The organism is Aminobacter ciceronei (genome assembly GCF_014138625.1).
GTDB classification, from domain to species: Bacteria; Pseudomonadota; Alphaproteobacteria; order Rhizobiales; family Rhizobiaceae; genus Aminobacter; species Aminobacter ciceronei.
In genome coordinates this window covers 221,830-277,956 of the sequence record NZ_JACJHY010000002.1, presented here as the reverse complement: position 1 = coordinate 277,956, position 56,127 = coordinate 221,830, and the positions used below count along the sequence as shown (strand labels likewise).

Annotated in this window: 56 protein-coding genes (2 of these 56 cut by a window edge); 31 read left to right on the top strand and 25 right to left on the bottom strand. The window is 62.9% G+C overall.

All coding sequences use genetic code 11. From position 1 onward, the window contains the following. The 3 genes from HNQ95_RS03485 to HNQ95_RS03475 all read left to right on the top strand — a co-directional run. On the top strand, positions 1-649 hold the 3' portion of the coding sequence (locus HNQ95_RS03485; RefSeq protein ID WP_154383936.1) for a beta-ketoacyl-ACP synthase. It extends 623 nt beyond the left edge of the window; the window shows 649 of its 1,272 coding nt (coding positions 624-1,272); its start codon lies off the left edge, out of view; the stop codon is at positions 647-649. A gap of 89 nt (positions 650-738) precedes the next feature. Next, entirely contained in the window at positions 739-1,767 is a 1,029-nt protein-coding gene (locus HNQ95_RS03480; RefSeq protein ID WP_182573391.1) for a zinc-binding dehydrogenase, read from the top strand. Positions 1,768-1,822: 55 nt separating this feature from the next. Next, the gene (locus HNQ95_RS03475) at positions 1,823-2,782 is read left to right on the top strand and encodes a lipid A biosynthesis lauroyl acyltransferase (protein WP_182573523.1); all 960 of its coding nucleotides are present in this window, start codon (positions 1,823-1,825) and stop codon (positions 2,780-2,782) included. A gap of 4 nt (positions 2,783-2,786) precedes the next feature. On the opposite strand, the gene HNQ95_RS03470 is transcribed toward HNQ95_RS03475, so the two are convergent. The 4 genes from HNQ95_RS03470 to HNQ95_RS03455 form a co-directional block, all read right to left on the bottom strand. Continuing rightward, on the bottom strand, positions 2,787-3,704 hold the full coding sequence (locus HNQ95_RS03470) for a dimethyl sulfoxide reductase anchor subunit family protein (protein WP_154383933.1): 918 nt from the start codon (positions 3,702-3,704) through the stop codon (positions 2,787-2,789). A 3-nt stretch (positions 3,705-3,707) separates the two neighbouring features. Then, complete coding sequence (locus HNQ95_RS03465) at positions 3,708-4,475, bottom strand: 4Fe-4S dicluster domain-containing protein (RefSeq protein WP_154383932.1); 768 nt, start codon at positions 4,473-4,475, stop codon at positions 3,708-3,710. Further along, a complete protein-coding gene (locus tag HNQ95_RS03460; protein ID WP_067961069.1) occupies positions 4,472-7,321 on the bottom strand; it encodes a molybdopterin oxidoreductase family protein in 2,850 nt (949 codons plus the stop codon). The genes HNQ95_RS03465 and HNQ95_RS03460 overlap by 4 nt, the downstream gene beginning before the upstream one ends. Before the next feature lie 337 nt (positions 7,322-7,658). Beyond that, positions 7,659-8,087, bottom strand: a complete 429-nt coding sequence (locus HNQ95_RS03455; protein ID WP_083948557.1) for a L,D-transpeptidase — start codon at positions 8,085-8,087, stop codon at positions 7,659-7,661. A 335-nt stretch (positions 8,088-8,422) separates the two neighbouring features. Between HNQ95_RS03455 and HNQ95_RS03450 the strand changes: the two genes are divergently transcribed. The 8 genes from HNQ95_RS03450 to HNQ95_RS03415 all read left to right on the top strand — a co-directional run bounded on the left by HNQ95_RS03450 (position 8,423) and on the right by HNQ95_RS03415 (position 17,741). Continuing rightward, positions 8,423-9,997, top strand: coding sequence for a flavin monoamine oxidase family protein (locus HNQ95_RS03450; protein ID WP_067961066.1), 1,575 nt, complete (start codon positions 8,423-8,425; stop codon positions 9,995-9,997). 50 nt (positions 9,998-10,047) lie between these two features. Further along, positions 10,048-10,461 carry a c-type cytochrome gene (locus HNQ95_RS03445; RefSeq protein WP_246340539.1) on the top strand — a complete coding sequence of 138 codons (414 nt, stop codon included), beginning with the start codon at positions 10,048-10,050 and terminating at the stop codon, positions 10,459-10,461. 125 nt (positions 10,462-10,586) lie between these two features. Continuing rightward, entirely contained in the window at positions 10,587-11,087 is a 501-nt protein-coding gene (locus tag HNQ95_RS03440; RefSeq protein WP_067966382.1) for a RidA family protein, read from the top strand. Positions 11,088-11,213: 126 nt separating this feature from the next. After that, positions 11,214-12,494 carry an acetylornithine deacetylase/succinyl-diaminopimelate desuccinylase family protein gene (locus HNQ95_RS03435; protein WP_067966379.1) on the top strand — a complete coding sequence of 427 codons (1,281 nt, stop codon included), beginning with the start codon at positions 11,214-11,216 and terminating at the stop codon, positions 12,492-12,494. A gap of 136 nt (positions 12,495-12,630) precedes the next feature. After that, positions 12,631-14,112 (top strand): ABC transporter substrate-binding protein, encoded by a 1,482-nt coding sequence (locus HNQ95_RS03430; protein ID WP_067961064.1) that lies wholly within the window; start codon positions 12,631-12,633, stop codon positions 14,110-14,112. Positions 14,113-14,308: 196 nt separating this feature from the next. Continuing rightward, positions 14,309-15,256 (top strand): ABC transporter permease, encoded by a 948-nt coding sequence (locus HNQ95_RS03425; RefSeq protein WP_067961060.1) that lies wholly within the window; start codon positions 14,309-14,311, stop codon positions 15,254-15,256. Next, a complete protein-coding gene (locus tag HNQ95_RS03420) occupies positions 15,253-16,119 on the top strand; it encodes an ABC transporter permease (RefSeq protein WP_067961057.1) in 867 nt (288 codons plus the stop codon). The genes HNQ95_RS03425 and HNQ95_RS03420 overlap by 4 nt, the downstream gene beginning before the upstream one ends. Then, positions 16,116-17,741: an ABC transporter ATP-binding protein gene (locus tag HNQ95_RS03415; RefSeq protein WP_182573392.1), complete on the top strand. Its 1,626-nt coding sequence runs from the start codon at positions 16,116-16,118 to the stop codon at positions 17,739-17,741. Before HNQ95_RS03420 ends, HNQ95_RS03415 begins: the two co-directional genes overlap by 4 nt. 109 nt (positions 17,742-17,850) lie before the next feature. Here HNQ95_RS03415 and HNQ95_RS03410 read toward each other — a convergent pair whose 3' ends face one another. Next, entirely contained in the window at positions 17,851-18,282 is a 432-nt protein-coding gene (locus HNQ95_RS03410) for a tellurite resistance TerB family protein (RefSeq protein ID WP_067961052.1), read from the bottom strand. Between the two features lie 162 nt (positions 18,283-18,444). Between HNQ95_RS03410 and HNQ95_RS03405 the strand changes: the two genes are divergently transcribed. The 3 genes from HNQ95_RS03405 to HNQ95_RS03395 all read left to right on the top strand — a co-directional run bounded on the left by HNQ95_RS03405 (position 18,445) and on the right by HNQ95_RS03395 (position 20,614). Continuing rightward, positions 18,445-19,230: a TSUP family transporter gene (locus HNQ95_RS03405; protein WP_067961049.1), complete on the top strand. Its 786-nt coding sequence runs from the start codon at positions 18,445-18,447 to the stop codon at positions 19,228-19,230. A gap of 61 nt (positions 19,231-19,291) precedes the next feature. Then, on the top strand, positions 19,292-20,116 hold the full coding sequence (locus HNQ95_RS03400; protein ID WP_067961041.1) for a helix-turn-helix domain-containing protein: 825 nt from the start codon (positions 19,292-19,294) through the stop codon (positions 20,114-20,116). Between the two features lie 78 nt (positions 20,117-20,194). Continuing rightward, entirely contained in the window at positions 20,195-20,614 is a 420-nt protein-coding gene (locus HNQ95_RS03395) for a VOC family protein (protein WP_067966378.1), read from the top strand. Positions 20,615-20,620: 6 nt separating this feature from the next. Here HNQ95_RS03395 and HNQ95_RS03390 read toward each other — a convergent pair whose 3' ends face one another. Together HNQ95_RS03390 and HNQ95_RS03385 are read right to left on the bottom strand one after the other, a co-directional pair. Further along, positions 20,621-22,090 carry a cobyric acid synthase gene (locus tag HNQ95_RS03390; protein WP_067961039.1) on the bottom strand — a complete coding sequence of 490 codons (1,470 nt, stop codon included), beginning with the start codon at positions 22,088-22,090 and terminating at the stop codon, positions 20,621-20,623. 3 nt (positions 22,091-22,093) lie between these two features. Next, positions 22,094-22,711, bottom strand: a complete 618-nt coding sequence (locus HNQ95_RS03385) for a dimethylsulfonioproprionate lyase family protein (protein WP_067961030.1) — start codon at positions 22,709-22,711, stop codon at positions 22,094-22,096. A gap of 117 nt (positions 22,712-22,828) precedes the next feature. On the opposite strand from HNQ95_RS03385, the gene HNQ95_RS03380 reads away from it, so the two are divergent. Together HNQ95_RS03380 and mmsB are read left to right on the top strand one after the other, a co-directional pair. After that, positions 22,829-24,004, top strand: coding sequence for an isobutyryl-CoA dehydrogenase (locus HNQ95_RS03380; RefSeq protein ID WP_067961029.1), 1,176 nt, complete (start codon positions 22,829-22,831; stop codon positions 24,002-24,004). Between the two features lie 103 nt (positions 24,005-24,107). Beyond that, positions 24,108-24,992 carry a 3-hydroxyisobutyrate dehydrogenase gene (gene mmsB / locus HNQ95_RS03375; RefSeq protein WP_154383929.1) on the top strand — a complete coding sequence of 295 codons (885 nt, stop codon included), beginning with the start codon at positions 24,108-24,110 and terminating at the stop codon, positions 24,990-24,992. 235 nt (positions 24,993-25,227) lie between these two features. Here the strand turns inward: mmsB and HNQ95_RS03370 are convergent, their stop codons facing one another. The 3 genes from HNQ95_RS03370 to HNQ95_RS03360 form a co-directional block, all read right to left on the bottom strand. Further along, positions 25,228-25,599: a hypothetical protein gene (locus HNQ95_RS03370; protein ID WP_067961021.1), complete on the bottom strand. Its 372-nt coding sequence runs from the start codon at positions 25,597-25,599 to the stop codon at positions 25,228-25,230. Between the two features lie 96 nt (positions 25,600-25,695). Then, on the bottom strand, positions 25,696-26,106 hold the full coding sequence (locus HNQ95_RS03365; protein WP_067961019.1) for a carboxymuconolactone decarboxylase family protein: 411 nt from the start codon (positions 26,104-26,106) through the stop codon (positions 25,696-25,698). A 52-nt stretch (positions 26,107-26,158) separates the two neighbouring features. Beyond that, positions 26,159-27,538 (bottom strand): aspartate aminotransferase family protein, encoded by a 1,380-nt coding sequence (locus tag HNQ95_RS03360; protein ID WP_067961017.1) that lies wholly within the window; start codon positions 27,536-27,538, stop codon positions 26,159-26,161. A gap of 331 nt (positions 27,539-27,869) precedes the next feature. Here HNQ95_RS03360 and HNQ95_RS03355 point away from each other — a divergent pair, with 331 nt between their 5' ends. Continuing rightward, positions 27,870-28,247, top strand: coding sequence for a COG4315 family predicted lipoprotein (locus tag HNQ95_RS03355; protein ID WP_067961015.1), 378 nt, complete (start codon positions 27,870-27,872; stop codon positions 28,245-28,247). 58 nt (positions 28,248-28,305) lie between these two features. On the opposite strand, the gene HNQ95_RS03350 is transcribed toward HNQ95_RS03355, so the two are convergent. Further along, positions 28,306-29,406 carry an MFS transporter gene (locus HNQ95_RS03350; protein WP_246340561.1) on the bottom strand — a complete coding sequence of 367 codons (1,101 nt, stop codon included), beginning with the start codon at positions 29,404-29,406 and terminating at the stop codon, positions 28,306-28,308. A gap of 304 nt (positions 29,407-29,710) precedes the next feature. Here HNQ95_RS03350 and HNQ95_RS03345 point away from each other — a divergent pair, with 304 nt between their 5' ends. The 4 genes from HNQ95_RS03345 (at position 29,711) to HNQ95_RS03330 (ending at position 36,756) form a co-directional block, all read left to right on the top strand. Further along, a complete protein-coding gene (locus tag HNQ95_RS03345) occupies positions 29,711-31,288 on the top strand; it encodes a trimethylamine methyltransferase family protein (protein ID WP_067961012.1) in 1,578 nt (525 codons plus the stop codon). Positions 31,289-31,333: 45 nt separating this feature from the next. Next, positions 31,334-33,907 (top strand): GcvT family protein, encoded by a 2,574-nt coding sequence (locus HNQ95_RS03340; RefSeq protein ID WP_182573393.1) that lies wholly within the window; start codon positions 31,334-31,336, stop codon positions 33,905-33,907. A gap of 240 nt (positions 33,908-34,147) precedes the next feature. Further along, on the top strand, positions 34,148-35,500 hold the full coding sequence (locus HNQ95_RS03335; protein ID WP_067961008.1) for a M24 family metallopeptidase: 1,353 nt from the start codon (positions 34,148-34,150) through the stop codon (positions 35,498-35,500). 227 nt (positions 35,501-35,727) lie between these two features. Beyond that, a complete protein-coding gene (locus HNQ95_RS03330; protein WP_067961006.1) occupies positions 35,728-36,756 on the top strand; it encodes a purine-nucleoside phosphorylase in 1,029 nt (342 codons plus the stop codon). 61 nt (positions 36,757-36,817) lie between these two features. Here HNQ95_RS03330 and HNQ95_RS03325 read toward each other — a convergent pair whose 3' ends face one another. Continuing rightward, entirely contained in the window at positions 36,818-37,648 is an 831-nt protein-coding gene (locus HNQ95_RS03325) for a phosphate/phosphite/phosphonate ABC transporter substrate-binding protein (RefSeq protein ID WP_246340541.1), read from the bottom strand. A 131-nt stretch (positions 37,649-37,779) separates the two neighbouring features. On the opposite strand from HNQ95_RS03325, the gene HNQ95_RS03320 reads away from it, so the two are divergent. Continuing rightward, positions 37,780-38,850 carry a site-specific integrase gene (locus HNQ95_RS03320; RefSeq protein ID WP_182573525.1) on the top strand — a complete coding sequence of 357 codons (1,071 nt, stop codon included), beginning with the start codon at positions 37,780-37,782 and terminating at the stop codon, positions 38,848-38,850. Here the strand turns inward: HNQ95_RS03320 and HNQ95_RS03315 are convergent. From HNQ95_RS03315 to HNQ95_RS03280, 8 genes are all read right to left on the bottom strand, one after another. After that, entirely contained in the window at positions 38,828-39,616 is a 789-nt protein-coding gene (locus HNQ95_RS03315; RefSeq protein WP_182573394.1) for a glycoside hydrolase family 108 protein, read from the bottom strand. The two genes, HNQ95_RS03320 and HNQ95_RS03315, sit on opposite strands and share 23 nt — an antisense overlap. Before the next feature lie 190 nt (positions 39,617-39,806). Further along, complete coding sequence (locus HNQ95_RS03310; RefSeq protein WP_182573395.1) at positions 39,807-42,164, bottom strand: virulence-associated E family protein; 2,358 nt, start codon at positions 42,162-42,164, stop codon at positions 39,807-39,809. 104 nt (positions 42,165-42,268) lie between these two features. Next, positions 42,269-42,730: a VRR-NUC domain-containing protein gene (locus HNQ95_RS03305; RefSeq protein ID WP_182573396.1), complete on the bottom strand. Its 462-nt coding sequence runs from the start codon at positions 42,728-42,730 to the stop codon at positions 42,269-42,271. Further along, entirely contained in the window at positions 42,730-43,179 is a 450-nt protein-coding gene (ssb, locus tag HNQ95_RS03300; RefSeq protein ID WP_182573397.1) for a single-stranded DNA-binding protein, read from the bottom strand. Before ssb ends, HNQ95_RS03305 begins: the two co-directional genes overlap by 1 nt. A 65-nt stretch (positions 43,180-43,244) precedes the next feature. Then, positions 43,245-43,616, bottom strand: coding sequence for a hypothetical protein (locus HNQ95_RS03295; protein WP_182573398.1), 372 nt, complete (start codon positions 43,614-43,616; stop codon positions 43,245-43,247). Further along, positions 43,613-45,073: a DEAD/DEAH box helicase gene (locus HNQ95_RS03290; protein ID WP_182573399.1), complete on the bottom strand. Its 1,461-nt coding sequence runs from the start codon at positions 45,071-45,073 to the stop codon at positions 43,613-43,615. Before HNQ95_RS03290 ends, HNQ95_RS03295 begins: the two co-directional genes overlap by 4 nt. Beyond that, on the bottom strand, positions 45,070-45,279 hold the full coding sequence (locus HNQ95_RS03285) for a hypothetical protein (RefSeq protein ID WP_182573400.1): 210 nt from the start codon (positions 45,277-45,279) through the stop codon (positions 45,070-45,072). The genes HNQ95_RS03290 and HNQ95_RS03285 overlap by 4 nt, the downstream gene beginning before the upstream one ends. A gap of 2 nt (positions 45,280-45,281) precedes the next feature. Next, complete coding sequence (locus tag HNQ95_RS03280; protein ID WP_182573401.1) at positions 45,282-45,500, bottom strand: hypothetical protein; 219 nt, start codon at positions 45,498-45,500, stop codon at positions 45,282-45,284. A gap of 183 nt (positions 45,501-45,683) precedes the next feature. Between HNQ95_RS03280 and HNQ95_RS03275 the strand changes: the two genes are divergently transcribed. The 8 genes from HNQ95_RS03275 (at position 45,684) to HNQ95_RS03240 (ending at position 49,902) form a co-directional block, all read left to right on the top strand. Beyond that, on the top strand, positions 45,684-46,307 hold the full coding sequence (locus HNQ95_RS03275; protein WP_182573402.1) for a helix-turn-helix domain-containing protein: 624 nt from the start codon (positions 45,684-45,686) through the stop codon (positions 46,305-46,307). A 275-nt stretch (positions 46,308-46,582) separates the two neighbouring features. After that, a complete protein-coding gene (locus tag HNQ95_RS03270) occupies positions 46,583-47,449 on the top strand; it encodes a PD-(D/E)XK nuclease-like domain-containing protein (RefSeq protein ID WP_182573403.1) in 867 nt (288 codons plus the stop codon). Further along, entirely contained in the window at positions 47,449-47,670 is a 222-nt protein-coding gene (locus tag HNQ95_RS03265) for a hypothetical protein (protein ID WP_210289141.1), read from the top strand. Before HNQ95_RS03270 ends, HNQ95_RS03265 begins: the two co-directional genes overlap by 1 nt. Before the next feature lie 162 nt (positions 47,671-47,832). Continuing rightward, entirely contained in the window at positions 47,833-48,741 is a 909-nt protein-coding gene (gene recT, locus HNQ95_RS03260; RefSeq protein ID WP_182573405.1) for a phage-derived integrase/recombinase RecT, read from the top strand. Beyond that, on the top strand, positions 48,741-49,127 hold the full coding sequence (locus HNQ95_RS03255; RefSeq protein ID WP_182573406.1) for a hypothetical protein: 387 nt from the start codon (positions 48,741-48,743) through the stop codon (positions 49,125-49,127). The genes recT and HNQ95_RS03255 overlap by 1 nt, the downstream gene beginning before the upstream one ends. A gap of 3 nt (positions 49,128-49,130) precedes the next feature. Then, a complete protein-coding gene (locus tag HNQ95_RS03250) occupies positions 49,131-49,331 on the top strand; it encodes a hypothetical protein (RefSeq protein ID WP_182573407.1) in 201 nt (66 codons plus the stop codon). A gap of 10 nt (positions 49,332-49,341) precedes the next feature. Next, positions 49,342-49,542, top strand: coding sequence for a hypothetical protein (locus tag HNQ95_RS03245; RefSeq protein ID WP_182573408.1), 201 nt, complete (start codon positions 49,342-49,344; stop codon positions 49,540-49,542). A 3-nt stretch (positions 49,543-49,545) separates the two neighbouring features. Further along, complete coding sequence (locus HNQ95_RS03240; RefSeq protein ID WP_182573409.1) at positions 49,546-49,902, top strand: hypothetical protein; 357 nt, start codon at positions 49,546-49,548, stop codon at positions 49,900-49,902. Between the two features lie 115 nt (positions 49,903-50,017). On the opposite strand, the gene HNQ95_RS03235 is transcribed toward HNQ95_RS03240, so the two are convergent. From HNQ95_RS03235 to HNQ95_RS03225, 3 genes are read right to left on the bottom strand one after another with little or no spacing between them, the layout of a single operon-like run. Further along, the gene (locus HNQ95_RS03235) at positions 50,018-50,299 is read right to left on the bottom strand and encodes a hypothetical protein (RefSeq protein WP_182573410.1); all 282 of its coding nucleotides are present in this window, start codon (positions 50,297-50,299) and stop codon (positions 50,018-50,020) included. Further along, positions 50,296-50,544, bottom strand: a complete 249-nt coding sequence (locus tag HNQ95_RS03230) for a hypothetical protein (protein WP_182573411.1) — start codon at positions 50,542-50,544, stop codon at positions 50,296-50,298. Before HNQ95_RS03230 ends, HNQ95_RS03235 begins: the two co-directional genes overlap by 4 nt. A gap of 35 nt (positions 50,545-50,579) precedes the next feature. Beyond that, complete coding sequence (locus HNQ95_RS03225) at positions 50,580-51,047, bottom strand: hypothetical protein (protein WP_182585759.1); 468 nt, start codon at positions 51,045-51,047, stop codon at positions 50,580-50,582. A gap of 11 nt (positions 51,048-51,058) precedes the next feature. Between HNQ95_RS03225 and HNQ95_RS03220 the strand changes: the two genes are divergently transcribed. Continuing rightward, the gene (locus tag HNQ95_RS03220; RefSeq protein WP_182573413.1) at positions 51,059-51,913 is read left to right on the top strand and encodes an O-fucosyltransferase family protein; all 855 of its coding nucleotides are present in this window, start codon (positions 51,059-51,061) and stop codon (positions 51,911-51,913) included. Here HNQ95_RS03220 and HNQ95_RS03215 read toward each other — a convergent pair. Continuing rightward, the gene (locus HNQ95_RS03215; protein ID WP_182573414.1) at positions 51,910-54,237 is read right to left on the bottom strand and encodes a glycosyl hydrolase family 28-related protein; all 2,328 of its coding nucleotides are present in this window, start codon (positions 54,235-54,237) and stop codon (positions 51,910-51,912) included. The two genes, HNQ95_RS03220 and HNQ95_RS03215, sit on opposite strands and share 4 nt — an antisense overlap. Positions 54,238-54,316: 79 nt before the next feature. Beyond that, on the bottom strand, positions 54,317-56,127 hold the final stretch of the coding sequence (locus HNQ95_RS03210) for an LPD22 domain-containing protein (protein ID WP_182573415.1). The gene runs 4,510 nt beyond the window's last position; only the last 1,811 of its 6,321 coding nucleotides appear in the window; its start codon lies off the right edge, out of view; it ends in the stop codon at positions 54,317-54,319.

Here is a 56,127-nt window from a genome sequence, read left to right as displayed (position 1 = left end):
GCTGATCCGCTTCTCGCTGCTGTCGGCGCTGTCGACCAACAACGACGTGCCGGAAAAGGCCTCCAAGCCTTTCTCCAAGGACCGCGACGGCTTCGTGCTGGCCGAAGGTTCGGCAGCCCTGGTGCTCGAATCGCTGGAAAGCGCGCTTGCTCGTGGTGCCGAGGTGCTCGGCATCCTCAGGGGCTGCGGCGAAAAGGCCGACGACTTCCACCGCACTCGCTCCAAGCCCGACGGCTCGCCGGCGATCGCCGCGGTCAAAGCGGCCCTTGCCGATGCCGGCCTCGCCGAAGACGAGATCGACTACGTCAATGCGCATGGCACCTCGACGCCCGAGAACGACAAGATGGAGCATCTGTCGCTGTCGACGGTGTTCGGCGAGCGCATCCGCAAGATTCCGGTGTCGTCGAACAAGTCGATGATCGGCCACACGCTGTCGGCAGCAGGCGCCATCGAGGCCGCCTTCTCGCTGATGACCATGCGTGAAGGCGTCATTCCGCCGACCATCAACTACGACAATCCCGACCCGTCGATCGAGCTCGACGTGGTGCCGAATGTGAAGCGGAAGGCCGAGGTTCGCACCGTGCTTTCCAACTCCTTCGGCTTCGGCGGTCAGAACACCTGCCTTGTCATGGCGCGGGAACCGGTCTAAGCGACCGCCTACACGAAATCAGGTACTGCGACGCCGCGCGCGCATCGAATTCGATGCGCTGCGCCGCAGCGACAAGGATTAGCGACACCATGCGCGCATTGCAGCTCGTTGAGGACCGCCGGCTCGAGCAGGTCGACATCGCCCCGCCTTCCCCTCCCGGCCTCGGCGAAGTCACCTTGCGCATCAAGGCCGTGGCGCTCAACCACATCGACGTCTGGGGCTGGCGCGGCATGGCATTCGCCAAGCGCAAGATGCCACTGGTCATCGGCGCCGAGGCCTCCGGCGAGATCGATGAAGTCGGCCCCGGCGTCACCGGACTTACGCCCGGTCAGCTCGTGTCGATCTACGGCGCCCGCACCTGCGGGCTTTGCCGCCCCTGCCGCGAAGGCCGCGACAATCTCTGCGAGCACGTCTCGGGCGTGCACGGCTTCCACCTCGACGGTTTCGCCCAGGAAAAGATCAACCTTCCGGCGCGCCTGCTGGTGCCTGCACCTCCCGGTGTCGACGCCGTTGGTGCCGCGGTCGCGCCCGTCACCTTCGGCACTGTCGAGCACATGCTGTTCGACAACGCCAGACTTGAGCCAGGCGAGACGATCCTGGTCCACGCCGGCGGCTCGGGCATCGGTTCGGCCGCGATCCAGCTCGCCAAGAAGATGGGCTGCACCGTCATCACCACGGTCGGCTCCAACGACAAGATCGAGAAGGCCAAGGCGCTCGGCGCCGATCACGTCATCAACTATCGCGAAGACCGCTTCGAAGGCGTCGTCCGTAAGCTGACCAAGAAGAAGGGTGTCGACGTCGTTTTCGAGCATGTCGGCAAGGACACCTGGGCCGGCTCGATGTTCAGCCTCAAGCGCGGCGGCCGCCTCGTCACCTGTGGTTCGACCTCGGGTGTGTCGACCGAAATCAACCTGATGATGCTGTTCCAGCAGCAGCTCAAGCTGCTCGGCTCCTTTGGTTGTCGTATGGAAAACATGGCCAACGCCATGCAGAAGATGGCCGCCGGCCTAGTCAAGCCGATTATCGACACCGAAGTCGACTTTGCTTCCATCGACACCGCGCTGAAGCGGATGGAAGGTCGCGACGTGTTCGGCAAGATCATCCTGCGCATCGACTGAGTAGGACGCCAGCGAATTGCCCCGCAGGAAGGCCAGCAAGATCCCAAGCCCCACAATGATGCGCATCATGGGGCGGCTGCGCATGCTCAACTACTGGCTGGTGGCGCAGGTCGCCCTAGTAGCGCTCAAGCTGCTGCGCCTGCTGCCGGTCGACAAGGGGCTCAACTTCGCCGACCGCGCCGCCCGCACCGTCGGTCCGTGGTTTGGCCGTCACCGCGTGGCACTCTCCAACCTGCGCGCCGCCTATCCTGAGAAAAGCGAAGCCGAAATCGAAGCCATTGCCTTGGATATGTGGGGCAATATGGGCCGGCTTGGCGCTGAGTACATCTTTCTCGGGCAGATTTTCGACTACGATCCGGAGGCCGAGACGCCCGGTCGTATCGAAGTGACCGGCAACGACCATTTCCTCAAGATCGCCAGCGAGGACAAGCCCCACATCGTCTTCACCGGCCATCTCGGCAATTTCGAGCTGCTGCCGATCGCCGCTGCCACCTTCGGCATGAAGATCACGTCGCTGTTCCGCCCGCCAAACAACCCCTATCTGGCCGAGTACATCTTCTCGACACGTGCGTCGAACATGGGTGACCTGCTCGCCTCGCAGCGCGGCGCGTCCTTCGCACTCGCCGGCATTCTCGACCGTGGCGGCAATGTCGGCGTGCTCGTCGACCAGAAGTTCAAGCGCGGCCTCAGGACGACCTTCTTCGGCCGCGAATGCGAGACCAATCCGGTGCTCGCCATGCTCGCCCGCCATTATGACTGCGACGTCTATCCGGCGCATTGCATCCGCCTCCCCGGCGGGCGCTACAGGCTGACGATCGAAGATAAGCTGGCACTGCCGCGCCGCGACGATGGCGCCGTCGATGTCCAGGCCACCACACAGATGCTCAACGACACCGTCGAGCGCTGGATCCGCGAGGATCCGGGCCAGTGGATGTGGTTCCACAAGCGCTGGGGCTTGACCGAAGGCCGACGCCGCAAGGTCAACAAGTCGGGCAAGCTCTCGGCCGATAGCTGAAGCGCTATCCCTCGTAATAGGTCATGACCGCATGGCGGGCTTCCGCGAAAAACAGCCAGCGCTCGACGACAAGGCCGAGCGCATAGCAGAACACGGCCAGCACGGCAGCCGGCACGGCGGCCGACCCGCCGGCAAGGATCGCCACCAGCAGCAGCAGAACAGGCGCCAGCCCGCCAGACAGGATCGCCAGCCTGGACAGCTTGAGCGCGTGCTTGCGCGCGACCTTGAAGCCCATTTCACGGGTCAGGTAGTTCTCATTGACATGCGGCCGCTCGAACAGCCTGACATGGCCGATATGGCCAAGCCCGGTGGCGCTCTCGGGCGTCGAGAACGGCGCGAGTGTCCGCAGCCTTGTCCACCACTTTTGCTTGCAGATCCACGCCGCCACGACAAACAGGATGGCGATTGCGGCGCAAACCGGGCCGCGGCTGCCGGATGAATAACCGGCGACGGACGCGAGCAGGAAGCCCCCGGCTGCGGCGAACAGCAGGTAGCAAAGCGGCGTTAGCCCTGTATTCCAGGCCTGGATCGAGCGCAGCGAACCGTAGATCATCGCCGTGCAGTAGACCGTGGCGCCACACATGAGCGTGCCTGCCAGGCCCGCAACCGCGAGGTGACGCCCCTCGACGATCGCAAACCATGCCGTAACAGTCAGCGGCACGAAGCTGGCGATTGCCATCACGCCTTCGCGCGACAGCCAGCTCGAGCGCCATTGCGACAGCGCCCGCCATGCCCGTTGCGGGTTGCCGAGATGCAGCGTCGACGCCAACAGGCCGGCTGCGATCATTGCCAGCGCGCCGATGTGTGCAAGCTTGACCGACAGGGTCGAGGCGTCGAGCAGGCCAAGGCCGAGCACAGCCGCCAGGCCGTAGCCGAGCCCGGAAAGCGTGGTGAACACGATGATGGAGAAGGCGGGATGCATGGTTCAGATCCGGTCCAGCATGCCGTCGAGCCAGGCAAAGAACCCTTTGGCGTCGTGGGTGTTCTCAGCCAGCACGGCAGAACCGGCACTTGCGGCCAGCGGCTTGCGCGGCCGTGGCGGCAGGTACTTGTTGGTCGGGCGCGTGCCCTGCTCCGGCATCAGGTCGTAGCCGCCGCGCTCGGCCACCATGCGCGAGACCTCTGATGAGGCATCGCCGAGATCGCCGAAATGCCGGGCATTGGCCGGGCATGTCCGGACACAGGACGGCACCCGGTCGACCTCCTTGAGCGTCTCGTTGTAGATGCGGTCGACGCAGAGCGTGCATTTCTTCATCACCCCGGCGGCCAGATCCATCTCGCGCGCGCCATAGGCGCAGGACCAGGCGCACAGGCCACAGCCGATGCACTTGCTCTCGTCGACTAGCACGATGCCGTCTTCGGCGCGCTTGTAGGAGGCGCCTGTCGGACAGACGGTGACGCAGGGCGCGTCCTCGCAATGCAGACATGACTTGGGGAAATGCACGATGCGTGCCTCTCCCGCCTCGCCGATCACCTGCCCGCCCTCCGGCACGACCTCGAAGGTGTGGATGCGATTGAGGAAGGTGCCGGAGACATCGGCCCCATACGGGTCCTGGTCGGACAGCGCCGCGCCATAGCCGCCGGTATTCCACTCCTTGCAGCTGATGACGCAGGCATGGCAGCCGACGCAGACGTCGAGGTCGATGACCAGGCCAAGCTTCTTCGGTGTCGGCAGTGACGGCAGGCTGGTCATTCCGCCCACTCCTGGCCGTAGCGCAGCTCGTCAGCATGCGGACGTGCTCCGCCGGGTTGCGCGACGGCGGCAAGATGCGGCTCGCTGACCTCTGCCGGTTCGGCTTTCTCGATGCGCACGCGCAGATCGTACCACGCCGCCTGGCCGGTCACCGGATCCGAGTTCGACCAGCGCATCCCGTCGCCCTTCGGCGGTAGAAGTTCATGGATCAAGTGATTCATCAGGAAGCCTTTTTTGGCTTCTGGTGCATCCTTGTCGAGCGCCCAGGCGCCCGCGCGCTTGCCGATCGCATTCCATGTCCAGATCGTGCTCGAATTGACCGCTTCCATCCGCGCGACCTCGACCTTGATGCGGCCGTGATGCGAAATCACCCAGACCCAGTCGCCATCGACGAGCCCGATCTCGTCGCAGATCGGACCAGGCACATAGAGCGGGTTCCGTGTATGGATCTGCCTGAGCCAGGCATTCATCGAGCCCCAGGAATGGTACATCGCCGCCGGTCGCTGGGTGATGGCATGATAGGGATAGTCCTCTCGGCTGACCGCCGCCTCCTCGAACGGCCGATACCACATCGGCAGCGGATCGAAGGTTGCGAGGATGCGCTCACGATGCGTCTCGGGCGCCACCGGTTCACGCAGGCCTTCGGCCGAGAGCCGGAATTTCTGCAGTGATTCCTGGTAGAGCTGGAAGGTCACCGGCTTCGGCTCGTCGAAGAAGCCCATGCGCACGGCAAAATCCTGATAGGCCTTGTTGGCGTGCTTGAAGAACTGCGCTTCGAGCGGGATATGCGCTGAGAAGAACGAGCCGTTCTCGATGTAGCGATCGAGCTGGTTACGGTTGATCGCCCCGCGCCCGGCACGGTCGCCATTGCTGCCGCGGAAGCCGGCAAGCGGCCCGATGCCCGGCCGCCTTTCATGGCGCACGATATAGTCGGCATAGTCCGCATAGAGCGCCTTGCCGCGGCTGTCGACGAAACCGGGCAGCTTGAGCCGCGCGCCAAGGTCGATCAGCACGCTCTGGAAGCCGCGCACATCCCGATCCGGCTCTACCACCGGCCAACGGATGGCGTCCTGGACCGCATCCGGCTCGGAGATTGGCCGGTCGAGCAGCGAAATGCAGTCGTGCCGCTCGAGATAGGTCGTGTCGGGCAGCACCAGGTCGGCATAAGCGACCATTTCGGAGGAATAGGCGTCCGAATAGATGATCTTCGGGATGCGGTAGGCGCCCGTCGCGGGATCCTTGTCCTCGAGCATCCTGATGACGCCCGCGGTGTTCATCGACGAGTTCCACGCCATGTTGGCCATGTAGAGGAACATCAGATCGATCGGGTACGGATCGCCGGCATGGGCGTTGGCGATCACCATGTGCATCAGCCCATGGGCAGAAATCGGCGCATCCCAGGAAAACGCCTTGTCGATGCGCATCGGTTTGCCGTCGGCGTCGATCAGCAGATCTTCCGGCCCACGGGGAAAACCGAGATGCGGGCCGGACAAAGGCTTGTTGGAGCCGAAATGCTCGGCCTTGCCGTGCGGCGTCGGATGCGCCTCGATCGGCTTGGGATAAGGCGGCTCGAAGCGGAAGGCCCCGGGGCAGTCGACAGCGCCGATCAGCACCTGCAGCATGTGCAGGGCGCGCGCCGTCTGGAAGCCGTTCGAATGCGCCGAAAGCCCGCGCATGGCATGGAACGACACCGGACGCCCGACAAACGCCTCATGGCGCTCGCCATTCATGTCGGTCCAGGGTTGGTCGATCGTAATCGCCTCGTCGAAGGCGACGCGCGCGATCTCGGCAGCGAGGCCCCGGATGACGTCGGCGGCGACGCCGGTTTCCGCGGCGACCGCCTCCGGCGCATATTGCGGGTCGAGGTATTTTTCGGCGAGGAGTTGGAACGACGGCACCGCAAAGCGGCCGTCGGGCAGCTCGACACGCCCGGAAAGTGCGGCCCGCGCGCCTTTGCTGCCCAATGCCACGACCTGTTCGGTGACGGATTCGAAGATCTGCGGCTTGCCCTCGGCATCGCGGACGAAAAGTCCGTGCTCGGCGGTTCCGGGCGCATCGACGACCAGCCAGGTCGCGTTGGAATAGCGCACGATGTAGTCGACATCGATTTTCCGCGCTTTCAGCAGTTCATGTATGACGGCGAGGATCAGCAGGCCGTCGGTGCCGGGCCGGATGCCGATCCAGTTGTCGGCGACTGCCGAATAGCCGGTCCGCACCGGATTGACCGAGACGAAGCGCGCGCCGCGCTTCTTGAGCTTCGAAATGCCGATCTTGAGCGGGTTGGAATCGTGGTCCTCCGCCACGCCGAACATCACGAACAGCTTGGTGCGGTCCCAGTCGGGCGCGCCGAATTCCCAGAAGGCGCCGCCGATGGTCATGATGCCGGCGGCCGCCATGTTGACCGAGCAGAAGCCACCATGGGCGGCGTAGTTGGGCGTGCCGAACTGCTGGGCCCAGAAGCCGGTCAGCGACTGCGACTGGTCGCGGCCGGTGAAGAAGGCCAGCTTCTTCGGATCGGCATGGCGCACGCCGTCCAGCCAGCCGGTCGCCAGCTCCAGCGCATCGTCCCAGGAAATCTCCTTGAACTCACCCGAGCCGCGCGGCCCGGTCCTGAGCAGCGGCGCGCGCAGCCGCGCCGGCGCGTAGTGCTGCATGATGCCGGCCGAACCCTTGGCGCACAGAACGCCGCGATTGACCGGATGGTCCCGGTTGCCCTCTATGTAGCGGACCTTGCCGTCCTTGAGATGGACGTCGATGCCACAGCGGCAAGCGCACATGTAGCAGGTGGTCTTGCGGACCTCGTCGGAGACGGGTTCCGAAAGCGCTACATGCGGTTCTGACTTCATCCGGCGGCCTCCCTGAACAAGAGTCCTAGCGAGGCGGCGGCTGAAAGGAAATGCCCGAAAACGGCTCTCTACGGCAAAATTTGTCTATACCGAGACAACAACTTAGACCAGACGGCTAAAGTCACGCCAGAAATGAAAAGGCCGAGGAGCCCCCACTCCCCGGCCTTTTCGTAGGCACGTCGCCCCGAAACTCAGTTGGCGGTCACATTAGCACCGTCTTGATCGACAGCAATTCTTGAGCCGTTCAGTTCAAGCTCTTTCATCGCGGCATGAAGCAATTCTGCAACAGAAATGCTGATATCGGCGCAAATGGCATGTATGTTTCCGCCAGCAAACGCTAGTTGGTGACGACGATCCGCGTGTTGCTCGCACCGACTTCCCTGACCAGCGAATAGAACCTCGCGGCATTCGCCGTCTGCAGCCGGACGCAGCCATGTGATGCCGGACGGCCCAGTTGCCTGACCGCACCCGTGCCATGGATGGCATAGCCGCCATTGTAGAACACCGAATAGGGCATCGGCGAATTGTCGTATTTCTGCGAATACCACATCCGATGCAGGCGCTTCGGCCGCCAGCTGCCGCGTGGCGTGACATATCCCCTGCGTGCCGTCGAAACTGGCCATTGGTGGATCACCCGCCCGTCGAAGCTGACGGTCATGGTCTGCGTCGCGATACTGACCCGCGCGACAAGAACATCGGCAAGTGCCTGAGTTGGAACGCCAGCAAAGCCCAATGCGGCGACCATGAAGAAGAGAGCCCTGTACATTCTTCGCACACTCCCCAAACCGGCAGTATTTTCCCTGCCCACCGACGATGGGAGCACGAAAAGCTGTACGGTTGGTAAAACTGAACTCGGAAGATGAATGCAACCAGATCAGCAACCTGAGGTTGATGGCGTGAATTTTCGCCGACTTTCAGGTGGCCCAAGTCAGTGCCCCTCGCCGCCCCGTCTGGCCCAGTTGACTCGACCCGGTATGGGCATAGGCTGCCCGTCGCAGCTGGAGCCACGTTCCAAGATGCTCCAGCCGGATAACGTGCGGCCCACGGCGGACCGTCGCCCGGAGGATCTCAAAAATGCAACCATCCCAATATTTTAGCGGCATGAGCAGGCGAAACCTGCTGTCGTTGATCGGCCTCACGGCAGGCACTGCCGCGATGTACCAGGCGATGACCAGCCTCGGTCTCGCGGTTGAGTCAGGCTACAAGGGACCGGTGAAACTGGAGGGCGATCCGAAGGGCGCCAGCGTGCTTATCCTGGGTGCCGGCCTCGCCGGCATGACGGCCGCACTCGAGCTCCGGCAGGCCGGCTACAAGGTCAAGATTCTCGAATACAACAACAGATCGGGCGGGCGTAACTGGACGTTGCGCGGCGGCGACACCTACACCGAGCTCGGCGGCGCGACGCAGAAATGCGATTTCGACGAAGGCCTCTACATCAATCCCGGCCCGTGGCGAATCCCTTATCACCACAACGGTCTGCTCGCCTATTGCCGGCGCCTCGGCGTCACGCTGGAGCCGTTCCAGCAGCTCAACCACAACGCCTTCCTGCATTCGTCCAAGGCGTTCGGCGGCAAGCCGCAGCGCGTGCGCGACATCAAGATCGACTTCCAGGGCCATGTCTCCGAACTGCTCGCCAAGGTTGCCCACACCGGCAAGCTCGAAGGCGGCGTCACCAAGGAAGACCAGGAGATGCTGGTCGAGGCCCTGCGCTCCTGGGGTGCGCTCGACAAGGACTATGCCTACACCAAGAGCATAGCAAACTCCGAATTCCGCGGTTTCGCCAAGGATCCCGGCGGCGGCCTCGGGGCTGCCCCCGTGCCGAGCGATCCGATTGCGCTGACCGACATATTGAGCTCGGGCCTGTGGGGCAGCCTCGCCAATTTCGCCCTTTACGAGTTCCAGACGACGATGTTCCAGCCGGTTGGCGGCATCGACATGATCGGCAAGGCCTTCACCAAGGAGGTCGGCGACCTGATCACCTACAATGCCAAGGTGTCGAAGATCCATCAGGACGACAAGGGCGTCACCGTCACCTATGAGGACGTCCAGAAACCGGGCACGATGGCCGAGGAGAAGGCCGATTGGTGCATCTGTACCATTCCGCTGACCATTCTCAGCCAGATCGAGATCAATGTCGGCGCCCCGATGCAGGCGGCGATCGAAGCCGTGCCTTATGCCTCGTCGGTCAAGGTCGGCCTGCAGTTCAAGCGGCGTTTCTGGGAACAGGACGAGCTGATCTTCGGCGGCGTCAGCTACACCGACCTGCCGATCACCCAGATCTCCTATCCGAGCACCAGCTTCAACACCAACGGCAAGGGCGTGTTGCTCGGCGCCTACACCTGGAACGGGCCGCATTCCTATGAGTTCACCTCGATGGCGCCGGAGGAGCGCGTCAAGCGCGCCGTCGAATACGGAACGATGATCCACCCGCAATACAAGGACGAGTTCGAGAACGGCATCTCGATGGCCTGGCACCGCTCACCGTTTACGCTCGGCTGTGCCGGCGACTGGACCGAGGAAGCGCGCAAGGAGCACTACGACAATCTTTGCCAGATCGATGGCCGCATCGTGCTCGCCGGCGAACACGCCTCCTACATCCCGGCGTGGATGGAGGGGGCGATCCTGTCGTCGCTCGATGCGATCACTCGGCTGCACCAGCGCGTCGTGGCCGGATGACGGCCGCCGCCGCTCATCCTTCATCCTCATTTTTCGCAAGGCATGTCGACATGACCCAGCAATCGAAACTTTTAACCGGCCAAATCACCGCCGCCGTCATCTTCGCTACATTCCAGGCGAGTGCTGCCCTGGCCGACTCGGCCGGTGCAACCTTCAGCGATGGTGACAATTTCTCCGAAAAAACCGGCCAGGAACTCTACGCCAATGTCTGCCAGGCCTGCCACATGGACCAGGGCCAGGGCGCCGTCGGCGCCGGCAAATATCCGGCGCTCGCCAAGAACGAGAACCTGGAATCAGGCGGTTACCCCGTCTACGTCATCCTGCATGGCCAGAAGGGCATGCCGCCCGTCGGCAGCATGATGAGCGACGACCAGGTGGCCGCCGTGGTCAACTATGTCAGGACCAATTTCGGCAACGACTACAAGGATCCGGTGACGGCGGAAGACGTCGCCGGGGCACGCTGACGGATCGACGCCGGATTGGCCACCAGACGGCCTGGATCCACCAGGTTTGGAGCGCCAGCTCCAGCGACCGAAGCAGCCGGTGATCCTGCTGGCTGCTTCATTTCATGCGGCAAAAGGAGAAAGACATGACAACACTGCGGATCTGCGCCGCCACGCTCGTGGCCGGCCTGTTGCTCTCGGGCAGCGCGCTGGCTGAGGATGTGGTGCGCCACAAGAACCCCAATTCGGACTTTCCGATCGCCCAGGCCGTCGAAGTCCCCGCCGGCAAGACGACGGTCTATGTCAGCGGCGCCGTGCCCTCGGTCATCGACGAGAAGGCCGAGAAGGGCAGCCTTGCCGCCTATGGCGACACCAGAACGCAGACGGAATCGGTGCTGAAATCGATCGAAAAGACCCTCGAAGGGCTCGGCCTCAAGATGGGCGACGTGGTCAAGATGCAGGTCTTCCTCGTCGGTGATCCGGCACAGGGCGGCAAGATGGATTTTGCCGGCTTCATGGACAGCTACACCAAGTTTTTCGGCACCAAGGAACAACCGAACCTGCCGGCCCGCTCGGTGATGCAGGTCGCCGGCCTCGTCGCGCCCGGCTGGCTGATCGAGATCGAGGTCACCGCCGTCCGGCCGTGAGTGGTACGGTTTGCGCGGGTTGCCCCGAAACAGGCAGCCTGCGCGCTCGACAGCAGCTGACGGATGCGCAAGACTGGCAACAATCCGGGCAAGGTGAAGCCAGACAAAGTGAACAATGTCGACCGCATGTATGACAAGCTTTTCAAGATCATAGACGACCGTCGTGAAGAACTGGCGGAACTGACTGCGGAGCTGATCCGTTTTCCCACCATCAACCCGCCCGGCGACGCCTATCGCCCTTGCGCGGAATATCTCGGCAATCGCCTGGCCAAGCGCGGCTTCGGCGTCGAATACATCAGAGCCGAAGGCACGCCAGGCGACACCGATCGCTATCCGCGCATCAATGTCGTTGCCCGTTTCGACGGCCGGGTGGCCGGACCCACCGTCCATTTCAATTCCCATATCGACGTCGTCGAGGCGGGCGAAGGCTGGTCGGTTGATCCATTTGCCGGCACGATCCGCGACGGCCGCGTCTATGGCCGCGGCGCCTGCGACATGAAGGGCGGGCTGGCGGCCTCGATCATCGCCGCCGAAGCTTTCATGGACGCCAACCCGGATTTTCCCGGCGCCATCGAGATATCAGGCACCGTTGACGAGGAGTCGGGCGGTTTCGGCGGCGTCGCCTATCTCGCCGGCAAGGGGTATTTCTCCAGGCCCAGGGTCGACCACGTCATCATTCCCGAGCCGCTCAACAAGGACCGTATCTGCCTCGGTCATCGCGGCGTCTGGTGGGCGGAAATCGAGACCAAGGGCGAGATCGCACATGGCTCCATGCCGTTCCTCGGCGACTGCGCCGTCCGCCACATGGGGGCCGTGCTCGAAGCCTTCGAGCGGGAGTTGTTTCCCGCGCTCGACCGCAAGACGACGCGAATGCCGGTGGTGCCGGAAGGCGCCAGGCGCTCGACGATGAACATCAACTCGATCCATGGCGGCCAGACCGACGATTTTCGCCCCGGCCTGCCCTCGCCCAACGTGCCCGATTCCTGTCGCCTGACCATCGACCGTCGCTTCCTGCTGGAAGAAAACATCGTCGACGTCAAAGGCGAAGTCACCAGCATCCTTGACCGCCTGAAGAGCGAGCGGAAGAAGTTCGACTACGAGATCCGCGACATCATGGAGGTCCAGCCGCTGATGACCGAGCGCGATGCGCCGGTGGCGTCGGCCATTGCCAGGGGCATACGCGAGATCTTCGACAAGGAGCCAGAATATGTCATCTCGCCCGGTACCTATGACCAGAAGCACGTCGCCCGCATCGGCCATTTGTACGATTGCATCGCCTATGGCCCGGGTATTCTCGACCTCGCCCATCGGCCGGACGAATGGGTCGGCATCGACGACATGGTCCAGTCGGCGAAGGTGATGGCAATAGGCCTCGACATCTTGCTGCGCGGCCAGTTCAGCGGCTGAGCGGGCAAGCAACGGCTGTTGGGCCGTGAGAAAATCATTTCCGCAGCACTGCTGCAATTGCAACAAACGCGATTTACTCGGCCGGGAAATCACGCTTCTATCCGGCCCGTCGAAGTCGAAGCGGGGAGATCTGAGCATGAAGCAATGGAAAACCATACTGGCGGCCGCAGCGCTGGCGCTGGCCTCCGGCACCGCCGCGATGGCCGCCCGCACCGACCTCGTGCTCGGCATGCCCTTGGAGCCGCCACATCTCGACCCGACGGCAGGCGCAGCCGCCGCCATCGACGAAGTCTTCTACGCCAACGTCTTCGAAGGCCTGACCCGCATCGGTTCGCGCGGCGAGGTGCTGCCCGATCTGGCCGAGAGCTGGACGATTTCCGACGACGGCAAGACCTACACCTTCAAGCTGCGCTCCGGCGTGAAATTCCATGACGGCAGCGACTTCGACGCCTCCGACGTCAAGTTCTCGCTCGACCGCGCCCGTGGCGAAAGCTCGGTCAACGCGCAGAAAGGCCTGTTTGCGCCGATCGACACCATCGAGGTCGTCGATCCGGCCACCGTCAAGGTGACGCTCAAGAACCCGCTCGGCTCGTTCCTCTACAATCTCGGCTGGGGCGACGCGGTGATCGTTGCGCCGGAGAGCGCCGAGACCAACAAGGAAAAGCCTGTCGGCACCGGCCCTTTAAAGTTCCAGAACTGGGCCAAGGGCTCGTCGATCACGCTGGTCAAGGCCGATGGCTACTGGGGCGATCCGGTGGCGCTCGACAAGGCGGAGTTCCGCATCATCCCCGACGCCGCCGCCGCCATCCCTGCCCTGCTTTCGGGCGACGTGCAGGCGCTGCCCAACTTTGCGCTCGGCGATGCGCTCGCCCAGGTCAAGGCCGACCCGCGCTTCAAGGTGGTCATCGGCACCACCGAGGGTGAAACGGTGCTGTCGACCAACAACAAGAAGCCGCCCTTCGACAATCTCAAGGTGCGCCAGGCGATCGCACATGCCATCGACCGCAAGGCGCTGATCGACGGCGCGACCGGTGGCCTGGGCACGCCGATCGGCTCGCATTTCGCCCCGCACAACCCGGCCTATATCGACCTGACCGGCACCTATCCGCACGACATCGCCAAGGCCAAGGAACTGCTCAAGGAAGCGGGCCTCGCCGATGGCTTCAAGGCGACGCTCAAGCTGCCGCCGGTCGGTTACGCCCGCCAGGGCGGCGAAATCATCGCCTCGCAATTGCGCGAGATCGGCATCGACCTGCAGATCATCCCGGTCGAATGGGCCGACTGGCTCAAGCAGGTGTTCACCGACAAGGATTACGACCTGTCGATCGTCTCGCACACCGAGCCCAACGACATCGATATCTATGCCCGCAAGGACTACTACTTCAATTACGACAACCCGGCCTTCAACAAGGTCATCGACGAGCTCAACCTGACCTCCGACGAGGCCAAGCGCACCGAGCTCTACAAGCAGGCGCAGAAGATTCTCGCCGACGATGCCGTCAACGGCTTCCTGTTCGAACTGCCCAAGGTCGGCATCTGGGACGCCAAGGTCGAAGGCCTGTGGGAAAACTCGCCCATCCAGGCCAACGACCTCACCAAGGTGAAGTGGGCCGACTGATGACAAGGTGGCGCGCCTTCGGGTGCGCCACCACCCGCTTGGCGGAAGCACGGCATGTTGCCTGCCGATATGAAGGCACTCGCGACGAACTTCGTCGCCGTTATTTCTGGGAGCATCGCAAGAGTTCTGTGAACTGCGCTTCTCTGCAACCTTTGCGAGCTTTCGAAGCGGCATTTTCTCGGGCAGTTTGCGCTTGATGACGATCTATCTGCTCAAACGCCTGTTGATCGGAATTGCGACCCTCATCGTCGCCTCGCTCGTCGTGTTCCTGATGCTCGAGGTCGTCCCCGGAGATCCGGCCCGGCTGATGCTGGGCATGAACACCAGTGACGCGCAGGTCGACCTGCTGCGTGAGCAGATGGGGCTGAACCAGCCGCTGATCCTGCGCTATCTCGACTGGATCCGCGGCCTGCTCCGGCTGGATTTCGGCAAATCCTACACCTATTCGGTGCCGGTGATCGACCTGATCAGGGAGCGGCTTGTCGTCTCCTTCCCGCTTGCGGTGATCTCCCTGACGCTTTCGACACTCATTGCCATCCCCGTCGGCCTGTTCGCCGCCGCGCGCCGTGGCAAGGCTGGCGACACCGCTGCCATGGCCGTGGCACAGGTCGGCGTCGCCATGCCCAATTTCTGGTTCGCGCTGCTGCTTGTCTATGTTTTCGCCGTCTGGTTGCGGCTGGTGCCCGCCGGCGGCTTTCCCGGCTGGGGCAACGGCATCTGGCCGGCGCTCAAGGCGCTGATCCTGCCGGCGCTCGCCCTCGCCTTGCCGCAGGCGGCGATCCTGGCCCGCGTCACCCGCGCCGCCTTGATCGAGGTGCTCAACGAGGACTACATCCGCACGGCACGCGCCAAGGGCATGCCGATGCGCGCAGTGCTGTGGCGGCACGCGCTGCGCAACGCCATGATCCCGGTGCTGACCATCATGGGCCTGCAATTCGCCTTCCTGCTCGCCGGCACCATCATCATCGAAAATGTCTTCTATCTGCCGGGCCTGGGACGCCTTGTCTTCCAGGCGATCATCCAGCGCGACCTGATCGTCGTCGAAAGCGTGGTGATGCTGCTGGTCGCCGCCGTGGTGCTGGTCAACCTGATCGTCGATCTGTCCTATGCGCTGGTCGACCCGCGCCTGAGGGCACGGCAATGAACGAAGCGACACCTCACAGCGAAGGTTTCGGCGAATTCGTCGGCCGTGCGTTCGGCAACCGCTCTTTCGTCATCGGCCTCGTCATCGCCCTGGTCGTCGCTGCCATGGCGGCCATCTCGTTCTTCTGGACCCCCTTCGACGTCACCAGGCTCGTCGTCGCCGACCGCATGCAGCCGCCCTCCGCAGAGCACTGGTTCGGCACCGACCATTTCGGCCGCGACGTGCTGTCGATGATCATGATCGGGGCGCGCAACTCGATCGCCGTGGCGCTTGTCGCGGTCGTCATCGGCATGGGCATCGGCGTGCCGCTCGGCTGCTGGGCGGCAGCGCGTGGTGGCTGGGTCGACGAGGCGCTGATGCGCTTCAACGATCTCGTCTTCGCCTTTCCCGCATTGCTGTCGGCGATCATGATCACCGCTGTCTTCGGACCGAGCGCGATCAACGCCATCATCGCCATCGGCATCTTCAACATCCCGGTCTTCGCCCGCGTCGCGCGTGCCGGCGCGTTGTCGATCTGGCCGCGCGAATACATCCTTGCCGCCCGTGCCGCCGGCAAGAACAAGAGCCGCATCACCGTCGAGCATATCCTGCCCAACATCGCCAACCTGCTCCTGGTGCAAGGCACCATCCAGTTCGCGCTTGGTATCCTGGCCGAGGCCGCCCTGTCTTATGTCGGGCTCGGCACGCAGCCGCCGATGCCGAGCTGGGGACGCATGCTGTTCGACGCGCAGACGCTGATGATGGTGTCGCCATGGCTGGCGTTGTTCCCCGGCTGCGCGATCCTGATCACCGTGCTTGGGCTCAACCTGCTCGGCGACGGCATCTCAGATATCTTCGATCCGCGGTCGAGGCGTCGCCCATGAGCCTGCTCGAGATCGAAAAGCTGTCGCTCAGGATCGGCCGGACGCAGGTGCTGAAGGAGATCGACCTCGCCATCGAACCCGGCGAGGTGATGGGGCTCGTCGGAGAATCCGGGTCGGGAAAATCCATGACGGCACTTGCCGTCATGCGCCTCACGCCTGCGGCATCGCAGATGAAGGGGCGTGTCACCTTTGACGGCATCGACATTCTCTCTGCCACCGAGGCCCAGATGTGCGCGCTGCGCGGCGACGACATCGGCATGGTGTTCCAGGAGCCGATGACAGCGCTCAATCCGGTCAAGACGATCGGCGAGCAGGTCGCCGAAGGCATCAGGTGGCACACAAGGGCGAGCCGGGCCGAGGCCGAGGCGCAAGCGCGGAAAATCCTCGACCGGGTCGGCCTGCCGGAGCAGAAATTCCCGCTGTCGCGCTATCCGCACGAATTGTCCGGCGGCCAGCGGCAGCGCGTCGCCATCGCCATCGCCTGCGCGTTGAAGCCCAAACTGCTGATCGCCGACGAGCCGACGACCGCACTCGACGTCGTGCTGCAGGCGCAGATCCTCGACCTGCTCAAGGAACTGGTCCGCGAAAACCGGATGAGCCTGCTGTTCATCTCGCACGACCTCGCCGTCGTCACCGAAATGGCCGACCGGATCACCATCCTGCGCCAGGGCATGGTGACGGAGTGTGGCGACACCGCACGAACGCTGTCGGAGGCAACCCATCCCTACACCCGCCAGCTGGCTCTGGCCTCGATGCACGTGCCGGCCCGCGTCAGGCCTCATATCGACGAAACCGCACCCGACACCCTGCTCGACGTCGCCAATCTGACCAGGGACTATCCCGGCCGGCGACGGTCGCTGTTTTCGAAGCCGGAACCCGTCCGTGCCGTCGACAACGTCTCGCTCAAGATGAAGCCGGGTGCTTCGGTAGCGCTTGTCGGCCGCTCCGGTTGCGGCAAGTCGACCCTTGCGCGGATGATCCTTGCGCTCGACACCCCCACCGATGGAACCATCAAGTTTCGCGGCATGGACATTACCCGCGCCGACGAGACCGCCATGCGCCGCGCCCGCCGCAACATGCAGGTGGTGTTCCAGGACCCTTACGGCTCGTTCGACCCGCGTCACACCGTCGAGCGGCTTGTTGGCGAACCGCTGCATCTTCTCGAGCGCAAGCCAGACCGCAAGGAACGTCGCGACATGGTCGGTCGCGCCCTGCATGAAGTCGGCCTCAGCCGTTCCGACATGGAGAAATACCCGCACGAGTTTTCAGGCGGCCAGCGCCAGCGCCTGTCGATCGCCCGCGCCATCATCACCCGGCCCAAGCTGGTGGTGGCGGACGAGCCTGTGTCGGCGCTGGATGTCTCGATCCGCGCGCAAATCCTCGACCTGTTCGCCGAGATCAACCAGAAGCTGGGCGTGGCCTATCTCTTCATCACACACGACCTGACCGTCGCCCGCGCCATAACAGACGACGTTCTGATCATGCATGAAGGGCGGATCGTCGAGCGCGGCAAGACATCTGAAGTGCTGGACCATCCGCAGACGGAGGCCGCGCAGGCACTTGTCTCGGCAGCACCCGACCTGCACCGGGCAATCGCCCGGAGGCTGCAGGAACAGGGGTGAGCAGCCGGTTCGCTTAGCGAATTCATCGTGCCAGTGTACGATGAAAGGCTAGCGAACGCCGGGACGATGCGAAGCAGCGGGGACCCGGCGATCAAGCCTGGAAAAAAGCCTAAGTCGCCGGCTTCACCACATCGACGGGGCTGATGCCCAGCAAATCGAGCGTGCGGCGCAGGAGCTTGACCTCGTTTTCCGCCAGATGGGCGTCGGCCTTGGCGATCTCGGCCATGTGGCGGGCCAGTTGCCGGCGTCGTTCGACGTCGAGATCACGGAACATGGCGATGGCCTGCGAACCGTTGGTCTCGTAGCCGAACTCGTTGAGATATTCGATGACGCCATCGATGCTGCTCTCGGCGATGCCGAAGGCTTCGGTGCAGATCCGACGAAAGGCGATCATCTCGGCTTCACTGGCGACACCGTCGGCGAGGATCATCCGGAACAGCAGCAGCAGCTCGGCCGAAAGCACGGGGTCGTCGGCGACCTTGCGGACGCCGGGGTCGCCCTCGAACATGTTCAGAATTTGGGTCAGCAATCCTGTTACCATGCGAATCCCTTCCGTCGAGGCAACTGCAATTCCGATATAGAGCAATGCACGGCGAAAAACACTTGGCCCAATGGCTGGGCCAGCATTGCCGCCGACGCGCTATTGCGCAAGCGGGTGCGCTGTGGTCGAAGGCCTCATACTCCTGGACAGATCTCCGCACCGATGTTCGACATAGCCACAGAAACCTTGCTGATCCTGATCGTGGCTGCCTTCATCGCCGGCTTCATCGATTCCATAGCAGGCGGCGGCGGCCTGATCGCCATTCCGGCACTGCTGCTCGCCGGCCTACCGCCGCTCGAGGCGCTCGGCACCAACAAGCTGCAATCGCTGTTCGGCTCGGGCTCCGCCACCATCAGCTACGCCGCCAAAGGCCATGTCGACCTGCGCAAGCAATTGCCGTTCGCAGCCATTTCATTCGTCGGCGCGATGCTCGGAGCCATGCTGGCGACGGTCCTGCCCGGCGACATCCTGCGCATCTTTCTGCCGTTCCTGCTGATCACGATTGCGCTGTACTTCGCGTTCAAGCCCAACATGGATGACGTCGATCGCGTCGAACGCCTGCCGCCCCTGCTGTTCGGACTGACAGTGGTGCCGCTGATCGGCTTTTATGACGGCGTGTTCGGCCCCGGCGCCGGCTCGTTCTTCATGCTCGCCTTCGTCACCCTGGCCGGCTACGGCGTGCTCAAGGCCACCGCCCATACCAAGCTGCTCAACTTCGCCTCCAATGTCGGCAGCTTCATTGCCTTCGCGCTTGTCGGCGTGGTTGCCTGGAAGATCGGGGTGCTGATGGGCATTGCCCAGTTCCTCGGCGCCCGGCTTGGCGCCCACATGGCAATGCGCAACGGCGCAAAGCTGATCAAGCCGCTGCTGGTCTGCACCTGCGTCGCACTGGCCATCCGCCTGCTCATCGACCCCACCAACCCGCTGCGCGTGATGATCGGCCTGTGACGGCGTTTTGACCGTCTGCCCCCTGGCTGATATCGTCCGTTTGCCCCGGCGGAGCCATGACATGGCAAGCGGCCAACGCGACGAGACACCTGATGAGCCTGCCCCGGCGCAGTTCGAGTTCGTGCGGCGCACGCCTTCGCCACAGCTCGCCGGCATCGTCACCAAACTCATCGGTTTTCGCGAACTTGTCCCTGTCTATGTCAGGCAGACCGAGGTCGCTTCGCTGCATGTTCCGCTGATCATCAGTTTCGGTGAAGCCTTCGCCATCGGCCTGAGCCGGGCACCCCGAGACAATGACCGCTTCGCAAGCTTTGCCGCTGGCATCCACGCCGGACCGGTGATCATCGATTCCTTTGGCCGGGCCTGCTGCATCCAGGTCAATTTCACGCCGCTTGGCGCAAGGCGCTTCTTCAGCCTGCCGATGAGCAAGCTTGCCGACCGCATGGTGCCTTTCGACGAGGTGCTCGGCAGCGCCGGCCACCGGCTTCGAGAACGGCTTGGCGATGAAACCGACTGGCATCGGCGGCTCGACATGACCGAGGCTTTCATCATCGAACGGCTGACGAGGATGCCGGCTATCTCCGATGAAATCGGCTGGGCCCTGGCAACGATCGTCGCCAGCGGCGGCCGGGCCCGTGTCGCATCCATCGCCGACGAGATCGGCTGGAGCCGCAAGCACCTGGCCGCCCGCTTCGCCGACCAGGTCGGCGTCGGGCCGAAATCCATCGCGCGCATCGCAAGGTTCAATCGCGCCGCAAACCTGTCAAAACGGGCGGATCGCACAAGCTGGGCCGATCTTGCCGTTGAGTGCGGATATGCCGATCAGGCCCACATGGTGCGCGAGTTCCGCGCGCTTGCCGGCGCCACACCGACCGGGCTCGACTGAGCCGGTTACATTTGTTCAATACCGCCATCAGGCACGCGGCCACACTGGGTGATCGTTCAACGCCACAGGAGGCGCCAGATGCCTACCCCGGAAGCTCCCCGCATATTCCCGACGCTGCGCTACGCCAATGCTGCCGCCATGATTGACTGGCTCGCAACAGCCTTCGGCTTTCTCGTCCATGCCAAATACATGGACGGCGCCGACGTCGGTCACGCCGAACTCGCGCTCGGATCGTCGATGATCATGATCGGGTCGTCTCGCGCCGACGCCTTCGGCGCCATCGTTGGCGAACCCGGCCACAATGGCGGCAAGGCCATCTATCTGGCGGTCGAAGATGTCGACGTCGTCCATGCCAGGGCCAAGGCGGCAGGCGCCGACATCGTCCAGCAACTCACCGATCGCGCTTACGGCAGCCGCGAGTTCATCTGCCGCGACCCCGAGGGCAATGTCTGGAGTGTCGGCACCTACTGGCCGAAAGCAGGCGAACCGGCCGCCTGATGGACTTCAACGCGCGGCAGCAAAAATCGCGTCGCAGTCGAGGTGGCGTTCGAGCTGTTCGGCAATCTCGTCGAGGGCGCGCTCGACTTCGGCGCGGTAGTCGATGCCGCCGCCCCTGATGCCAAGACTTTCGAGGAACCGCCCGCGGAAACCGTCGGCGCCGAACAGGCCGTGCATATAGGTGCCGAACACCTTGCCGTCGGCCGAGGTCGCACCATCGTCGACGCCATTGATGACGGCTGTCGGCCTGACGCAATCGGCGCCCGTGGTCTTGCCCAGGTGTATTTCGTAGCCGGACAGTGGCTCGCCATAGCGCACCGAGCGCGCCTCGACATTGCGCACGGTCTTTTCCGGCGCCATCACCGTCTCGACGTCGAGCAGGCCGAGACCTTCGGCGCGCGTAACGCTGCCTTCGATGCCCAGCGGGTCGTGCACGATACGGCCGAGCATCTGGTAGCCGCCGCAGATGCCGACGACATGACCGCCTCGCCGGCGATGTGCCTCGAGATCGCGGTCCCAGCCATTGTCGCGGAACAGCAGCAGGTCGCCGATCGTCGATTTCGACCCCGGAATGACCACCAGCCCGGCATCCTCGGGCAGCCGCTGCCCCGGCGGCACGAACACCACTTCGACCTGCGGTTCGGCACGCAACGGGTCGAGATCGTCGAAATTGGCTATGCGGCCGAGCATCGGCACGGCAACCTTGAGCGCCCGCTCTTCCCCGCCGGCCAGCCTTTCGAGGATCACCGAATCCTCCGAAGGCAGCAGCGCCGCCGCCTTGAGCCACGGCACGACGCCGAAGCAGGGCCAGCCGGTGAAATGCCCGATTGCCTTGATGCCGTCGTCGAACAGGCTGGCATCGCCGCGGAACTTGTTGATCAGATAGCCGACGATCATGCGCCGATCGTCTTCCGGCAGGATCAGATGCGTGCCGGCAACCGAGGCGATGACCCCGCCGCGATCGATATCGCCGACGAGGATGACGGGCACACCAGCGCGGGTGGCGAAGCCCATATTGGCGATGTCGCGCGGACGAAGATTGATCTCGGCGGGCGAGCCGGCGCCCTCGACGACGATCAGCTCGGCGCCCTCGCCCAGTGTCTGCCAGGAATCGAGCACCGCGCCCATCAGCTTGGGCTTCAGTTCCTGATAATCGCGCGCCTTGGCGTAACCGAAGACCTTGCCCTGCACCACGACCTGGCTGCCGATGTCGCTCTGCGGCTTGAGCAGCACCGGGTTCATGTGGATCGACGGCTTGACCCCGCAGGCTATCGCCTGAAGCCACTGCGCGCGGCCTATCTCGCCGCCGCCTGCCGCGCCGGAAATGTCGGCGACCGCGGCATTGTTCGACATGTTCTGCGGCTTGAATGGCCGCACCTGCATGCCGCGATTGCGCGCCGCCCGGCAAAGGCCGGCCACCAGCACTGTTTTGCCGACATCCGAGCCGGTGCCCTGGAGCATGATCGCCTTGGCCATGGTTCAGGCCCTTACGCCAGCGGCTGTTCCTGAAACCGTCGACCTGGCCGCCAGCGGCCCGCCGCGCCAGAGATAGAGCGCGAGCAGCGGCTCGCCGCCGGTGCGCATGGCGTGGTTCACATTGGCGGCGTGGTGGATCACTTCGCCTGCATCGCGCGGGCCGAACGGCGCATCGCCCATTCGCCACGCCGTGCCGCCGGTCAGCGGGATGTAGATCTCTTCGGCAAGGTGGTGGTGGTCGGGATATTCGACATCAGGGCCAAGCACGAGGAAGCCGCCCGCCACCGTGTCGTTGGCATAGTGGCCGCGCGTGCCGAACATCTCCGCCCAGCCGTAATTGTAGAGGAAGCGCTGCCCGAAATCCGCTGCCGTGTAGGTCTGCCCCCAGTGCAGTTCGCCGCGATGCCGCGCCACAAGCTCAGCCAAGGGACGGCAACCGGCAGGCGCCAATTCGACGGCGCGGTCGAGAAGGCGTGCGCACGCGACAGCATGCGGCCTCAACGGACGCGCGGGCATGTCCCAGTCGATGTCGCCGAGGAATTCGCCTACTGGCGCCACCGAATCGGTTGCCTCGAGAAAGCCTCTGAAGGCCTGCAGCAGCCCATCAAAATTTGTCGCCACGTTCGTTCTCGCCCATGCATTTGCGCACAGCCGCTCTGTTGAAGGTCGGGTTGCGCGGCCGCATCATTGGTCTAGATTGAGCCCCGCGCATAGCCAAAAAACGACAGGGAGGCCGACATGGACGCCGCAATCGACGCGACCGCCGGTCAGTTTGAGCTCAACGAAGATCAGCTGGCCATCCGCGAAATGGCGGGCAGTTTCGCCGCCGAAAAGGTGGCGCCCTTTGCCCTTGAATGGGACAAGGCCAGGCGCTTCCCCGAGGACGTCATCCGCGAAACCGGCCAGCTCGGCTTCGGCGGCCTCTACGTCAAGGAAGATGTCGGCGGCTCCGCCCTCACCCGTCTCGACGCCGTGCTGGTTTTCGAACAGCTGGCACATGCCTGCCCGGGCTTCTCGTCCTTCATCTCGATCCACAACATGGCCGCGTCGATGATCGACCGCTTCGGCAACGAGGAGCAGCGCCAGCGCCTCCTGCCCAGGCTGACATCGATGGAATGGCTCGCCAGCTATTGCCTGACCGAGCCGGGTTCCGGTTCGGACGCCGCAGCACTCAAGACCAAAGCGGTACGCAGCGGCGGCAACGGCAGCGACTTCGTCGTCAACGGCACCAAGCAGTTCATCTCGGGCGCCGGCGACAGCGACGTCTATGTCGCCATGGTCCGCACCGGTGCCGACGGCCCCAAGGGCATCTCGACGCTGGTCATCCCCAAGGATGCGCCCGGCCTGTCCTTCGGCGCCAACGAGCACAAGATGGGTTGGCATATGCAGTCGACCCGCCAGGTCATCTTCGACGATTGCAAGGTGCCGGCCGAAAACCTGCTTTCCGATGAGGGTGCCGGCTTCGGCATCGCCATGGCTGGCCTCGACGGTGGCAGGCTCAACATTGCCGCCTGCTCTGTCGGCGGCGCCCAGTCGGCGCTGGACAAGGCGCTGGCCTACACCGCCGAGCGAAAGGCCTTCGGCCAGACCATCGACCGCTTCCAGGCGCTGCAGTTCCGCCTCGCCGACATGGAAACCGAACTCCAGGCCGCCCGCCTGTTCCTCTATGCCGCCGCATCAAGGCTCGACCGCAAGGCGCACGACGCCTCGAAATGGTCGGCCATGGCCAAGCGTTTCGTCACCGACACCGGCTTCGACATTGCCAACGACGCCCTGCAGCTGCTCGGCGGCTACGGCTATCTGCACGACTACGGCATCGAGAAGCTGGTGCGTGACCTCAGGGTCCACCAGATCCTCGAAGGCACCAACGAGATCATGCGTGTCATCATCGCCAGGCATCTGATCGGAAAGTAGCGGTCGAGGACAGTAGGGGGACACTCCCATTGCCCCACTGCCTTGTCCCCCTGTTCCCTTACTCCCTACCGCCCTACTCCCTTCCCACTGGAGGAACCAACCAATGACCACCATCGCCTTCATCGGACTGGGCAACATGGGCAACCCCATGGCCGCCAATCTCGTCAAGGCCGGCCACGCGGTGCTCGGCTTCGACCTGATGCCCGAGCATCTCGAGACGGCGCGCAACAACGGCGTCACCGTCATGGCCAATGCCGCCGCCGCCGCCAAGGATGCCGATGTGGTCATCACCATGCTGCCCGCCGGCAAGCATGTGCTTACGGTCTATGAGGACATCGCGCCGAAGCTGAAGAAGGGCGCGCTGCTCATCGATTCCTCGACCATCGACGTCGATTCAGCCCGCAAGGCACATGCGATTGCTGCCAGCAATGGCCTGCTGTCGGTCGACGCGCCGGTCTCGGGCGGCACCGGCGGTGCTGCGGCCGGCACGTTGACCTTCATGGCCGGCGGCGCGCAGGCGGCGTTCGACTTGGCCGAGCCGGTGCTCAAGCCGATGGCCGGACGCATCGTCCATTGCGGCGACGCCGGCGCCGGCCAGGCAGCCAAGATCTGCAACAACATGATCCTCGGCATTTCGATGATCGGCGTTGCCGAGGCCTTCGTGCTCGCTGAAAAGCTCGGCCTGTCGCATCAGGCGCTGTTTGACGTCGCCTCGACCTCCTCGGGCCAGTGCTGGTCGCTGACGTCCTATTGCCCGGTCCCCGGCCCGGTGCCCAATTCGCCGGCCAACCGCGACTACCAGCCCGGCTTTGCCGCAGCCCTGATGCTGAAGGACCTGAAGCTGTCGCAGGAAGCGGCGCAGCAGGCCGGTGCCGTCACTCCGCTCGGCGCCGAGGCAACCCAGCTCTATGCCCTGTTCACGGCTCTCGGCAATGGCGGCACGGACTTCTCCGGCATCATAAGGTTTCTGCGTGGCGATGCGGCCTGATTAATCCAAAAAAGTTCAAAATTTAGGTTTGCTTAAGCTCTCGATAACCACGCGGTAACGATGTCCAGCTAAAACGGTTTGCAAGGGCGGGCTTCGCAGCCGCCTCTGGCTCCGGATCAGGTCTCGCGTACCGGAGCTGTAAACCTTCGCTGGTCAAGCGTCGCGAAGGGCCATGCGTAATAGTGGCAAAGCCGCGTTCCCGTCCGGGACGCGGTTTTTGCGTTGTGCCCACCCCTCATGTCCCGGATTTCGTCGCCAGCCGGCGAAAATTGGCGCGCACGCGCTTGCTGGCCGGCTTCAACGCGGCTGCAACCGACTTTTGCGCGGCAACGCCGTTCAGCACCGATGGCGTGCGGCCCGACAGCACTTCCGGCCAGAACTGCAGCGCCGACTGGAAGTAGGATATCTGCGCCGCCACCATGCCTTCGGCCATGGCGGTCGTCTTTTCGGTTACAGCCGCCAGGCTTTCGCCATGCAGTGGCCCACCCTTGCGCGCTTCGGTCGCCATCATCGGCAACCGCATCGCCATGACCATCGGCGCCAGCATCAGATTGCCGGCAATGGCGCCGGAATGGCGCGAGGCCCTTGCCAATCGTCTATTCTTCATCTCGCGCACTCCGGTTTGCCCGGCCGATTATGCGCGCGAGCTTATTGTGCAGTGCACAATATAAGCCGCGGCACTGTCATGAACAAGCCGATCGCCTCAGTCCCTTGGTTCGAACTGCACGTCCACCGGCGGCCGCAAGCCGTTGGCGAGGCGGTTTGTCTCGTTGGCCATGCCGACAACAGCGAGCAATTCCATCAGCTGGGCTTCACTCATGCCTTTGCTGCGCGCCGCCGCCGTATGGGAGTAGGTGCAATATTCGCAGCCATTGGTCGCCGATACGGCGATATAGATCAGTTCCTTGGTAAGCGGATCGAGCGCGCCGGGCGCCATCACCTCGCGCACCGACTCCCAGGTGCGCTTGAGCAGCGCCGGGTCATGCGCCAGCACCTTCCAGAAATTGTTGATCCAGTCGACCTTCCTGAAAGCCAGGATGTCGTCATAGACGGCGCGGACCGCCTCGCTTGCATCCTCATACTGGATCAAAGGCACGATCGGCTTGCCGCTCATCGTTCGCTCCCGGGGTAGGCCGGGCAGAAATCCCCTGCCCGGCAATCTGGCATCAGGCTTTCCTGAGATCGGCTTCGGCGAGGTCGAGCGCCTTCAGGATACGGTCGCCGGCCATGTCGATGGTGGCGCGAGTCCAGATCAGCGGCGGCGACAGGATCATCGAGTCGCCGGTCGCGCGCATCATCATGCCGTTGGCAATCGCATGGTCGCGCACCACGACCGCGGCACTGCCGCCCGGTGAGAACCGCTCCTTGGTCGCCTTGTCCCTGACGATCTCGATGGCGCCCATCAGGCCCACCGAACGGACTTCGCCGACGAGGCCGTGGCGAGCGATGCGCTCCTTGAGCATCTGGGCGAAATACGGGCCGGTGTCGGTCTTCACCCGCTCGACCAGCCCTTCACGCTCGATGATCTCGATATTCTTGAGCGCCACCGCACAGGCCACCGGGTGCCCGGAATAGGTGTAGCCGTGATAGAACTCACCGCCCTTCTCGACCAGCGTCGAGGCGATACGATCGCCGACCAGCAGCGCCGACAGCGGCTGGTAGCCCGAGGTCAGCGCCTTGGCGGTGGTGATCGTGTCGGCCTCGATGCCGAAGGTCTGGGCCGCAAACCACTCGCCAGTGCGCCCGTAGCCGGTGATGACCTCGTCGAGCATCAGGAGCACGTCATATTTGCGGCAGATGCGCTGGATCTCCGGCCAGTAGCTTGCCGGCGGAATCTTGACGCCGCCCGCCCCCATGATCGGCTCGCCGATGAAGGCGGCGACATTGTCGGCGCCGGCCTCCAGGATCGCATCCTCGACCGACCTGGCGGCGCGCAGGCCGAAATCATCATCGCTCTCGCCTGGAAGCGCCAGTTCATAGGCGTAGGGCATCATCACATGGACGATGTTGGGCACGGCACCGCCAAGCTGCTGGTGCATGCCCTCCATGCCGCCGAGCGATGTGCCGGCGACGGTCGAGCCGTGATAGGCCATCTTGCGCGAGATGATGCGGTTCTTCTCGGGCTTGCCCTCGAGCGCCCAGTAGTGGCGCACCAGGCGGAGCGCCGTGTCGTTCGATTCCGAACCCGACGATCCGTAGAACACCTGGTTGATGTTCCTGGGCGCCAGTTCCGCGAGCTTCTTCGACAGCAGCACCGGCGTCGGCGTCGAGCATTTGAAGAAGGAATTGTAGTAGGGCATTTCCTTCATCTGGGCGTAGGCCGCTTCGGCCAGTTCGTCGCGGCCGTAGCCGACATTGACGCACCACAGGCCGGCCATGCCGTCGAGCAGTTCGGTGCCTTCCGAATCGTAGATGAACGGCCCTTCGGCGTGGGTGATCATGCGCGAGCCCGCCTCGCGCAGTTCCTTGTGGTCGGTGAACGGGTGGAGATGATGCGCGGCGTCGATCTGCTGAAGCTGCTTCAGCGAATAGTTCTGATAAGTCATTGGCTTGTGCCTTTCTCTTGAATCGATCCGGCAGGCGCCGGGGCGGATTCGAGTTCAGGCGGGCGGCGAGTAGCCAATGCGTGCGCAAAGCCGCAGAAGCTCGGTGTGCCGCGTCCGCGGCGACGGCTTCGATGCGGCGTCCGCTGCCGGGGTATGAGCATGAAATGCGCACATGCCGGCACTCTAACCCGGCGTTTCGCCAATCTACAAGCGCCGGCCACAAGTGCTGGAAAAATCCTCTCCTGCGCCTCATGGCGGGAATAGATCGGCGATGGCAAGCGTTGACTGCCCGTGTGGCCGGCATTTTGCGGCCAACCCAGGGAGAACCATCATGAAGACCGTACTGTCCGCATTCGCCCTCCTGCTTGCGAGTTCAGCCCTCTCCTTCGCCGCCGAACCGGCCAAGATCGCCGAAGGCGCCGGCGGCAAGATGTACACCGACGCCAACGGCATGACGCTCTACACCTATGACAAGGACAGCGCCGGCAAGTCGGCCTGCAATGGCGACTGTGCCGTCAACTGGCCGCCGCTGATGGCTGCGGCCGACGCCAAGGACGAAGGCGACTGGACCGTCGTCACCCGCGACGACGGCTCCAAGATGTGGGCCTATGAAGGCAAGCCGCTCTACACCTTCGTCCAGGACAAAAAGGCCGGCGACGTCACCGGCGAGGGCAAGGGCGGCGTCTGGCACATCGCCAAGGCCGACTGACCTTTTGCTGCGCGACGGGGCCACCTCGTCGCGCAGCCCGCCCCAGTCCGCCCCCGCCCTAATCCGTCCTGTGGCGCCGGACTGCAGCGCGATAGAAGGCGAAGGCCAGCAGGGTGACATTCAGGCTCGCCAGCACCGCCGGCAGCCCGATCGGGCCGAAAGTCTGCATCACCAGCCCCGAACTTGGCGGCCCGACAATGCCGCCCATGCCCCACATCAGCGCAAACGCCGCGTTGCCGGCGACGAGCACACTGCCGTTGAAGCGGTTGCCGAGTTCGACCAGTGCCATGGTGTAGACGCCATAGCCCACGGCCCCCATCACCACGAGCACGGGCCAGATCAGCCTCGTCTCGATCAGCAGCGGCAAAAGCACGGCGCAGATGGCCGTCACCGCGGCGCAAAACAGGATCATGGCACGGCCGCCGACCCGTTCCGCCATCAGGCCAAGCGGAATTTGCAGCAGGATGTTGCCCATCGACAGTGCCGTCAGCATCGCGGCGAGCATGGCTTCGGGCAGCCCGTGGCCGGCGCCGAAAACCGGCAGCAGCGAATAGGTGCTTTGCTGGTTGGCCGCCGACACGAGCACGGCAAACAGCAGCGCCGGCGCGAGCGCCGCAAAGCCAAGCACACCGCCCTTGGACTGGCCGTCATCCTCGAAGCCCGACAGATCCGACAAGATGCGCAGGACGGTGGCACAGGCGAGGAAGCCGACGATTGCAATGACGAAAGGCGTCCAGCCTGCGGTGCCGACGAAGGTCAGCACCAGCGGCCCGCTGGCATAACCGACCCCCATCAGCGTGTTGAACACGCCCATGACGCGCCCGCGCCGCGACGGCGGGGCCATCGACAGCGCCCACACCTCGCCGAGGATGTAGAGCGGGTTGATGACCACCCCGATCATGAAGCGCAGGACGAACCAGGCGAACCAGTCCTGGAGATAGCCGATGAGCAGGAAGCAGATGGCAGCCGCGATCGAGCAGCCGACCGCCAGGTTTCTCGCCCCGACGAGGCGCACGGCCCAAGGCACGAAGGCGGCGGAGGCGATCAGGCCCAGCGGCATCATCGCCGCCGACAGGCCGATCATCGCCGGCGGCATGCCCTGTTTCTGCATCAGCAACGAAAACAGCGGATAGCTCAGCCCTTGCGCTGCGCCAAACATCGCAAGTGCTGCGGTGACGCCGACAAGCGGTGCCCACCTGAGAGGCGGTTCGGCGGCGGTGGAAGCGGGAGAGGTCAAAGCAGTCACCAGGAGAATCGAATGACGGCGATCCTATAGATGATGCGCCCTGTGCCGGATGCCTCACCACGACGGAGAACGTCGGTCCAGTCCCAATCGGTCGCTGTCCCCACGGCACCCGTCGACGATGTCGTTTCCCTCGCGCTACTTGTCGCCACCTCCGCAATGAGCAGCACTGCCCCGGTCCATTATGCCTCCCGACACTGAAGCTTGCCGTGAGGATTCCATGACCGTGGCCCTGCAAACAGCCGAACAGGCTCCTGCCTCCGACCGCGCTCGACGCGGCGGTCGTGCCGGCAAGCGCGCCGGCGGCGCCCAGGCATTCGAGCAGCCGCCTTTCCGCCAGCTCAAGATCCCGTTTGCACCGACCAGGCTGATCTCCGACGACGAGCTGGAGTCCATCCACCTTGCCTCATTGCGGGTGCTCAAGGAGATCGGCGTCGACGTGCTGCACGACGAGGCACGCCGCATCATGAAGGCACATGGCGCCGACGTGCGCGACGGCACCGAGCGCGTCCGCTTCGATTCCGACATGATCCTCGAGTTGATCTCGCATGCACCGGCCGAGTTCACCCTGCATGCCCGCAATCCGGCCCACAATGTGCGCTTCGGCGGCAACAATCTCGTCATTTCGCAGATGGCGTCGGCGCCCAACTGTTCCGATCTCGATCGTGGCCGTCGCCCGGGCAACCAGGCCGACTACCGCAACTTCCTCAAGCTCGCCCAGATGCACAACATTTTGCAGACGACGGGCGGCTATCCTGTCGAACCGGTGGACATCCATCCCTCGATCCGCCATCTCGAATGCATCCGCGATCTGGCGACTTTGACCGACAAGGTGTTTCACATCTATTCGCTCGGCAAGGAGCGCAACGTCGACGGCATCGAGATCACCCGCATCGCCCGCGGCATTTCCCGCGAGCAGATGATGGTGGAGCCCTCGGTCTACACCATCATCAACACCAACTCGCCACTGAAGCTCGACGTGCCGATGATGGAAGGCATCATCCAGATGTCGTCGATGGGCCAGGTGGTGATCGTCACCCCCTTCACCCTGTCAGGTGCGATGGCGCCCGTCACCATCGCTGGCGCCCTGGTGCAGCAGAATGCCGAGGCGCTCTCCGGCCTCGCCTTCACCCAGATGGTCAGGAAGGGCGCGCCGGTCGGCTATGGCGGTTTCACCTCCAACGTCGACATGAAATCGGGCGCCCCGGCCTTCGGCACGCCCGAATACATGAAGGCCCAGCTTGTCGGCGGCCAGCTCGCCCGCCGCTACAACATCCCCTACCGCACCTCCAATGTCTGCGCTGCCAACGCCGTCGACGCTCAGGCAGCCTATGAGAGCGTCTTCTCCTTGTGGGGCGCGATCCAGGGCGGCGCCAACTTCATGTTGCACGGCGCCGGCTGGCTCGAGGGCGGCCTTCGCTGCTCCTACGAGAAGATGATCCTCGACATCGACCTGCTGCAGATGGTGGCCGAGTTCCTGACCCCGCTGGACCTGTCGGAAGACGCGCTCGCCGTCGACGCGATCCGCGACGTCGGCCCCGGCGGCCACTTCTTCGGCACCGCGCACACCCAGTCGCGCTACAAGAATGCCTTCTATTCGCCCATCATCTCCGACTGGCGCAATTTCGAGACCTGGGCCGAGGCCGGCAGCCCGACGGCGGTGGAAAAGGCAAATCGCGTCTGGAAGGAGCGCCTCGCCTCCTACGAGGAGCCCTGGATGGACCCCGCCATCCGCGAAGAGCTCAACGCCTTCGTCGACAAGCGCAAGGCCGAAGGCGGCGCCCCGACCGACTTCTGATCGCCATCAAGCCGATTCAATTTCTTACAACTCGGACATAACCTTATGAAATCCCATGTGAAAGCAGTTGTCATCGGCGGCGGCGTTGTGGGCTGCTCGGTGGTGTATCACCTCGCCCGCGCCGGCTGGACCGACATCATGCTGATCGAGCGCTCGGAGCTCACCTCCGGCTCGTCCTGGCACGCCGCCGGCGGCTTCCACACGCTCAACGGCGACCCCAACGTCGCCAAGCTGCAGGCCTACACCGTCCAGCTCTACAAGGAGCTGGAGGAGATTTCCGGCCAGTCCTGCTCGCTGCACCTGACCGGCGGCGTCATGCTTGCCGACAGCCCCGAGCGCATGGACTTCCTGCGCCTGGCCCATGCCAAGGGCCGTTATCTCGGCATGGACACCGAACTCATCACGCCGTCCGAAGCCAAGAAGATGTTCCCGCTGATGGACGAAAAGCACTTCGTCGGCGCGATGTGGGATCCCGTCGAAGGCCATCTCGACCCGTCAGGCACAACCCATGCCTACGCCAAGGCGGCGAAGAAGCTCGGCGCCGAGATCGTGCTGCGCAACCCGGTCAAGGAACTGACGCAGGATCCCGACGGCACCTGGAACGTCGTTACCGAGCAGGGCACCGTCAGGGCAGAGCACGTGGTCAACTGCGGTGGCCTGTGGGCGCGCGAGGTCGGCCGTATGGTCGGCGTCGAGCTGCCGGTCCTGGCCATGGAGCACATGTACCTGCTGACCGAGCCGATGCCGGAGGTCGAGGCCTTCAACAAGGAAACCGGCCGGGAAATGATCGGCGTGCTCGATTTCAAGGGCGAGATCTACACGCGCCAGGAACGCAACGGCATCCTGCTTGGCACCTATGAGAAGGCCTGCAAGCCGTGGTCGCCTGTCAACACGCCGTGGGATTTCGGACATGAACTGCTCGCGCCCGACCTCGACCGCATCGCGCCGTCGCTGGAAATCGGCTTCCAGCATTTCCCCGGCATCGCCAACGCCGGCATCAAGCAGGTCATCAACGGACCCTTCACCTTCGCGCCCGACGGAAACCCGCTGGTTGGCCCGGTCCAGGGCCTGACCAATTTCTGGGTCGCCTGCGGCGTCATGGCCGGTTTCAGCCAGGGCGGCGGTGTCGGCCTCGCTCTGTCGAACTGGATGGTCAACGGCGACCCGGGCTTCGACGTCTGGGGCATGGATGTCGCGCGCTGGGGCGAATGGGCCAGCCTGCGCTACACCAACGCCAAGGTGCGCGAAAACTACTCGCGCCGCTTCTCGATCCGTTTTCCGAATGAAGAACTGCCCGCCGCCAGGCCGGCCCAGACCACCCCGCTCTACGACACCATGGTCGCCAACAATGCCGTCATGGGCGACAGCTGGGGCCTGGAAACGCCGTTGTGGTTTGCTCCGAAGGGTACAGAGCCCAAGGACATCGTCTCCTTCCACCGCTCCAACGATTTCGAGCATATCGGCAATGAGGTTCGCGCCACACGCGACCGCGTCGGCGTGACCGAGATCGCCAATTTCGCCAAATACGAAGTGTCGGGCCCGGCATCGGAGGATTTCCTCAACCGGCTGATGACCAACCGCATGCCGAAGAACGGCCGCATCGTGCTGACGCCGATGCTGAACGAGTTCGGCCGGCTGATCGGCGACTTCACGATTGCCAAGACTGGCGACGACACGTTCATGATCTGGGGCTCGTCGGCGGCGCAGAAGTATCACATGCGCTGGTTTGAACAGCACCTGCCCAAGGACGGATCGGTGCGCATCCACCGCTTCGACCAGACCCTCGTCGGCCTGTCGATTGCAGGCCCGAAGTCGCAGGCGCTGCTGGCCAAGCTGGTCGACGAGGACGTCTCCAGCAAGGCCTTCCGCTTCATGGATTTTCGCGAGATGGCCGTCGGAGGTGCGCCCTGCATGGTCAACCGCATCACCTATACCGGCGACCTCGGCTACGAGATCTGGATGGCGCCTGCCTACCAGCGCCTCGTCTACAAGGCGATCAAGGACGCCGGCGAAGAGTTCGGCATCGTCGATTTCGGCATGCGGGCACTTTTGTCGATGCGCCTAGAAAAGAACTTCCCGACCTGGTTCCGCGAGCTTCGCCCGATCTATGGGCCGTTCGAGGGTTCGATGGAGCGCTTCATCAAGCTCGAAAAGAACGACTTCATCGGCCGCGAGGCAGCCGCCAGGGAGCACGCCGAGGGGCCAAAGCTGCGCCGTGTCTCCTTCTATGTCGATGCGCAGGACGCCGACGTGATGGGCGACGAGCCGATCTGGGCCAAGGTCGGCGCCAAGGATTTCGGCACGATCGAAAAGCCGCACGGCTATGGTGCGCCGCGCTTCGATGAGACTGGCAAGGAAGTGCGCGGTTCGGACGCCGCCACCGGCGCATCCGCGGTGCGCGGCATCGTCGACGGCGACTGGCGTGTGGTCGGCTGGGTGACGTCGGGCGGCTATGCCCATTATGTCGAGAAGTCGATGGCCCAAGGCTATGTGCCAGCTGCGCTTGCCGAAAACGAAGCGGAAGGTCTGTTCGAGATCGAGATCCTCGGCCACCGCCGTCCCGCCCGCATCAATGTCGAGCCGCCGTTTGATCCGAGCGGTGACAAGATGCGGGGGTAGTTCGGCTCCAAGCAAGAGACTGGGAACGCACATGCTCTACGTTGCCCCCCTCTGTCGTGCCGGACATCTCCCCCACAAGGGGGGAGATTGGCTGTCAGATGCCTCTCGCCCGAATTCGAGCGATCCAAGAAGAGCGCCAAAACCTCAACTGCTGATCTCCCCCCTTGTGGGGGAGATGTCCGGCACGACAGAGGGGGGCGCGAAAGGACCACACATTCGGCCACTTGCGGGGCATTGCTGATGGATACCCCTGCAAAAGGCAATTTCGGCCGCCACCGCAAGATCATGCCGTTCGAGCCGGGTTCCGCGGACGATTTGCGCGCGCAGGCACGCACCAAGGCGGCTGGGCTCAACAGCCACGTTCTGGGTTATGGAGCGCAGGCCGAGGCCGAATGGGCGGCGGCAGGCATTGCGGCACCTGACATGCCGGCCCTGCGAAAATACCGGCTGGAGCGCATCCGCGCCGAGCTCGCGCGGCGCGGCTACGCCGGCGCCCTGCTCTACGATCCCGTCAACATCCGCTACGCCACCGATTCCACCAACATGCAGCTGTGGGTGGCGCACAACCCGACCCGTCACTGCTTCGTCGCCACAGACGGCCCGGTGGTGCTGTTCGACTATTTTTCCTGCGAGCACCTGTCCGATCATTCCGGCGTCGTCAACGAGGTTCGCCCGGCAGTGTCGTGGATGTATCTCTACAGTGGCGAACTGACGGAGATGAAGGTCGAGCGTTGGGCGCAAGGCATCGCCGATGTCGTTCGCCAGCACGGCGGCGGCATCACGCGTATTGCCGTCGACCATCTCGACCATGAGGGCGTCGACGCTCTGGCACGGCATGGCATTTCGGTCGGCAATGGCGAGGCGGTGATGGAGAACGCCCGGCTGATCAAGTCGCCTGACGAAATCCTCTGCATGCGTCGTTCGATCGTCGCCTGCGAAGCGGCGATGGGCGAGATGGAAGCGGCGCTCCGGCCGGGCATCTCCGAGAACGAACTCTGGGCCGAACTGCATCGCGGCAACATCGCCCGCGGCGGCGAATGGATCGAAACACGGCTCCTGGCATCCGGACCGCGCACCAATCCCTGGTTCCAGGAGTGCTCCTCGCGCGTGGTCGAGGCAGGCGAGCTCGTCGCCTTCGACACCGACCTGATCGGGCCCTACGGCTTCTGCGCCGACCTGTCGCGCACCTGGCTGTGCGGTGACGGCGCGCCGACCGACGAGCAGCGCGACCTCTACAGGACTGCCGCCGAACAGATCGCCTACAATACGGCGCTGCTCAGGCCCGGCCTCGGTTTCCGTGAACTGGTGGAACGCGCGGCCGTGCCGCCGCCCGACTGCTTCGCGGCACGTTATGGCGTGCTGTTTCACGGCGTCGGCCTGGCCGACGAATATCCCACCCTGCCCCACGCCTCGGACTGGACGGCCGATACGCCGGACGGCGTGCTCGAGCCCGGCATGGTGGTCTGCGTCGAGAGCTATATCGGCCGCCTCGGCGGGCATGACGGCGTCAAGCTCGAGGAGCAGATCCTGATCACGGAAAGCGGATACGAACAACTGTCGAGTTACCCGCTCGACAAGCGCCTGCTCGGCTAGGCGCGCCCCAAGCCCCGGCTTTCTGTTCGAGATCTTCCATCGGCGAAGAACAATTGATCGGCAGATGAAATCGCTCGCCGGCGACTTTACTGCGATGGTGCAAGATCACTGGCCTGCCGGATTTGGTGTGGACAGGAGCGTTCGCGAGTGGCTTCCGCCGCAAGCTGCACCGATAGTGAAAATGGGCCTGAAACGGCGCCCTTTTTCTTTATCAGATCGGATCGCATATGACGCACTTCTATCGGATTGGCCTTTCGGGCCTCGCCCTGGCCGGCGGTCTCGCCTCGAATGCATCAGCGGCGTCGGCGCAGCCGCTGGCCCCCAAAGTGCTTGTTATAACGATGTTCGGAGGCGAAGCAAAACCATGGCTCGAGGGCCGCAAGCTGGAGACCAGACTAACAATTCCGGGCTTCGCCAAGGAGTATCCGGAACTTGCCTGTGACGCTGCCGGCCTGTGCGTCATGACGACGGCGATGGGTTATGCCAACGCGGCCAGCTCGGTTTCAGCGCTCGTCTACAGCGGTCTTGTCGACCTCAAGCAGAGCTACATCGTGATTGCCGGCATTGCCGGCGTCGATCCCAGCGATGGCACGCTGGGTTCGGCACATTGGGCGCGTTATGCCGTCGATGCCGGCCTGCGCCACGAAATCGATCCGCGCCAGATTCCCGCCGACTGGCCTGATGGCGTGGTCGGGCTGGGCGCCAAGCGCCCCGGCGAAAAGCCGAGCTGGGGATCGGCAACCGAGGTTTACCAGCTCAACGAACAGCTTCTGCAAAAGGCATTTGCCCTGACCAGGAGCGTCGAACTTGCCGACAGCCCCGAAGCGAAGGCCTATCGCGTGGCCTACGCGACAGCACCGGGCAGCGCCGCCCCTGAGGTCAGCATCTGTGACACGCTGTCCACCGACACCTACTGGCATGGCTCAATGACGGCCAGAAGCATGGGCGATTGGGTATCGTTGCTGACCGAGGGCAAGGGCAACTATTGCACGACCCAGATGGAGGACAACGCCTCGCTGACGGCGCTGCGGCGCGGCGCCGATGCCGGCCTGCTCGATTTCGACCGCATCGCCTTGCTGCGCACGGCATCTAACTTCGATCGCGAACCCGCCGGCATGAGCCCCATCGATTCGCTGAGCGCCAAGTCGGGCGGTTTTGGCCCGGCAGCCACCAACGCCTATCGTGTCGGCGCAGCCTTTGCAGATGCGGTCACCGGCGATTGGACGAAATGGGAAAAGGGCGTTCCGTCCGAATAGGCCCGAAAGAGCGAGGCAGGGCGGGCGGTTCAGGCCGCCCGCCCTGTTCAAAATGCGGCGTTCAAAGTGCGGCCTGGCTCAGCGCCAGGTTCAGCAACGTCACCGAAACGGGAGGCGTGTTTAGCCCGGTGATGTAAGGCAAACCCTTGCGCTTTGCCGTCCAGCCGATGATCACGACGTCCTGGGCAGCCGGCTCGAAGCGCTGTGCCAGCGCCCAGCTCCGGCAATCGATGGTCGCCACGTCGGCCCGGCCTTCGGCAATCGAGACGATCGATGCGCGATGGCCGCCGCTTTCGATCCGTTCGGAAAAAATCCGCAACCCTTCGCCCATGGCGGCAAGATCGCGCGAAATACCGATGAAGCCCGACATCGAATCGTGGCTGTTGAAGGCAAGGCGCTTGTCACGGATCAGATCGAGCGGAATGAGCGTCGCGTCGCCATCAGGCGCATGCGCATGATCGGCGGTCACGGATCCGCGCCGCACGACGATGGCGCTGGAATAGAGTTCGCCACGACCGCCTTCGATGCCATCATAGTTCGGCTGGCCAATCACCTTGACCTGAGCCGCAAGGCCCGTGCTTTCCATCGGCCCCCAGCAGGTCTGGCCGAACAGCAATTGGGGATGCCGCCACAGCGTCGGCAGGTCGAATTCTTCGGGCGGCAGCGTAGCCGGATCGGGCGCGATCACCGTAGCCGATGCGTCGCGAATACCACCTGGAACCGCCGGCAGTTCGGCATTGCGCCTGACAAGGCGTTCCGGCGCGTCCAGACCAAGCTGACGCAATGCCGTTCGCAACCTTGCCCATTGCGCATCGACCTCGTCGTGCATCTCGGGCCAGTCATACATGGGCAGTGCGGCGATGAACCCTGCTTCGGAACTATCTGATTTCATTGTTCTTTCTGTTGATTTTTGTGGAGCCACACTCGCATCATTTCGCATTTCGATGTGATTTCCGCCACATGGTTGCATATTCCTGCGCATTGGGTATTACAAAGTACCACTTCAGGGAGGCGTGTAACACTGTGGGAACTATCCTCGCTCGCAAACGCTCGGACGGCACCACCGCCTATATGGGCAAGGTCGTGCTGAAGCGCGACGGTACGATCATCCATAAAGAAAGCAAGACCTTCGATCGTCGAGCCGCCGCCGTCGTCTGGCTCGCCAAGCGGGAAACGGAGATCCGCGAGAAGGGCCCGGTTAAGCCAACGTCGAGCGTGACGGTTGCCAAGGCGATCGACACCTACATCGCCGACAGCCGGAAGAAGCTCGGCCGCACGAAGACGCAAGTCCTGAAGTCGATCAAGGAATACGAGTTCGCCAAGCTGGCATGCGCCGCGGTGACATCGCAGGAGATCGTGAAGTTCGCCCAGGAACTCGCCCTCGACAAGCAGCCCACGACCGTCAGCAATTACCTGTCACACCTCGGATCAGTGTTCGCCGTCGCCGGGCCGGCGTGGAATATCCCCCTCGACACCGAGGCCATGCGATCCGCGCGCGTTGTCCTTGCCCGGCTCGGCATCGTCGGCCGATCGAACCGGAGGGACAAGCGCCCTGCCCTCGACGAACTCGACCGCCTCATGACGCACTTCGCCGGCAGAAAGGCGGAAGCCATCCCCATGGCGAAGATCGTCGCGTTCGCTCTGTTCTCGACCCGGCGCCAGGAGGAGATAACCCGCATCAAGTGGACTGACCTCGACGAGAAGCACAGCCGCGTGTTGGTGCGCGACATGAAAGACCCCTCCGAAAAATCCGGCAATGATGTCTGGTGCGATCTGCCCGAGCCGGCGCTCAGGATCATCCAGTCGATGCCGCGCACTGGCGAGAGGATATTCCCCTACAAGCCAGACAGCATTGCATTTGCGTTCAGAGACGCCCGCGATCTGCTGCAGATCCACGACCTGAGATTTCACGACCTCAGGCACGAGGGAATATCGAGGCTGTTCGAGATGGGGTTGAACATCCCTCACGTCGCCACCGTCAGCGGGCATCGCTCCTGGCAGAACCTGAAGCGGTACACCCACATCCGACAGAGCGGCGACAAATACGAGGGCTGGAAGTGGCTAGACGCGGTTACACAGCCGCTGCAGCCGTAGCATAAGCCTCGGCGCGCTGCTTATTCTGGCGCGCCTTCACCAACACGACGACGGCGATCGCGACTGCAGCCACGAGAACGGCAGCGGCAACCCACCCGGCGCCGTTCAGGGCCGCATCGCCGCCACTCACGACCGCACCACCGCCAGCCGCCGTGCCGCCCGTCTTGCCCTGCTGCTTCGCAGTCTTGCTGGCCTGCTCTGCCTCGCCATTGAGGATTTCCCTCTGACGGTCGGGCTCGGCCGTCGTGGCGTGACGAAGCCACATAGCGACCGCCTTGGCCTCGACATCGGCGATGCGCCGCGACCAGCCCTTGCCGAACACCTTGAACGTCGACAGCCCTTGCACGAAGCCCAGGCGCTTGGCGCAGAACTTCTGGATTATGGTCTTGCCGACCATGCCCTTGACGGCTTTCACCGTTCCCGACCCGATCTTGCCATCCTGAGCCACGCCAGCGACGGACTGCAGATACTTCGCGGTGCGAGACGGCCCTGAGTTCACACCGAAGTCGAACACAACCAGGTCGACGCCATACGGCAGATCGTCGCCGCGAACAGGCGTCCAATAGCCGTCGCGGTAGATGCTCTGGATTTCCTTGTCAGAGATCGCGCGGAGATCGGCCTTCGACGCGCCCGGTCGATACTTGCGATAAACGGCGAGCGTGACACCTTTCATGGTCGCGCCGCCGGGGTCTTTTGGGTGGTCGGCCCACCCGCCCTCATATGCCAGAGTGACCGGCAGACACGCCGCGAGATTGCCCTTCGCCATATTCGCCTCTCCAAAAATCGATGTTGCGATTTATGCCACACTCATGCAACTATCACAACACGCCGAAGGGGGTACTCCGAAGTCCGAGAGGCCAGGACTAATCCGCGCTGATCACCCTTGAGGAAAGGCACCGCTCCCCGGAGGCTCATGGCTCAGGCGGTGAAATCAGGCAAGGCCGGAACCCTCGACCTCACCAGTCGAGGGTTTCTTGTTCTGGCACAATCAAAGACGGTTGAACGAACTTCACCCGGTCCTCGCCAGCAGTGCGATCGCGCACCATCTCCCACCCCAGTTTCTTCATGACGCGGCCGATGCGAGCAGCGTGACGGTCGTTTGCATCCTTCAGCGGAATGCCCAGGTCTTTCAGGATTTCGTTCTGGTAGACGGCGGTGCGCGTCTTCGCGAGATCGGCAATCGCATCCGTCCATACATCAACGTCGGTTCGCTTCGCCTGCTCTGCCTCAACGTCGGCAACCTCGTCGGGCTGGATCCAGTGCGGAGTTTTCTTGCGGAACTCGGCGACAGCCTCAGCCCATAGCTGATCTCTGTCGCGGCTGACTGCATCGAGGTCGATGGTCCCTACCGTCACCGGCCAGAACCGGCGCGCGCCCGTGCTATCTCTCAGATAGGGATTGCCTTCCGGGTTGATGGTGCCGGCGAGGACGACGCGGCGATGGACCTCGATCACCGATCGGCCATATGGCGGACGGTATCTGTCCGCCTGTCGGCTGAGGAATTTCTTCACGTTGTTCGTCTCGGCTGCGTTGAAGCGGTGCATTTCTGCAACCTCGATCCCCCACACGCCCGCCATTTCCATCATGGCGTCTTTGGAGCCGATGTCGGACAGCTCGTCTGTGAAGAACGATTTCCCGAATAGGTCGCGCAGGACCGTCGATTTCATCGCGCCTTGCGGGCCTTCAAGAATGGGCATCGTATCGACCTTGCACCCAGGCTCAAGGCCGCGCGCGACGGCCGAGATCAGGAAGCGCATCCCGACAACGGAGTTGTAATTCGTGGCAGCGCAGCCGACATAATCAGCCAACCATTGCCTGATCCTCGGCTGGCCGTCCCATGTGAGGCCATCGAGATATTCGCGCAGCCGGTCGAACTGGTATTTCTCGGCAACCGCGGCGATCACTGGCTGGATCGTCGTCGCCTTGGGCGTCAGGTGCATACCCTCAAGCCACATCGCGGCGTTGGCATAGTCGGTATCGCGCAGCGTTCTCGGCTCCCAGTGCGATCCGGCGTCCTCCCAAGGTGGGCAGCGCATCAGCATGATATTCATCTTGAACGCATCGAAGCCGAACACGCCGCGCGTCTTCGGATGGTTCTCCAGAAACAGCATCCAGTTTTTCGCAACGCCCGGCTTTGGCCTGCCTTCCTCGTTGAACACGAGCTCGGCCTGCCAGGCATCGTCAGCTTGAACCGTGCGCCGCGTCTGAATGCTCGTCACTGTCGCCGACTGAGGCTGTTCCTGCTGCGTCGTCTTGGCTTGGACGATCGGGCGGCTAGCGCCAGCAGGGGCCGGCTCCCGCTCAATCTCAGGCTCAGGCTCGGGGGCGCGCTCGGCCGTTGGCGTCCAGACCCGAACGCGCTCTTTCATGAACGCGTCGATATTCTCCTTGGTCCATCTGTCGCGCACAGCGTCGGCGACATCAAACCCCTTCGGCAGGTCGCCCGAAACGTCGAGCACTTTCACCGAGCAGCCGAGGCCCGCAAGCAGTGCCGCGACCTCGTTGGCCGTCTTCACCCCAGGCTCGTCGGCGTCGGGCCAGATAATCACCGAGCGACCCGCAAGCTGCGACCAGTCGGTATGCCAGATGCCGAACGTGCCGCCAGCCCACGACACTGCTTGCCGGTACGACCCGGCGACCATTGCGTCGGCACACTTCTCGCCCTCGACGACAACGACCTGCCCGTCGCGGAGCGACGACTTGCCGCCGCCTACATACAGAGGCCGAGGCCGAGGGAACGGGAAACGCGACCAACACTCCTCGCCGGTCGGCAGGCGCACCCAGCAGACCATAGGCGTTTCCTTGCGACCGCCGTCGAACTCGCGGCGCAGCACGTAGCCAACCGTTGCTCCGTCCGCGGTGAAATATGGGAACACCATGGACGGCGTAAAATTACCCCACTCCCACTCGTGGCCGGCGCGCTTCGGATTATAGACCTTGATCCGCTTGCCGACCTCGATCTCGCGCGGCGCTGGCAGCGGCAAGATACGCGCATAGATGTCGACGACCTCGATCTTCTGCGGCAGGATGTTCGGGCCAGCGGTACCGCCGCCCAGGATGCCGATCGCCTCACGGGTGCTAACGCCTTTGATCTTCTTGACGAAGTCGACGACATCGCCGGCAGAGCCGCACCCGAAGCAGTGGTACCGCTCGGTGTGATCATTGCCGGTGAAGATCGTAAATGACGGCGTATTCTCAGAATGGAACGGGCAGCAAGCCTCCCACTCGTTGCCGTTTTCCTGCAGATCCACGCCATAGCCGCGGGCAGTGTCCGATAAGGAAACTTCCCGGCGAAGGCGGTCGATTTCTGACATTATGATTTCCCAAATCGGTGTTGCGTTAACCACAACACATCGCAACAGTCATTGCAAGAAAAAACCGGCCCCGAAGGGCCGGCTAGTAACACGATCTGGGAGGATCAACGCTTGGAACTGTGGCCAAGTGTGGTGATTTTATCAACACCTTGGGCGTCAAAAAGATCGCCGCACAAGATAGCTGATAGATCCTCGTCGGTTCGCGCGACCCCTGCCCTGCCGCCTGCGTTGTGGACGGCTGCAATGAAGTTCTTTTGTTCATCCGAAGCGCGGCCGCGAGCCGATTTCGTCTCGACCGCCAAGTAAACCGCGACCGTCCTGCCGACCATATCCGGCGTCACGACGACTGGCGCCCATCCGATCAGGTCAGACATGCCAGGTACGCCGGATTTGAACGGGCGAGCCTCGCGAACAACGACATCGCCGGAATTGACGACAACGGTTTTCGTCCGCTCGATCTTCTCGACCTTGCCGGTCCACGCCATGCCCACGTTGATGCGGAAAAGCCTCGCCCCGAGATCGGTCGCGCGCTTCATGCAGCGCCGCATGAAATCAGCTTCAAGCATCAGAACGGAATTTCCTCTCCGTCATGCTGGCCGGCAGAATTCCCATCGCCACCGCTGTCGTTCCGGTCAGTGCCGCCAGCGTCACCGCCGCCGCCCTGCCCGCGAGTGTCGAGCATCTGCAACTCGCCCCGGAAGTTCTGCAGCACAATCTCAGTCGTGTAGCGCTCGACGCCATCCTTCTCCCATTTCCGGGTCTGAAGCTGGCCTTCGATAAAAACCTTTGCGCCCTTCTTGAGGTACTGCTCGGCGACCTTGGCGAGGTTGTCGTTGAAGATGACGACCTGGTGCCACTCGGTCTTTTCCTTGCGCTCGCCCGAGTTCTTGTCGCGCCAGCTTTCAGATGTCGCGATGCGTAGATTGACGACAGGGTTTCCGTTGTTGAGGCGCCGGACTTCTGGATCGGCGCCGAGGTTGCCGACGAGGATTACCTTGTTCACGGAACCAGCCATCTACTTCGCCCCCGCCAGACGCAGCAGGCCATTGCCCGCGTCGATTATCATCTTCCAGAACCATTTCATGCGTCGTTCTCCTTCAGCAGCAGCCGGTAGCCCCGGCGATACCCGACGTTCTCGATGATGACGCCGGAACCAGTCAGACGACCGCGCAGCCGGTGAAGGCCGAACTTGAACGCCTGATACATTTTCGTGTGAGACGGCCCGCCGTCAGGATCATCGGCGTACATCGCATCGAAGATGCGTTCGGTCGCGACCGGCCTGCCCTTGCCCCGCCAGATCGCGCCGAGAATGCGCGCCTCGAACTCGCTGATGCCGTAGCTCTGCACGACGATTTCGAGCGACGGCGTTGCCACCGGCTGACCGCAGCATGGGCAACCCATCGGCACAAACTCACGCGCATTGACCGCCTGAAATTGCTCGACGACGTTCATCCCGCCCGCCTCTCATTCCGCTTCTGCAGCCGCGCGCTGATGACATGGGCCGCCCATTTCTCAGGGGATTTTGATTGCTTCGCCGTCGAGGTTTTCAGGAGGTATTCGACCTCCTTCTCTAAGGTCGGGTCTTTCAGATCGACGCCGCGAATGAGTTTGTCAGCCAGATCGCGAGCCATCTTGTCGTGCTCGATTTTCTTGGCACGGCGCACAGCTTCGACATCGACCTCCTCAAGCTCGCCGTCGATCTCATCGACTGTGCGCGCCTTGACCTCGTATACGTGCCCGCAACCAGGGCAGCGCGGCGCCGGTCCATGAGCAGCAAAGCATGACGGGCAGACGCGCACGGCTTCCTCGCCCGCAGCCTTCTTGCCCTTCAGCACGCCATCGAGAGACCATTCGCGATCATCGTCGGGCAGGCCGTTTCGCGCAAACCCGCCGACGAGATCCAGCAATATGGCCGGCTCAGGCTTGCGGCGCAGGCCTCGCCCATGTTTCTGCAGGTGGCGTGCCAGCGACTGCGTCGGGTAGAGATCGAGCACGCATTCGATCGGCACGTCGCGGCCGACCTGAGCTGACATGTCGAACCCTTCGCTGAACAGGTTGCAATTCACGATGCCGCTGATCTGACGGTCGGCCAGTGCCAAGAACGCCTTGTCTCGATCCGTCTGGGGCGTGTTCCCGTCGAGCGCGACGAACGTCTCGCCGCTCGCCCGGAATTCGGCGGCCATTTCTTCGGCGCGCTTTACTGACGGGGCGAATGCAATCGTGCGCTTGCCCGCAGCGTACTTGCGCCAATGACGAACGGCGCCAGACATCACGGCCTTGCCGGCAATCAGGTCGTCTAGCTCGGAGCCGATGTAGTCGCCGTTGCGTGTGTGCAAGCCCGATAGGTCAATGCCCTTGGGCGAGAACGCCCGGTATTTCGACAGGAACCCGTTTTCGATCAGCCACCGAGGCGTCGGCCCCATGACCATCGTATCCCACACGGAGCCGAGCGGCTTGCCGTCGAGACGGATCGGAGAACCGGATAGCCCGATGATCTTGGCTCCGATGGACTTGTAGTAGTCGACGACCTTTGCCCATCCGGCAGACGCCGACAGATGCGCCTCGTCGATGAACACGTAATCAGCCGGGTATTTCCCGAGCCGGTTCTTGAGCGTGTCGATCGACGCAATCTGCACCTTACGATAAATATTGTGGTGGTATCCGTCGGCGATATACGAGTACGGAATGTCGAAGCCGTCGAGCGTAACCGCCGTCTGCTTCAGCAGCGCAATCCGATGGACGCAGAAGATCACCCGCTTGCCAGCCCCGGCGATCATCCTGATCAAAGCTGACGCCAGCACCGTCTTCCCGAACCCGGTCGGCGCATATGCCAGCACCGAGCCATGCGACCGCAGCGCAACGCGCAGCTTTGTCCGCACGTCCTCCTGATCTTCGCGAAGGACGATCACTTGCCTGTCACCATGCGCCGGATCTCATTTTCGAACGGCGCCATCCGATCCAGGCGCATCGCCAGCGCATCGAACGCGTCGGCGTCCTCGGGAGACAGAACGAGCATCGCCTCGGCCGATGCAGTGCCGTCGCGCATCTTGGTCCGCGTCACGAGCGACCGGAGGAAATCCGCCTGATCCTTGATCGAGTGGACGCGCGCGGCCATGCTCAATACCCCGGCATTAGATCGTTCGGGGTAATCTCGACGCCGTTCTCTCGCGCCGTGTTCAGGATCAATTCCTGGTCGCGACCACTGATAAGGCCCTTCTCGTCCTTCAGCGCGCGGCTGATCTTGGAGCGGTGGCGGCCCAGCAACTTCGCAAGGCCGGCAGAGTTAATGCCGAACTTCGAATGGACCTTCTGCCAGGGGGTCATCTGCTGATGCACCGGTCGCTATCCTTAATTGATGTAGTTACCGCAACATACGTTGCGGATTTCACATCGTCAAGCACAGCGTTGCGTTAACTACATCGAATGATTGTATTGCGATTTGTTGCAACTTCCGCAACAACTGTGGCAAACGGGGCACTGAGTCAAAACGTCATCGCGATACATTAGGGATTAAGCATTATGCAGGCGCCTATCGACAAGGATTGGTTCTTCCAGCAGCTGGAGAAAAACAACCGATCCGTAAGGGGATTGGCGCGGCACTTGGAAATAGACCCTTCCGCTGTCTCCCGCATGCTGGCAGGCAAACGGAGAATGAAAATGGAAGAGGCAACTTTGATCGCGCGGTTTCTTGGAGCCCCGGTCAGCGAAGTATTGAGCCACGCAGGAGTGGCACTTGATACCGAGGGAATTCCGACCCGAATTCTACTAGCGGCGACTATTGGAGAGGACGGCGTAATCGAAAGACTTATGCAGCCCAAACCCTTACCCCAGGGGGTGATCGACCGCGCCAAGGCGGCGATACACGTCGGCGGCAACTCATCTGTAATAGCGGCGCAAGTTCGCGCGTCGAGCGGCCCTCTCGCTCCGTGGGATGATGCTGTCGTTCTCTTTGGCTACACCGAAAGCGTAGAGCCGGCAGCGATCGGGGCTCTATCGGTCTGCCGTCTCCACGAGGGGACGCAAATGATCGCCAAGATTGAGCGCGCCAGAAAAACCGGCGAGGCGCGCGTCGTGACCTTCACGAACGAAACCCGCGAAGTTGTGTTGCAGACTGCGACCCCTGTTTTGGCCGTCCTCCCGTAGCCAAAATTCACGCTCCTGCCAGGGTTCTATTCCCAAGCCTATTAGGCGTCGATTTTATGGCGCGATCTACCGGCCTTTGTGCCGGTTTTTTAATCGTCGAAATGTGAATTAAACAACGCCGTAAAATCCCTGTTGACATTTTCGCATCGTATCGGCAGTGTTGTGTTTATCGCAACGAATACGGAGGCAGCAACACAACAAGCAGCCCCAACCTTCGATCCCCGGGCGGTGCGCCTCAGAACCACCGCCCACATCGTAAATCTGGAGAGATCAACATGGATGAAGTTCCCGCCGACCTGGCGACTATCGGACCCGGCGTCTACGCCGACATCGAAAACGACGCCTATCATTCCGGCCCCGGCATTTCGAAGTCTGGGCTTTGGACGATCTACAAGCAGACGCCGCGGCATTTCAAATTCCCGGCGCCGAGGGAAGAAAGCACCCAGGCGACGGCCGCCAAGGACAAGGGCACGGCGTTCCACTGGGCCATCCTTGAGCCGAACACGTTCGAAGCGCGGGCCATGCGCGGCCCCGAAGACCGGCGCGGCAACAACTGGAAAGACGCAGTCGCAGAGGCGAAGAACACCAAGCGCCTCCTGCTGACACAGGGAGACTACGACGACGCGCTCGTGATCCGCGACACTGTGCACGCCGACGCATGGATTAGTGCGCTGATCGTCAGCCCTCATTCGCAGGTGGAAACGTCGTCATACTGGATCGACCCCGAGACCGGCGTCCTCTGCCGGTCACGTCCCGACCTCTATCGCTCCGATCTCGGCGTCATGGTCGATGTGAAGAAGACCCGCAGCGCGCACCCCGACGCCTTCGCCCGCAGCGTGATCGAGTACGGCTATCACGCGCAGGAGCCCTGGTACACGGATGGGCACCTTGCCAACGGCCAGGCCGTCAACGGCTTTGTGTTCCTCACATGGGAAGACAAGCACCCGTTCGTGACCGCCCGCTACGAACTGCCGCCGTCGATCGTCGACGAGGGCCGCGCGATCTGCCGCAAGGCGCTGCAGCGCTACGCCGAGTGCGCCAAGGCCGATGAGTGGCCGGGCTACTCCGGCGAGATCACCGAGCTCCAGTTCAAGCGCTGGAGCTATCAGGAGATCGACGCGCCGATTGAGGAGGCCGCGTGATGGAGAGGAAACTCAAGCGTCTCTGTGCGAGGCACGGGCTCAGAGCAATCTCTGTCATGCTGATCACCGGACATAAATCCCTCCCGCTCACCGTTTACATCCACTGGGGCGAGACTGGATCAGGCGAATGCACCAGCAGCAGTGCTGAAACTTTCGATCAGGCATTCGCCGCTGCGCTCAGGAATATGGTTGAGCGCCAGACAACGGCCGAAGCCGCGTGACCCGCAGCGAACTCACCTCCCGATTTTGGGCGGCGGCGAAATTCACACGCCGCTGTCCTGATCGGCCCCAAGAAATAGCGCAGCGCGTCCTGAGGCTCATCGCCAGACACGCAACCGGCAATCTACGCCAGCGCGCCATCGACCTCATCAAGGACGACAACGATGTCACAGGCACTAGCTACACAGGATAACAGGCTGACATCCCTGAAGACGCAGATTGCGCGGATGCAGGGTGAATTCGGGAAGGCGCTTCCCGGCCACATCACCGCCGAAAGGTTCGTCCGCACGGCGCAGACGGCCATCGCCCTAACCCGCAACATCGACAAGGTGCGGGACCCGCAAAGCCTTCTCGCGGCCTGTTCAAAGGCGGCGGCAGACGGCCTTATCCTCGATGGCCGAGAGGCCGCGCTCGTTGTCGACCATAACGGCGAGGTTCAATACCGGCCGATGATGCGTGGGCTTCTCAAGCTGGCCTACAACAGCGGCAAGATCAAAAGCCTTGTCGTCGAGGTCGTTCGCGATGCCGACTTTTTCGACTATCAGCCGACACGGGCGGCCGAGCCCCTCATTCACAAGATCGACCTGAAGTCCAAGCGCGGCGATATCTACGCTGTGTATGCGCTCGCAACACTGATCGACGGCGGCATCCTCCATGAGGTGATGACGCTTGAAGACGTGAACCGTATCCGCGACCGATCCGACGCATGGAAGGCGTTCCAGGCAAAGAAGATCAAGTCCACGCCATGGCATACCGATTGGTCGGAGATGGCGCGCAAGACCGCGTTCCGCCGCCTGTCGAAGTACCTGCCGTCGAGCAGCGAGCGCGACACGTTCCATCAGGCCGTCGAGCGCATCGACGAGGATTACTCGCACGAGATTGAGGCCGAGGCCGCGCCAGCCGACCCGCTGCCGGCCACCAAGAAGCGCGGTGCTGCAGCGGCAGCACTAAAGGACATCACGCCGCAGTCGCGCGCCCAGGAGCCGGCAGAGGACGAGCCGCCACACGACCGTGAAACCGGGGAGATCGTCGAGTACGACGGCCCAGATCAGCAGCCAGGAGATGACATCTAATGAAGGCGGAAAAGATTTTGCCGGGCAGCATCCAATACGATGACGCCGACGTGACGCTCGACCCCGTCGAACTCACCACCTCGCTCGACGCGGGGTATGCCGACCTCTACGCCATCCTCGCCGACGCCTACGCGCAGTCCGCGCACGGCAAAGGCAAGGAGCGCCATGCCAACGCCAAGCCGTTCGACCGCCAGCCTATCATGGAGATCGGCCGCATGGTTGGGCCGGGGTACGCCATCGGCCAACTGATGAAGAAGGCACAGGAGGCAATGACCATGCAATCGCGCGACCAGTTCGACGCGGCGCAGCGGGAATTGCTTGGCACCATCGTCTATGCGGCGGCGGCCGTGAAACTGATCCGCGAAATGAACCCAAGGGAAGGATAAGACATGGACGAGGCACAGGAACACATCCTGCAATTCTTCGAATACAAGCACCTGCCTCCGCACCTGCAGGCCATCAGCAGCCCGTTCACAGGCCTGGCGCAGAGCATCATCAACACCACCCCACGCAACCCGGAGCGCACCGTCGCCCTCCGCAAGCTCCTCGAAGCCAAGGACGCGGCGGTCCGCGCCTTCATCGCCAAGTAAGGATAGGAACATGGCAGCAAAGGACAAAAGGTACGGAACGGTGACCGTCAGAACCCACACCGACGCCTCACATGGCGCCTCAGGCGTAACCTTCACCAAAGCGCAGTTCTACGTCGACGACGCTGTTTTCGTCGAGAATGAAAGCGGGGAGCTCGTCGGGTTTTTCCCATCCGTCGACAGCGTCACATTCAAGCCAAGCGAGGAGGCTTAAGCCATGGCCACCAACCAGACCGGAATTGCAATCGTGATCAAGGCGTTCCTGCCGACCGGCAAGACGCTCGACGAAACCTATGCGGCGCTCACCGTCGTCAAGACGGCGCACGAGACGGGCGATTATGCGCCACTGCTGTCGATCGCCAAGATCGATGAGGTTAAGACCGAGCAGAAGACGCGGCGCGTCGAGGAGGCGGTAACGCCGCTCGCCGAGAGAGACCCAGATTTTGACGAGATCGAGGGCGTCGAGACGGCAGAGGAAGTCCTCGCTCAGGACGAAAACGGGACCGATGACGTTGCCGACGCCGAAGACATCCCGGCGTTTCTCAAGTCCAAGAAATCCGCCAAGGCAGCTTAACAGCGTTGCGATTATCGCATTCAGACGGCGGCCATCGTGCCGCCGTTTCTATTTCCAGCAGCCTTGCGCGGCGCCGAACCTGTTATGTCCCGCGATGCCCCGCCCCGCCTCGGCGTCACTGCCGGCCAGATATACCGCCGTCGCCGGCTTCACTGGTATCCGATGCCAGCCCGCGCAGCCCTGTGCACTCGTCTGGCAGGCCGCCAAGATCGACGCACAAATCAACAGCATCCATGTTGCGAACAGTCGCATCGACATCACCCCGCTTCTGATAGGCCGCGACGGTATCCTTCAGGGCAGCAACGCGGCCGTCGCTCTTGCCCTTGGTGTACCCCGCAGCGAACACCGCAGCGATCACGGCGACCGCAGCCCCAAGCCGCCACAGCCAGGCCGTCACGGTTCATCTCGCGGCGGACGAGCCTCAACATCGCCTGCAAGGACGGCAGGCCGGGGCCGCATCCAGATATTCGCGACGATGATGCCGAGCGTCACCAGCGGCATGTATTTCGGAGGAACGATATCGCCCCAATTATACCCGACGAGCGCGGTCGCGATGTCGGGCATAAGAACGATGATTGCGGCAATGGTGTTGAACAGCCACGTCCGCCAGCGAGCTAGGGTTTTCATTACGGTGGTCAGCATGGTCAGCCTCATGTTTCGGAGACTGTACGCCTTGCTCAGTTGACCGGGCGAACACCCTGGGCCTTCTCAAGCCGCTCTAGGATTTCTCTTGTCAGCCGCATATCTGACGCCAGCGAGTTGATCGAGGCTTCAACCGCCCGCAGCGCGACAGACGCATCGCTCGACTGCTTCTCGACGCCATTAATTCGGAGCTCGTGATTGTCGAGGCGGCGGGCGTTCGTCTCCAGCGAGACGATACGGTTTTCGAGCTTCTCGATATTCAGGGAGTTCAACGATCGGCCGGCTTGGATCTCGGCCAAGGTATAGCCCCAGGCAACAAACCCGGCAGCGAACCCGACGAGAACCGCAACCGTGTTGACGTTCCATTCCCATCGGAATTTCGGCGCGCTCACCTGCATATCGTGCCCTGCCAATTTCGAAGCCCTTCGCCGGAAGTTTGTCGGAAAATACACGGCGTTGGTTGAGCGGGTGAAGTCGCGGTGCCATAACAAGACCGGCAGCACGGGGATGTGGAATGAAAAAACTTACAGTCGAGCCCTTGGTTACGGGTCTCAACAACCAGCGGCTATGCTTGCTCGGCCTCGTTCGTTCTGCCGCTGACCAGGATGCCGAGGCGGTTATCCCTTCCGAACTGGTCGACTTCACGCCAGTGCCGAAGCGCGGGCAAGTACGCCATACAGGTCGGCTTCCGATCTGGGATATTTTTGATCGAGAGGCCGTCGAGGATGGGCTGTCGGATTTGGCCGTGTCCTTCGAAGGGACCGCCGACATGCTGACGATGCAGGAATGTTTTCGGCGAGGATCCGACGCACTGAAGTCAGACTATGAGCGATCGAGCGCGATCCTACGAGCTTTCAGGCCGTCGAAGATCGTGACGGAGCACGCCAACCGCGTCGTAGCCTGGCTGGGCGACTTTACCGCCCTACAGCTCCGTATCGAGCGAGACTGGAGAGAATACGTCCTACGCAAATTTGGGGCTGACGGCGTTTACTCAGATGGGGAGTATCTTACTACAGATCCCGATGATATTTTCGTACGGGTCACATTCACGCCTGACATCTCGGAGACCATTTGGGCTTGCTGCGACGAGGATGATCTCGTCGAGCCAAAGGACACCCTAAAGCGCATTGCCGAGAAATATGGTCTTCGGCTTGTTTTCAAGTCGGACTTACCAAGCCATCTAGCGTATCCAGCCCATCGCCTAACACGGTCGGCCATCGACTTTGCCGTCGCGGTGAATTCGCCCGCGTACATCGGGTTGACCCGCTCGACATTCTCCGAAATGGTCGGGATATACCGCCCGGGTGGAAGGAACTTTGCCTACAACATCCCAGGCGGCGATCTGGCGATCCCGCGCGTACCGACCTAGTTCCCCTTGACGATGAGCCAGTTGACGGCGTTGCTTCGAAGCTCAACCCACTTGCCGGCCGTCGCCGGAAGGATGGCAGTGCCCGCAGCGCCACCCGTGATCGGCACGACGTTGGACGATGCTGAGACCACAGTTTGAGCTTGGTAGTTGGTGATGGTGATCGAGCGCCCGCCGTTCTTCGCCGCATCGGGCAGTGTCATCGTATGGCTGGACCCCGACTTGTTGTTTATGATGTACTCGTCCTGCGACAGCAGGGTCGTGTCCGCTGTGACTGTCCGCGCGGCAACTCCGAGATTTGGTAGCAACGATACGCCGTTGACGATGGTGCGCGCTCCGTCATTCAGCAAGGCTGTCGTGGCGGATGAATGCCCTCCCCCGACAATAACATTGTCATCAGAGCCGGCGTTGACGCGGACGGCTATCCCGGCAGAACGCGAGGCGCAGCCGACGAGTGTGTTCCGGTCGCTCTCCAAGTCGAAGGCGACCGTAGTGGCGCTCCGAGAGAAGCAGTTGGCGAACAGCGTATTATCCGCATCAGTTAGCAGCGTCGTAGCCGAGTTCGCGCGGAAAGCCACAGGGCAACCAACCGCGTCGACATCTGAAACTGTACATTCGCGTTGGTACACATCAACGCCAACGGCCACGGCCTCGACCTGACCGTTGGCTACATGGACATAATAGTGTTCGATTGCGACACCTGTGCCGCCTCCGTCACCACTCACAAAGAAGTTGGACATCGCCGAACGAGCGCCCCCTCGACCATTCGGGTAGTTTATGGCGTCTTCACTTTCGCCCCACCTGAAGCGAACGCCTAACTTATTGTTCGACACGCCGGCCACTACGATGTTGGAAAGATGGACCGGCCCTCGGATGTCTATGCCGGCTTGCGGGCTTGCGGCGACGATAGCCGCATCCACGCCGAAGCTCTCGATGAAGATGTTATGTAGGGATACGCCTGCATTGGTTGCCAGTCCGCTCGTCACCGATCCGATCGTCTTGATGTCAACGGCATCGCCGCCAGACCCCTGCATCCGGATATTCTGGATGCGGATGTTGTTATTCGTGCCGCCTTGCAAGCCGATATTGTAGTGGTGCGCGTTCTTGATGATCAGGTTGTCCAGAAGTACGTTTTCACATCCGGCCAGCCTGACGCAATGATACCCTGAACTGATTTGATTGTCGCGATTGCCATCGATGGTCATGTCACGAAGGGACCAATTGTTTGTGCCCGACACGGCATTAACAACATGCGCTTCACCTGCGTCGGCGAGTTTGATTATTGTGGCATCTACGCCTGCACCAACGATTTGTACGCCGGTTTTAGCCCAAAGCGCGACTGCCCCCGACGTCACCGACACAAGGAACGTACCGGCCTGCAACAGCACATTTCCGCCGCCTGCCGCATTACAGGCATCGATTGCCGCCTGTACCGCGGCGGTGTCGTTCGTCACGCCGTCGCCCGTCGCCCCGTAGTTTTTTGCTTCGAAGGACGAAAACACCAGCGCAGAGTAGACCTGCGCTGGTGTTTTCGTCTCGTATGACGTGTTCTCCGCGTTCCGCTGCAAGAAAGTCGACGAAACCGGGTCCGGCAGGCTGACAGACGCCGCAGCGGCTTCGGCCGCCGCTTGTGCCGCTTCCGCTCCGTCCTCAGCAGCAATTGCCGCCGCTGCGTGCCCAGGGGCCGCGACAATCGCCGCGATGTTGTCGGCGGCGACCGTTACGTCGGCTGCGATGTCAGCTACCGCGGTTACATCGGCCGCGATGCCTGCGACGGTCGTCACATCGGCGGCGATGCCGGCAACCGTCGTGACGTTGGCAGCGATGCCCGCGACAGTGGTCACATTGGCCGCGATACCAGCGACCGTATCGATCTCGTCGGCGCTGTCGCTGAGACGGATGATATCCTCGATCAAGCCGGTCAGGGCCGAAGGGTCGGCGCCAATCGGGATCTGGACAGCGCGCGACAGCCCCTCGGCCAACTGCTGATCGCGCATAACGCCCAGATCGAGAGCGCCCTCGACGGTCTCGGCGTAGTACGCGCCCTGATTTTCAAGGTCGGTCGGCTGCGTAAACGGGGCGTTGCGAACAATGGTGATCGACTGCCCCGTCACGGGGGCAACGAGGAACGTGAGCGACCCGCCACCCGATGCGCCGACGCCGGCAACCGTGTAATCCGAGGGCGAGACAATCGTGTCGACGCCGCTTTGTGTCATGATCACAGTGAGGTGCGACGGGTCCAGAATGCGGAACTCATAGTCGAATTCGACCGTCGAGCCGTTGCCAAGGTACGGGCCGGATTTGTTCGTCGTGCTGGAAACGGTCATGGGCGCCCATCGTTGAATAAGGTGTGATTTTCGCCACACCCTACCCTTCGATGGTTGCCCCGCTGAACGCTGAACGGCGCTACTTCTTCGCGCGGCCCATCACGTATTCGACTGGCGACACGTCATCGCCTTCCATCTCTCGCCAGCCGGCGTCGACTGCGCGGTTGATCTGGGACGATGGGATGCCTGTGAACAGTCCGGTCGCACTGATAACCGACTTCACGAACGCCCGATCGACATCGCCCTGAGCCATCTCCTTCAGAGGCTTGGCCAGCTCCTCAGTCATCGAGCCATACGCACCACCGCCAGAGAACCCGCTCAGCGAACCGCCGATATCGCGAACAAATGGGATCGTGCTGACAACCGACAGCGCCGTTTCGCGCATGAGGAATTTCGTCCAGCTATCATCGTCATCCTCATCATCGGGCAGACCGCCCTTGATCGCGGCATACAGGACTGCCTCCAACGCGAACAGGAACGCCATGTCGAGCGTCCACGACATCACCTCGACCGCCGATCTGCCGGATGCGCCTTCCTGCTCGATCACCTTGCCGGCCTTCGCCGTGCGCTCATAGGCGACGTTGAACTTCGCGAACATGTACGACCCGAGCGTCGTGAACAGGCGCACAACATCGTTCTGACGCGTCCGCTGCGATACGGACCCGCGTTCGATCGCCGAGCGGTCCGAGAATACGCCCGACGCCTGGGCACGCTTCACGATGGCGTCGGCATGGGCGACAGCCTTATCCTCGTCGCCGCCAAACCTCCGCAGGCCCTGCTGATAGCCGGCAAGCCAGGTGGGCACGTCGACGGCGTAGAACTGGACCTTGGTCATCAGCCAAAGGCCGAGCGGCGCCAGCCATTCGTTCCTGAATTCGGCCCAACGTCCCATCGTCGGCCCGAGCTTCGGATCGTTGTACAGATCGAAGATATCCTTGTTGAACGTCGTCTGGCGATCGGACATGAACGTCGACTTCGCCGCGACCTCGCCGACGACAGCCGGCCGGCGCATCATCATCAGGCCGGCGAGGAAATCCTTCTTGCCGACGACAACCATCGTCTGCGACAAGCCGGTGATCTGGACCGCCACCGTCCCGAGGTTGAACGCCAGCTTCGCCGCGGTGAAGTTCGACTTGAACCGGCGCGCAGCCTGCCCAACCCAGTCGGCTGATTTCACCTCACCCTCGGCAACGTCCTTGAGCCAGATTTCCAGCGCGTCGAAATCGGCCTGCTTGCCTGCGTCGATGAACTGCCCACGAACACGCGCATCCTGCAATATCCGCCACGAGGCGGCAACAGGCTCGCTCAGTTCGAGATCATACACGACCTGATTGACGTGCTTGTGCAGCACGGCGATATCGATCTCAATCGCGCGACCCGACGACGACGCGCGCTCTTTCAGGTGGCCGTTGCGCGTCTGAGCCTTGCCGAAGCGGCCAGCCTGCAGCGACGTAGCGATATCCTGGGCGGCATCATCGCGAGCCAACGACGACAGGCGCGGATCGTAGCGCAGCGGATAATACCCGCCGCGGCGAACCTTGCCGGCGATCTCGACCGGCCGGGCCTCAACCCATTTCGGCGAGATGCCCGTTGCCCGTTTCTCCCGAGCCTCGATGTCCGCGCGGAACGTCTCCAGGTAATCCCAGACCGACTGCACGAATTTCGCATCGCGCTCGTCGAGCGACTGGACAATCGCCTCGACCTGATCCTCCGACATAGACCCACGGATATTCTGATCGGTGAGGCGCTGATAGTTGCCCTCGTTGCCCGTATTCAGGGCGACGGCGATCTTCTCCCACTTCGACAGAGCATAGCCGAGTTCAGGCACGAGTTCGCGCACAGCCATGCGGCGACGTTCATCCTTCGAATACACCGAGTACAGGTCATCGA

Excerpts from the sequence above, each read along its gene's own strand:
- HNQ95_RS03250 (WP_182573407.1), top strand. The coding sequence starts at position 49,131 with ATGGACGAGGCACAGGAACACATCCTGCAATTCTTCGAATACAAGCAC.
- HNQ95_RS03410 (WP_067961052.1), bottom strand. The coding sequence starts at position 18,282 with ATGGTAACAGGATTGCTGACCCAAATTCTGAACATGTTCGAGGGCGAC.
- HNQ95_RS03370 (WP_067961021.1), bottom strand. The coding sequence starts at position 25,599 with ATGAAGAATAGACGATTGGCAAGGGCCTCGCGCCATTCCGGCGCCATT.
- HNQ95_RS03325 (WP_246340541.1), bottom strand. The coding sequence starts at position 37,648 with ATGAAATCAGATAGTTCCGAAGCAGGGTTCATCGCCGCACTGCCCATG.
- mmsB (WP_154383929.1), top strand. The coding sequence starts at position 24,108 with ATGACCACCATCGCCTTCATCGGACTGGGCAACATGGGCAACCCCATG.
- HNQ95_RS03270 (WP_182573403.1), top strand. The coding sequence starts at position 46,583 with ATGGATGAAGTTCCCGCCGACCTGGCGACTATCGGACCCGGCGTCTAC.
- HNQ95_RS03455 (WP_083948557.1), bottom strand. The coding sequence starts at position 8,087 with ATGTACAGGGCTCTCTTCTTCATGGTCGCCGCATTGGGCTTTGCTGGC.
- HNQ95_RS03305 (WP_182573396.1), bottom strand. The coding sequence starts at position 42,730 with ATGCTTGAAGCTGATTTCATGCGGCGCTGCATGAAGCGCGCGACCGAT.
- HNQ95_RS03450 (WP_067961066.1), top strand. The coding sequence starts at position 8,423 with ATGAGCAGGCGAAACCTGCTGTCGTTGATCGGCCTCACGGCAGGCACT.
- HNQ95_RS03220 (WP_182573413.1), top strand. The coding sequence starts at position 51,059 with ATGAAAAAACTTACAGTCGAGCCCTTGGTTACGGGTCTCAACAACCAG.
- HNQ95_RS03215 (WP_182573414.1), bottom strand. The coding sequence starts at position 54,237 with ATGACCGTTTCCAGCACGACGAACAAATCCGGCCCGTACCTTGGCAAC.
- HNQ95_RS03405 (WP_067961049.1), top strand. The coding sequence starts at position 18,445 with ATGTTCGACATAGCCACAGAAACCTTGCTGATCCTGATCGTGGCTGCC.
- recT (WP_182573405.1), top strand. The coding sequence starts at position 47,833 with ATGTCACAGGCACTAGCTACACAGGATAACAGGCTGACATCCCTGAAG.
- HNQ95_RS03285 (WP_182573400.1), bottom strand. The coding sequence starts at position 45,279 with ATGGCCGCGCGCGTCCACTCGATCAAGGATCAGGCGGATTTCCTCCGG.
- HNQ95_RS03295 (WP_182573398.1), bottom strand. The coding sequence starts at position 43,616 with ATGAACGTCGTCGAGCAATTTCAGGCGGTCAATGCGCGTGAGTTTGTG.
- HNQ95_RS03350 (WP_246340561.1), bottom strand. The coding sequence starts at position 29,406 with ATGTTTGGCGCAGCGCAAGGGCTGAGCTATCCGCTGTTTTCGTTGCTG.
- HNQ95_RS03335 (WP_067961008.1), top strand. The coding sequence starts at position 34,148 with ATGGATACCCCTGCAAAAGGCAATTTCGGCCGCCACCGCAAGATCATG.
- HNQ95_RS03315 (WP_182573394.1), bottom strand. The coding sequence starts at position 39,616 with ATGGCGAAGGGCAATCTCGCGGCGTGTCTGCCGGTCACTCTGGCATAT.
- HNQ95_RS03240 (WP_182573409.1), top strand. The coding sequence starts at position 49,546 with ATGGCCACCAACCAGACCGGAATTGCAATCGTGATCAAGGCGTTCCTG.
- HNQ95_RS03310 (WP_182573395.1), bottom strand. The coding sequence starts at position 42,164 with ATGTCAGAAATCGACCGCCTTCGCCGGGAAGTTTCCTTATCGGACACT.
- HNQ95_RS03470 (WP_154383933.1), bottom strand. The coding sequence starts at position 3,704 with ATGCATCCCGCCTTCTCCATCATCGTGTTCACCACGCTTTCCGGGCTC.
- HNQ95_RS03415 (WP_182573392.1), top strand. The coding sequence starts at position 16,116 with ATGAGCCTGCTCGAGATCGAAAAGCTGTCGCTCAGGATCGGCCGGACG.
- HNQ95_RS03475 (WP_182573523.1), top strand. The coding sequence starts at position 1,823 with ATGATGCGCATCATGGGGCGGCTGCGCATGCTCAACTACTGGCTGGTG.
- HNQ95_RS03395 (WP_067966378.1), top strand. The coding sequence starts at position 20,195 with ATGCCTACCCCGGAAGCTCCCCGCATATTCCCGACGCTGCGCTACGCC.
- HNQ95_RS03275 (WP_182573402.1), top strand. The coding sequence starts at position 45,684 with ATGCAGGCGCCTATCGACAAGGATTGGTTCTTCCAGCAGCTGGAGAAA.
- HNQ95_RS03230 (WP_182573411.1), bottom strand. The coding sequence starts at position 50,544 with ATGCTGACCACCGTAATGAAAACCCTAGCTCGCTGGCGGACGTGGCTG.
- HNQ95_RS03330 (WP_067961006.1), top strand. The coding sequence starts at position 35,728 with ATGACGCACTTCTATCGGATTGGCCTTTCGGGCCTCGCCCTGGCCGGC.
- HNQ95_RS03345 (WP_067961012.1), top strand. The coding sequence starts at position 29,711 with ATGACCGTGGCCCTGCAAACAGCCGAACAGGCTCCTGCCTCCGACCGC.
- HNQ95_RS03365 (WP_067961019.1), bottom strand. The coding sequence starts at position 26,106 with ATGAGCGGCAAGCCGATCGTGCCTTTGATCCAGTATGAGGATGCAAGC.
- HNQ95_RS03460 (WP_067961069.1), bottom strand. The coding sequence starts at position 7,321 with ATGAAGTCAGAACCGCATGTAGCGCTTTCGGAACCCGTCTCCGACGAG.
- HNQ95_RS03425 (WP_067961060.1), top strand. The coding sequence starts at position 14,309 with ATGACGATCTATCTGCTCAAACGCCTGTTGATCGGAATTGCGACCCTC.
- HNQ95_RS03420 (WP_067961057.1), top strand. The coding sequence starts at position 15,253 with ATGAACGAAGCGACACCTCACAGCGAAGGTTTCGGCGAATTCGTCGGC.
- HNQ95_RS03380 (WP_067961029.1), top strand. The coding sequence starts at position 22,829 with ATGGACGCCGCAATCGACGCGACCGCCGGTCAGTTTGAGCTCAACGAA.
- HNQ95_RS03265 (WP_210289141.1), top strand. The coding sequence starts at position 47,449 with ATGGAGAGGAAACTCAAGCGTCTCTGTGCGAGGCACGGGCTCAGAGCA.
- HNQ95_RS03440 (WP_067966382.1), top strand. The coding sequence starts at position 10,587 with ATGACAACACTGCGGATCTGCGCCGCCACGCTCGTGGCCGGCCTGTTG.
- HNQ95_RS03445 (WP_246340539.1), top strand. The coding sequence starts at position 10,048 with ATGACCCAGCAATCGAAACTTTTAACCGGCCAAATCACCGCCGCCGTC.
- HNQ95_RS03390 (WP_067961039.1), bottom strand. The coding sequence starts at position 22,090 with ATGGCCAAGGCGATCATGCTCCAGGGCACCGGCTCGGATGTCGGCAAA.
- HNQ95_RS03435 (WP_067966379.1), top strand. The coding sequence starts at position 11,214 with ATGTATGACAAGCTTTTCAAGATCATAGACGACCGTCGTGAAGAACTG.
- HNQ95_RS03360 (WP_067961017.1), bottom strand. The coding sequence starts at position 27,538 with ATGACTTATCAGAACTATTCGCTGAAGCAGCTTCAGCAGATCGACGCC.
- HNQ95_RS03355 (WP_067961015.1), top strand. The coding sequence starts at position 27,870 with ATGAAGACCGTACTGTCCGCATTCGCCCTCCTGCTTGCGAGTTCAGCC.
- HNQ95_RS03465 (WP_154383932.1), bottom strand. The coding sequence starts at position 4,475 with ATGACCAGCCTGCCGTCACTGCCGACACCGAAGAAGCTTGGCCTGGTC.
- HNQ95_RS03430 (WP_067961064.1), top strand. The coding sequence starts at position 12,631 with ATGAAGCAATGGAAAACCATACTGGCGGCCGCAGCGCTGGCGCTGGCC.
- HNQ95_RS03245 (WP_182573408.1), top strand. The coding sequence starts at position 49,342 with ATGGCAGCAAAGGACAAAAGGTACGGAACGGTGACCGTCAGAACCCAC.
- HNQ95_RS03480 (WP_182573391.1), top strand. The coding sequence starts at position 739 with ATGCGCGCATTGCAGCTCGTTGAGGACCGCCGGCTCGAGCAGGTCGAC.
- HNQ95_RS03340 (WP_182573393.1), top strand. The coding sequence starts at position 31,334 with ATGAAATCCCATGTGAAAGCAGTTGTCATCGGCGGCGGCGTTGTGGGC.
- HNQ95_RS03255 (WP_182573406.1), top strand. The coding sequence starts at position 48,741 with ATGAAGGCGGAAAAGATTTTGCCGGGCAGCATCCAATACGATGACGCC.
- HNQ95_RS03400 (WP_067961041.1), top strand. The coding sequence starts at position 19,292 with ATGGCAAGCGGCCAACGCGACGAGACACCTGATGAGCCTGCCCCGGCG.
- ssb (WP_182573397.1), bottom strand. The coding sequence starts at position 43,179 with ATGGCTGGTTCCGTGAACAAGGTAATCCTCGTCGGCAACCTCGGCGCC.